The 57671-nt window shown below is 42.6% G+C and carries 53 protein-coding genes and 1 pseudogene (1 of these 54 running past the window's edge); 51 read left to right on the forward strand and 3 right to left on the reverse strand.

The window, feature by feature from the left end; translation table 11 throughout:
• Nucleotide 1 precedes the first annotated feature (1 nt).
• The 31 genes from K1F36_RS15230 (at nucleotide 2) to K1F36_RS15375 (ending at nucleotide 29518) form a co-directional block, all read left to right on the forward strand.
• Nucleotides 2–250: a helix-turn-helix domain-containing protein gene (locus tag K1F36_RS15230; protein ID WP_258539103.1), complete on the forward strand. Its 249-nt coding sequence runs from the start codon at nucleotides 2–4 to the stop codon at nucleotides 248–250.
• 2 nt (nucleotides 251–252) lie between these two features.
• On the forward strand, nucleotides 253–792 hold the full coding sequence (locus K1F36_RS15235; RefSeq protein ID WP_220114619.1) for a hypothetical protein: 540 nt from the start codon (nucleotides 253–255) through the stop codon (nucleotides 790–792).
• Nucleotides 789–1451 carry a P-loop NTPase family protein gene (locus tag K1F36_RS15240; RefSeq protein WP_220114620.1) on the forward strand — a complete coding sequence of 221 codons (663 nt, stop codon included), beginning with the start codon at nucleotides 789–791 and terminating at the stop codon, nucleotides 1449–1451. The genes K1F36_RS15235 and K1F36_RS15240 overlap by 4 nt, the downstream gene beginning before the upstream one ends.
• Before the next feature lie 247 nt (nucleotides 1452–1698).
• Nucleotides 1699–2430, forward strand: a complete 732-nt coding sequence (locus tag K1F36_RS15245; RefSeq protein WP_220114621.1) for a CPBP family intramembrane glutamic endopeptidase — start codon at nucleotides 1699–1701, stop codon at nucleotides 2428–2430.
• 287 nt (nucleotides 2431–2717) lie between these two features.
• The gene (locus K1F36_RS15250; protein ID WP_220114622.1) at nucleotides 2718–4421 is read left to right on the forward strand and encodes a serine hydrolase domain-containing protein; all 1704 of its coding nucleotides are present in this window, start codon (nucleotides 2718–2720) and stop codon (nucleotides 4419–4421) included.
• A gap of 34 nt (nucleotides 4422–4455) precedes the next feature.
• Nucleotides 4456–4803: a hypothetical protein gene (locus K1F36_RS15255; RefSeq protein WP_220114623.1), complete on the forward strand. Its 348-nt coding sequence runs from the start codon at nucleotides 4456–4458 to the stop codon at nucleotides 4801–4803.
• A gap of 105 nt (nucleotides 4804–4908) precedes the next feature.
• The gene (locus K1F36_RS15260) at nucleotides 4909–6012 is read left to right on the forward strand and encodes a C1 family peptidase (protein WP_220114624.1); all 1104 of its coding nucleotides are present in this window, start codon (nucleotides 4909–4911) and stop codon (nucleotides 6010–6012) included.
• Between the two features lie 4 nt (nucleotides 6013–6016).
• Complete coding sequence (locus K1F36_RS15265; protein WP_220114625.1) at nucleotides 6017–7744, forward strand: DUF885 domain-containing protein; 1728 nt, start codon at nucleotides 6017–6019, stop codon at nucleotides 7742–7744.
• A complete protein-coding gene (locus tag K1F36_RS15270; RefSeq protein WP_258539104.1) occupies nucleotides 7723–8397 on the forward strand; it encodes a serine hydrolase domain-containing protein in 675 nt (224 codons plus the stop codon). Before K1F36_RS15265 ends, K1F36_RS15270 begins: the two co-directional genes overlap by 22 nt.
• A gap of 34 nt (nucleotides 8398–8431) precedes the next feature.
• Nucleotides 8432–9544, forward strand: a complete 1113-nt coding sequence (locus tag K1F36_RS15275) for a serine hydrolase domain-containing protein (protein ID WP_220114626.1) — start codon at nucleotides 8432–8434, stop codon at nucleotides 9542–9544.
• Nucleotides 9541–10245: a hypothetical protein gene (locus tag K1F36_RS15280; protein ID WP_220114627.1), complete on the forward strand. Its 705-nt coding sequence runs from the start codon at nucleotides 9541–9543 to the stop codon at nucleotides 10243–10245. The genes K1F36_RS15275 and K1F36_RS15280 overlap by 4 nt, the downstream gene beginning before the upstream one ends.
• A 6-nt stretch (nucleotides 10246–10251) precedes the next feature.
• Nucleotides 10252–11715 (forward strand): serine hydrolase domain-containing protein, encoded by a 1464-nt coding sequence (locus K1F36_RS15285; RefSeq protein WP_220114628.1) that lies wholly within the window; start codon nucleotides 10252–10254, stop codon nucleotides 11713–11715.
• The gene (locus tag K1F36_RS15290; RefSeq protein WP_220114629.1) at nucleotides 11712–12812 is read left to right on the forward strand and encodes a serine hydrolase domain-containing protein; all 1101 of its coding nucleotides are present in this window, start codon (nucleotides 11712–11714) and stop codon (nucleotides 12810–12812) included. Before K1F36_RS15285 ends, K1F36_RS15290 begins: the two co-directional genes overlap by 4 nt.
• Before the next feature lie 283 nt (nucleotides 12813–13095).
• Nucleotides 13096–14214, forward strand: a complete 1119-nt coding sequence (locus tag K1F36_RS15295; RefSeq protein WP_220114630.1) for a serine hydrolase domain-containing protein — start codon at nucleotides 13096–13098, stop codon at nucleotides 14212–14214.
• A 72-nt stretch (nucleotides 14215–14286) separates the two neighbouring features.
• On the forward strand, nucleotides 14287–14622 hold the full coding sequence (locus K1F36_RS15300; RefSeq protein ID WP_220114631.1) for a hypothetical protein: 336 nt from the start codon (nucleotides 14287–14289) through the stop codon (nucleotides 14620–14622).
• Complete coding sequence (locus K1F36_RS20205; RefSeq protein WP_258539105.1) at nucleotides 14606–14920, forward strand: RNA polymerase sigma factor; 315 nt, start codon at nucleotides 14606–14608, stop codon at nucleotides 14918–14920. The genes K1F36_RS15300 and K1F36_RS20205 overlap by 17 nt, the downstream gene beginning before the upstream one ends.
• On the forward strand, nucleotides 14896–15183 hold the full coding sequence (locus K1F36_RS20210) for an RNA polymerase sigma factor (RefSeq protein WP_258539106.1): 288 nt from the start codon (nucleotides 14896–14898) through the stop codon (nucleotides 15181–15183). The genes K1F36_RS20205 and K1F36_RS20210 overlap by 25 nt, the downstream gene beginning before the upstream one ends.
• 21 nt (nucleotides 15184–15204) lie before the next feature.
• The gene (locus K1F36_RS15310; RefSeq protein ID WP_220114632.1) at nucleotides 15205–15546 is read left to right on the forward strand and encodes a hypothetical protein; all 342 of its coding nucleotides are present in this window, start codon (nucleotides 15205–15207) and stop codon (nucleotides 15544–15546) included.
• Between the two features lie 6 nt (nucleotides 15547–15552).
• Nucleotides 15553–16314, forward strand: coding sequence for a helix-turn-helix domain-containing protein (locus K1F36_RS15315; RefSeq protein ID WP_220114633.1), 762 nt, complete (start codon nucleotides 15553–15555; stop codon nucleotides 16312–16314).
• A 350-nt stretch (nucleotides 16315–16664) separates the two neighbouring features.
• Nucleotides 16665–16835 (forward strand): hypothetical protein, encoded by a 171-nt coding sequence (locus K1F36_RS15320; protein WP_220114634.1) that lies wholly within the window; start codon nucleotides 16665–16667, stop codon nucleotides 16833–16835.
• A complete protein-coding gene (locus K1F36_RS15325; protein WP_220114635.1) occupies nucleotides 16835–18292 on the forward strand; it encodes an amidohydrolase family protein in 1458 nt (485 codons plus the stop codon). The genes K1F36_RS15320 and K1F36_RS15325 overlap by 1 nt, the downstream gene beginning before the upstream one ends.
• The gene (locus tag K1F36_RS15330) at nucleotides 18289–19245 is read left to right on the forward strand and encodes a hypothetical protein (protein WP_220114636.1); all 957 of its coding nucleotides are present in this window, start codon (nucleotides 18289–18291) and stop codon (nucleotides 19243–19245) included. The genes K1F36_RS15325 and K1F36_RS15330 overlap by 4 nt, the downstream gene beginning before the upstream one ends.
• Nucleotides 19245–20252 carry a C45 family autoproteolytic acyltransferase/hydolase gene (locus tag K1F36_RS15335; RefSeq protein WP_014033828.1) on the forward strand — a complete coding sequence of 336 codons (1008 nt, stop codon included), beginning with the start codon at nucleotides 19245–19247 and terminating at the stop codon, nucleotides 20250–20252. The genes K1F36_RS15330 and K1F36_RS15335 overlap by 1 nt, the downstream gene beginning before the upstream one ends.
• 51 nt (nucleotides 20253–20303) lie before the next feature.
• Nucleotides 20304–21323 carry a polysaccharide deacetylase family protein gene (locus tag K1F36_RS15340; RefSeq protein ID WP_014033829.1) on the forward strand — a complete coding sequence of 340 codons (1020 nt, stop codon included), beginning with the start codon at nucleotides 20304–20306 and terminating at the stop codon, nucleotides 21321–21323.
• Between the two features lie 31 nt (nucleotides 21324–21354).
• Nucleotides 21355–23226: an RCC1 domain-containing protein gene (locus K1F36_RS15345; protein WP_220114637.1), complete on the forward strand. Its 1872-nt coding sequence runs from the start codon at nucleotides 21355–21357 to the stop codon at nucleotides 23224–23226.
• 67 nt (nucleotides 23227–23293) lie between these two features.
• Nucleotides 23294–24427, forward strand: coding sequence for an amidohydrolase family protein (locus K1F36_RS15350; RefSeq protein ID WP_220114638.1), 1134 nt, complete (start codon nucleotides 23294–23296; stop codon nucleotides 24425–24427).
• Between the two features lie 70 nt (nucleotides 24428–24497).
• A complete protein-coding gene (locus K1F36_RS15355; protein WP_014033832.1) occupies nucleotides 24498–25052 on the forward strand; it encodes an NUDIX hydrolase in 555 nt (184 codons plus the stop codon).
• 116 nt (nucleotides 25053–25168) lie between these two features.
• Entirely contained in the window at nucleotides 25169–26485 is a 1317-nt protein-coding gene (locus tag K1F36_RS15360) for a serine hydrolase domain-containing protein (RefSeq protein WP_220114639.1), read from the forward strand.
• Nucleotides 26486–26510: 25 nt separating this feature from the next.
• Nucleotides 26511–27203, forward strand: coding sequence for a DUF4386 domain-containing protein (locus K1F36_RS15365; RefSeq protein WP_220114640.1), 693 nt, complete (start codon nucleotides 26511–26513; stop codon nucleotides 27201–27203).
• Nucleotides 27204–27752: 549 nt separating this feature from the next.
• Nucleotides 27753–28271: a DUF5004 domain-containing protein gene (locus tag K1F36_RS15370; RefSeq protein ID WP_220114641.1), complete on the forward strand. Its 519-nt coding sequence runs from the start codon at nucleotides 27753–27755 to the stop codon at nucleotides 28269–28271.
• A gap of 236 nt (nucleotides 28272–28507) precedes the next feature.
• Nucleotides 28508–29518: an NAD(P)-dependent alcohol dehydrogenase gene (locus K1F36_RS15375; RefSeq protein ID WP_220114642.1), complete on the forward strand. Its 1011-nt coding sequence runs from the start codon at nucleotides 28508–28510 to the stop codon at nucleotides 29516–29518.
• Between the two features lie 73 nt (nucleotides 29519–29591).
• On the opposite strand, the gene K1F36_RS15380 is transcribed toward K1F36_RS15375, so the two are convergent.
• Nucleotides 29592–30506, reverse strand: coding sequence for a PAS domain S-box protein (locus K1F36_RS15380; RefSeq protein WP_220114643.1), 915 nt, complete (start codon nucleotides 30504–30506; stop codon nucleotides 29592–29594).
• Between the two features lie 339 nt (nucleotides 30507–30845).
• On the opposite strand from K1F36_RS15380, the gene K1F36_RS15385 reads away from it, so the two are divergent.
• Entirely contained in the window at nucleotides 30846–32723 is a 1878-nt protein-coding gene (locus tag K1F36_RS15385) for a choice-of-anchor D domain-containing protein (protein ID WP_220114644.1), read from the forward strand.
• A 406-nt stretch (nucleotides 32724–33129) separates the two neighbouring features.
• Complete coding sequence (locus K1F36_RS15390; RefSeq protein ID WP_220114645.1) at nucleotides 33130–34698, forward strand: choice-of-anchor D domain-containing protein; 1569 nt, start codon at nucleotides 33130–33132, stop codon at nucleotides 34696–34698.
• A gap of 243 nt (nucleotides 34699–34941) precedes the next feature.
• Here K1F36_RS15390 and K1F36_RS15395 read toward each other — a convergent pair whose 3' ends face one another.
• Nucleotides 34942–36213, reverse strand: coding sequence for a hypothetical protein (locus tag K1F36_RS15395; protein ID WP_220114646.1), 1272 nt, complete (start codon nucleotides 36211–36213; stop codon nucleotides 34942–34944).
• Nucleotides 36214–36342: 129 nt separating this feature from the next.
• On the opposite strand from K1F36_RS15395, the gene K1F36_RS15400 reads away from it, so the two are divergent.
• From K1F36_RS15400 to K1F36_RS15430, 7 genes and pseudogenes are all read left to right on the forward strand, one after another.
• Nucleotides 36343–37710, forward strand: coding sequence for a hypothetical protein (locus tag K1F36_RS15400; RefSeq protein WP_220114647.1), 1368 nt, complete (start codon nucleotides 36343–36345; stop codon nucleotides 37708–37710).
• Between the two features lie 205 nt (nucleotides 37711–37915).
• On the forward strand, nucleotides 37916–38455 hold the full coding sequence (locus K1F36_RS15405) for a helix-turn-helix domain-containing protein (protein ID WP_220114648.1): 540 nt from the start codon (nucleotides 37916–37918) through the stop codon (nucleotides 38453–38455).
• 104 nt (nucleotides 38456–38559) lie between these two features.
• Nucleotides 38560–40029 (forward strand): serine hydrolase, encoded by a 1470-nt coding sequence (locus K1F36_RS15410; protein WP_220114649.1) that lies wholly within the window; start codon nucleotides 38560–38562, stop codon nucleotides 40027–40029.
• A gap of 628 nt (nucleotides 40030–40657) precedes the next feature.
• Nucleotides 40658–42391 (forward strand): ABC transporter permease, encoded by a 1734-nt coding sequence (locus tag K1F36_RS15415; RefSeq protein WP_220114650.1) that lies wholly within the window; start codon nucleotides 40658–40660, stop codon nucleotides 42389–42391.
• Between the two features lie 104 nt (nucleotides 42392–42495).
• Entirely contained in the window at nucleotides 42496–44178 is a 1683-nt protein-coding gene (locus K1F36_RS15420) for an FISUMP domain-containing protein (RefSeq protein ID WP_220114651.1), read from the forward strand.
• Between the two features lie 148 nt (nucleotides 44179–44326).
• Complete coding sequence (locus K1F36_RS15425) at nucleotides 44327–46006, forward strand: serine hydrolase domain-containing protein (RefSeq protein ID WP_258539107.1); 1680 nt, start codon at nucleotides 44327–44329, stop codon at nucleotides 46004–46006.
• Nucleotides 46007–46121: 115 nt separating this feature from the next.
• Nucleotides 46122–46696, forward strand: a pseudogene (locus tag K1F36_RS15430) (P-loop NTPase family protein).
• A gap of 70 nt (nucleotides 46697–46766) precedes the next feature.
• Here K1F36_RS15430 and K1F36_RS15435 read toward each other — a convergent pair.
• Nucleotides 46767–47363 carry an N-acetylmuramoyl-L-alanine amidase family protein gene (locus K1F36_RS15435; protein WP_220114654.1) on the reverse strand — a complete coding sequence of 199 codons (597 nt, stop codon included), beginning with the start codon at nucleotides 47361–47363 and terminating at the stop codon, nucleotides 46767–46769.
• Between the two features lie 262 nt (nucleotides 47364–47625).
• Between K1F36_RS15435 and K1F36_RS15440 the strand changes: the two genes are divergently transcribed.
• The 11 genes from K1F36_RS15440 to K1F36_RS15490 all read left to right on the forward strand — a co-directional run.
• A complete protein-coding gene (locus K1F36_RS15440) occupies nucleotides 47626–47913 on the forward strand; it encodes a hypothetical protein (RefSeq protein WP_014033850.1) in 288 nt (95 codons plus the stop codon).
• 1 nt (nucleotide 47914) lies between these two features.
• Nucleotides 47915–48193 carry a hypothetical protein gene (locus K1F36_RS15445; RefSeq protein WP_220114655.1) on the forward strand — a complete coding sequence of 93 codons (279 nt, stop codon included), beginning with the start codon at nucleotides 47915–47917 and terminating at the stop codon, nucleotides 48191–48193.
• A complete protein-coding gene (locus K1F36_RS15450) occupies nucleotides 48186–50600 on the forward strand; it encodes a TraG family conjugative transposon ATPase (RefSeq protein WP_220114656.1) in 2415 nt (804 codons plus the stop codon). The genes K1F36_RS15445 and K1F36_RS15450 overlap by 8 nt, the downstream gene beginning before the upstream one ends.
• On the forward strand, nucleotides 50597–51202 hold the full coding sequence (locus tag K1F36_RS15455) for a TrbJ/VirB5 family protein (protein ID WP_014033853.1): 606 nt from the start codon (nucleotides 50597–50599) through the stop codon (nucleotides 51200–51202). The genes K1F36_RS15450 and K1F36_RS15455 overlap by 4 nt, the downstream gene beginning before the upstream one ends.
• 6 nt (nucleotides 51203–51208) lie before the next feature.
• The gene (locus tag K1F36_RS15460; RefSeq protein WP_220114657.1) at nucleotides 51209–52039 is read left to right on the forward strand and encodes a hypothetical protein; all 831 of its coding nucleotides are present in this window, start codon (nucleotides 51209–51211) and stop codon (nucleotides 52037–52039) included.
• Nucleotides 52040–52096: 57 nt separating this feature from the next.
• Nucleotides 52097–52723 carry a conjugal transfer protein TraK gene (locus K1F36_RS15465; RefSeq protein WP_220114658.1) on the forward strand — a complete coding sequence of 209 codons (627 nt, stop codon included), beginning with the start codon at nucleotides 52097–52099 and terminating at the stop codon, nucleotides 52721–52723.
• Nucleotides 52704–53651 (forward strand): conjugative transposon protein TraM, encoded by a 948-nt coding sequence (traM, locus tag K1F36_RS15470; RefSeq protein WP_220114659.1) that lies wholly within the window; start codon nucleotides 52704–52706, stop codon nucleotides 53649–53651. The genes K1F36_RS15465 and traM overlap by 20 nt, the downstream gene beginning before the upstream one ends.
• 10 nt (nucleotides 53652–53661) lie before the next feature.
• Complete coding sequence (locus K1F36_RS15475; protein WP_220114660.1) at nucleotides 53662–54459, forward strand: DUF4138 domain-containing protein; 798 nt, start codon at nucleotides 53662–53664, stop codon at nucleotides 54457–54459.
• Between the two features lie 120 nt (nucleotides 54460–54579).
• Complete coding sequence (locus K1F36_RS15480; protein ID WP_220114661.1) at nucleotides 54580–55236, forward strand: response regulator; 657 nt, start codon at nucleotides 54580–54582, stop codon at nucleotides 55234–55236.
• A gap of 271 nt (nucleotides 55237–55507) precedes the next feature.
• On the forward strand, nucleotides 55508–56854 hold the full coding sequence (locus K1F36_RS15485; protein ID WP_220114662.1) for a T9SS type A sorting domain-containing protein: 1347 nt from the start codon (nucleotides 55508–55510) through the stop codon (nucleotides 56852–56854).
• A 10-nt stretch (nucleotides 56855–56864) separates the two neighbouring features.
• Nucleotides 56865–57671 carry the beginning of an AHH domain-containing protein gene (locus tag K1F36_RS15490; RefSeq protein WP_220114663.1) on the forward strand. 1272 nt of this gene lie beyond the right edge of the window, so only the first 807 of its 2079 coding nucleotides appear in the window; the start codon lies at nucleotides 56865–56867; its stop codon lies off the right edge, out of view.

Raw genomic sequence — 57671 nt, forward strand, 5'->3', positions numbered from 1 at the left:
CCTGATGGAGTTCAAAGTGGAACTTTTGGAGGACATCAAGGATTTATTGGAAAACCAAAACAAGCAAACGAACAAAAAATGGCTCAAATCCAATGAGGTCCGAGAACTACTGGGTATTTCTCCTGGTACATTACAAAACCTTCGTATCAACGGTACCTTGCCCTTTTCAAAAATAGGCGGGGTGTTGTACTATGATTACCAAGAGATCATTGAGGTTTTGGAAAAGCATAAGATCCATAACCGTATCTAGTTTTGGGAGAGATCAACTACATCAAACATTTGAACGGGGTCTTTGGACAATTCTCCAAAGACAGCCGGCTGAATCCCACCCATATTAGTCTTTATATAGCCTTGTTCCAATTCTGGAACACCAACTACTTTAAATCGGAATTCTTTATCAACCGGGATGAAGTCATGCAGTGTGCCAAGATCGGTTCCAAATCCACCTATCATCGATGCATCAAGGAACTTGACCATTGGAGCTATATCGTCTATACCCCGTCCCACAATCCTTTTAAGGGGAGTAGAATCAAGATGTTCGATTTTGGAACAAGTGCTGGACAAGCAGTGGACCCAAGCCGTACCAATATCGGGACAAGCAGTGGACAAGCAGTGGTACCTATAAACAAACACATACAAACCTTGAAAAACCAAAAAAACAATAACAAACCACGAAATTTCAAAAAATTGGATTTTGATGGTTTGGAAAACAGAAACAAACAGAAGACCACTGTCCCATATCAGGACAACCTAAAAACCAAGAAACAAAAAAATTACAACGAACCCCTGTGAGATACCATGCTCCACATATCATAACTGAAGGAGCCATCCAATATCCGTTGGGCGTCCTTAATGGCAGGGAAATCCAATACGATTTTGAAAAAATTCTCATCTATCTCAATGCCAAAGGAAAACTCTTGTTCGGGAAAAAGTTCAAGATCTATCGGGCGGATCGGGAAATCCTTTACAAGCTCTGCCTTTATTTTATCCAAGACAAGGCCCGTTGTACCCAAATGGGGATTGACATCAATAAAGGACTCTTACTCTCGGGACCGGTAGGTTGTGGCAAGACCAGTCTCATGAAATTATTAAAACACCTAGTCCCCCATCAACGACCCTATGAGGTCGTACCCTGCCGGAACATCGTTTTTGGGTTTAACCATATCGGCTATAAAACCATTGAGGATTTTGGCAATTCCCAGTTCTTCTGTTTTGATGACCTAGGAGTAGAGCCTATTGGGCGATACTTTGGGAAGGACTGCAATGTAATTGGTGAAATTATGCTATCCCGACACGAGCTTTTCATCAATCATAAGCGAAAGACCCATGCTACCACCAACCTCAATGCAGCGGAGTTGGAAGAACGGTATGGTAACCGGGTTCGTTCTCGAATGCGGGAGTTGTTTAATTTGGTAGCCTTTGACAAAGGGAGCAAGGATAAACGAATGTGATATGAAATACGCGGTTTTAGACCTTCCTTTGACAAAATACTTGAGCTTAATCGATGCACAGCAGGGATTTGTTCTTTAACTAAATATTTTTTCAATCACGATAACGGTTTGTTAACGCGTGATCGATAAAACTACATTCAGAATTCTATTTTTGAAGCAAGTTGTGGTGTTAGGCATTCGTCGCCTCTCTACGAGCTGTAGTAATTCATCAATCAAGGCTAGCCTTATAATCAAAAAACAACATGATATGAAAGAACTGGATGAACATGCCCATCGGGACAAGGTAGGAAAAACAAAGACATTAATTGTTTTTATAGTAACCATTGTTTTGGGGTATCTGCTTTTTATAATTCCCGATGTATTTTTTGGGGTTACCAAAATGAATGGGGGTAAAATCGGTATAAACTTGCTTTTTATGGGCCTTTTCCAATTGATATCCATTATGGTCCTGCTCTATGCTTCCCTCAAAATCCTTAAGAAGAAGTTTAGTGCTATTGGTCTTAGGTTCGAAAATTTCGGAAAGGACATGATATTGGGCCTTCTGTTTGGCGGCTTATGGACCTTTCTTCAATTTGTTTTTATCATTCCCAATACGGGGGGTATCAACAGGATGGACATTAAAGGAATGTTGGAAATGTATGACGGCAGTTTAGTTGGAACCTTATCTTTTGTTGCGCTGGGGGTTATCGGCGGCGGTATTACCGAAGAGCTTTTTAACAGGGGTTATTTTATCAATGTGTTAAAGGAAACTTTCAAGAATCCAAAAACGGGGCTCTGGTTTTCGGCAGTTTTGTCCATCTTGATATTTGCCTTGGGCCATATGCCGGGTACTGCCTTGGATTGGTTTGATATTTTGGTGCCCACCATTCTTTATACGGTATTGTTCATTTGGACCAAACGCCTTACGGCTTCCATGGTGGCGCATGGGGTGTACAATATGTCGGCCATTATTTTAACGTATTACATGTATTTTCTTTAGGAATCAATGTCAACCCAATGGTGGGTAACGTGACCGTCACCAGGTTGTGGGTTTTATGGCGTCCCTTACCGACCTAGTTTATATTCCAGAATGCCCCTACTAAAAAGATGAGTATCGCTCGGCTTTATCGCGGGATATACACAAGAAGATCGGATGAAATGGATAAAACAGAAACCCGAGTTTTCTGAGATACGGGAGGTTTATCAACAAAGAATTGAAAATTGAAGCCTATTGGATTGCAGGTGTGATTTTTATCAAAAACTACATCCAACCATCAAATATTCATTATGATCAAAAAATGTTATATCACACCATTACTGGCCGTACTGTTCTCCTTTTGTTCCCCAAAAAAGGCACAATTTGAAACTAATGAACTCATCGGGGTATGGTCTGGAATATTGTTTCAAACTGAATCAACATACGATTCCTTAATCCTGTTACCTGCAAATGCTCCAGTTGAGGCCCGTTTATATTCAAAGGGCAAGGAAACCGTTCACCATATCAATAGGAAAGGAACAAACCTTAGCTTCAAAGGTCCTTCTGGTCTTCGGTTTGATGCTTTGCTATCCAATGATAGCAAGGCCTTGCATGGCGTGCTTACCCATGACCTATGGGCGCAAAGTCTTGATTTTGAAAATACCGATGACCACTGGGTCGCCAAAATCCATAAACCGGAAATAATTGACACTGATTACCTTGTTTATTTGGAGTTTTATAAAGATTCTGCAGGCACGGTACAGGCCAATATTCAGAGTAACAAGGAAAATAGGGAGCTGCATTTTACCATCGATGAGGTTTTGATCGAGGGCAACCATATCGATTTCAAGATTACAAACGACCGTTTCGGGATTTCGGCTGAGTACAATACAGAGAAAAGAAATATATCCCTTACGTATGGCAATGCCGGGGGGAAAAGGGAAATACAGTTGAAAAAACTCAACGATAATCAACTGGAAGGCTATTTGCCAAGGTCACCAAACGAAAACTACCTGTACAACATTCCAGAAGCCCCCGACTCCACCATGCAAACGGCTTCACTGGAAGATGTAGGTATCGATAGGTCGCTTTTGGGCCTCATGGATCCCAAGAACAACAAGACCTTGGAGCACATCCATAGTATTCTGATCACCAAGGACGGAAAACTTGTATTTGAGGAATACTTTCACGGATATGACCGGGAGTATCTTCATGATGTACGGTCCGCTTTCAAATCAATCGCATCCTTGGCCGTGGGCAAGGCCATGATGAAAAACGATGGGTTGCACGTTGAAAATGCCATTTTGGACTACTATCCTGAATACGACATCCATGATGTTCGGAAGAAAAACATCACCGTGCACCATTCCTTAACCATGAGTACGGGCATACAGTTGGAGGATGAAGATAAAATGCAATGGGAACATGAAGATTGGGTGGGGCACAAACTCGACCTTCCCATGGCACATGAACCCGGACAAGTGTACGAATACTCCTCTGGGGGCAGCAACCTGTTGACTGGGGTCATTCAGAAATCGGTGGGTACCTATCTTCCCCTTTTCTTTTATGAGGAACTATTGTTGCCCATGGAGATCCATGACTTTCAAATGCTTACATCACCACATGGGAGAGGGTATTTGGCAGGGTCATTTTATATGCGGCCCATCGATTTTACCAAGTTTGGATTATTGGTGCTTAACAAAGGAACTTGGAACGGAGAACAATTGATTGGGGAATCCTGGATCGAAAAATCCACGACACCCCACATCAAAGGAAGTTGGCCCAAAAATTCAGATTATGGGTATCTGTGGAGATTATTGGAACGTGAAGTGGGCGGAAAACAGATGAAGACCGTTGAGGCTTGGGGCAATGGAGGCCAGTTTCTTATCATCATTCCGGAAATTGAAATGACCATTACCATGACGGGGGGCAATTACAATTTATTCCCGGACATGGAGGACCGTCCTTTTTCAATTTTAAACGAATACATATTGCCCGCTGTTCAAATGAAATAAGTGCTTACAACATCAAATCAAAAAACGAGTTTAAATGAAATCTAAGAAAATACTTAAAAAGATACTGTTGTCCCTATTGTTTTTGATTGCGGCCTTTGTGACCTACAGTCTTATACCAAGGGTTGGACATTCACAAAATTCGTATGCCGAGCCACTTATGAAAGCCAATCCACTGTCAATATCGTTTCAAGAAGAGTTGAGGAAATTTGCACAGGACACGGCCACAAAAACAGAAGTTGTCATTGCGCTAATGAACAACGAAATAATTTTTGAAAAAGGAAACACAAAAAAGCTGATCAACCTCCATTCTGCAAGAAAAAGCATTATGAGATATCCTTGTGGCTTTAAAAACCAAAGGTATTTACGGAAGAAGAACCGATAAAGAGACGTATGAACGCTTTTTAACCAAACTGTTTGAGGCAAAAAAATAAATTAAGACTCACGGCGAACACTCATCTAATATGTCCAATTTAAAAATTAATAATTAATGACTAAATCCATCAAAAATAAATATGGTTCGATTGTAATTGTCGGCTTACTATTAGTATTCCAAGGTTGTATAAGCCATAAGAGGTTTTCAAATACAATACTTATTGAAACAACCGATTTGAAACATCAAAAATATACGGGTCAATGTTGGAGTTTTGCCTCAACCTCTTTCTTGGAAGCTGAAGCGATAAGATTAGAATATAACATACCCGAGTTATCTTCTTTTTTCTTTGTGTATCATAATTATTTAGAAAAGGCAAAAGATTATATAACAAATAAAGGTAATTCATATATAAACAGTGGCGATTTAACCTTTTCAGTTCTTGAAATTTTTGAAAATTATGGGGCGGTTCCCGAGTCAGTTTATGATGGGAAATTGGGTAGTGTTACCACTAAAAAACAAATGAATAGTAGATGGGCTGAAGAAGATGAAATGAATGCCTTAATCAAGTATAAATTAGACTCACTTATCAAGATTAATGCGAGTGTTGACCAATCATTAGAAATAGTTGAAAATATACTGAACAAATATATTGATGATATTCCTGAGACTTTTATTTATCAAGGAAAAACCGAAACGCCAAAGACATTTGCTAAAAAATTTCTGCCACTAAATTCTGAAGACTACGTTGAATTGACGTCCTACAGTCACCATCCATTCAATGAAAGGGTTATACTTGAAATACCCGCAAATTGGAGATTTAAAAAATACCTAAATCTGCCAATTGAAGATTTTATGAACACGATAGATAATGCTATAAAGAGTGGGTTTACTTTAGCGTGGGATGGAGATATAGGTTCTTCTGGAGGATTTGCTGACAATGGTTACACTAAAGTTAAAGGTGAGTATGAAGAAGAAAAAACTATAAGTCAAAAACAAAGGCAGAGTGCTTACGAGCGTAAAACAACAACAGATGACCACAATATGCATTTGGTTGGTATTACATATGACAGAGATGGGCAAAAGTTTTATATGCTAAAAAACACTTGGGGTAAAAACGAAGGGATGGATGGAATTTGGTATTTATCAGAAAATTATTTTCGTTTACGCACTATCTCAGTAACCGTGCATAAAGAAGCTTTAAGTCTACCAAAAACATAAAACAATGGTGAAATTTAGACAGCTATTCATTACGATATCAGTACTTGCACAACTCTGTTATAGTTGCAATAATACTACCGAAGAGTTAACGCAAGAAAATACGATAAATAAGCTCGCAGATGCTTACCTCAAAAGGCTATTTAAAACTTTCCCTGGCAGAAACTATCGTTACGAAGATTTAGAAACCCAGGGATTAAATTTTTACAATAATTCCATAGAACAACTAAAGGTCTGGCATCAGTTTGAAGACAGTCTATATGTAGTCCTAAAAAAAATTGATATAGAAGAAGAAATGGCAAGAAGTGCTCGAATAACCTACTGGATTCTTAGGGAAGAATTGGAAAGCAGTATTCAGTTAAGGGTTTGTAAAGAAGAATTATGGAATGTCAATCATATAACAGGGATACATACTTACCTGATTAATTTAATTGATTCACAGCCTGTAAAAACATTAGAACAACAAGAGTTTGCACTGAAACGATGGGCTAAGGTTCCAGAAATAATAGAAATAGAGTTGTTCAATTTAAAAAGAGGATTGGCAGAAGGTTATTCCATGCCAAAGGAAATTGTTCAATTAGTGATCGATGATTTGGAGCAAACGCTCTCTGCTAATGAACAAGAGTCAGTATTCATGTCTCCCTTCAGACGGAGCGATAACGAAAATTTCAAAAACGAATGGAAACACCTTGCAACCCACTCAATCATTCCTGCAATAGATAAATACAACTTGTTTTTAAAGGAAGAGTACTATCCAACTACACGAGAATCTGTTTCAATTTTAGATAATGAAGGGGGTGAGAATTGCTATCAAGCTTACCTGAGAAAGCAAACCTCCGCCAAAATTAAAGCACTTCAAGTATTTGAAACCGGAAAAAGAAATGTCGAGACCAACATGGATGACATTACAAAAATAGGTAAAGATATTTATAACTCGGATAAGATTCATGTTATAATAGATTCTATAAAATCAGATTCGAGTATTAGATTCAATGATAAACAAGAAGTTCTGGAGCACATCCAAAAGCTAATAGTGAAAGCTGAGAAGCAAAGCAAAAATTGGTTCAAAAACTTACCTGCTCGTAACTTAGAAATAAAGCCATATCCTATTGGTAGTAGATCCTATGGTAGCTATGAGTTTGCACCAGAAGATTCTACATCATATTTCCGTGTAAATCTCGATCAGCCTACAAAAATATCTAAGGCCAGTTTGGAAAAACTGGTTTTTCATGAAGCGATTCCTGGTCATCATTTTCAAATTGCCCTAGAAAATGCAATTAAAGGACGTCATAAAATCAGTGAAAACGTTGGTTACAATGGTTACATTGAAGGCTGGGCAAGATATGCAGAAGCGCTGGCTGAGGAAATGAACCTATATACTACTGAGGCCTCACTAATCCTACGGCGCACTTGGAATTACAGAGGTATGGTTGTTGACCCGGGACTTCATTTATATAGATGGAATAAGGAAAAGGTGATTGAATATATGATGGAATCTGGGGGTAGTTATAATTCCGCTCTATCCTTATACTATAGGATAATTGCTACTCCAGGTCAATTAACAGCATATGACGTGGGAGGAAGTGAAATATTTAGATTTAGAGAGTTAGCTAAATCTCAGTTGGGGGCTTCTTTCGATTTAAAGGAATTTCATGAACTAATTCTAAAAAATGGTTCTATACCCCTCACAGCTCTTGAAAAGGAATTTGAACTATGGTTAAGAGACCAAAAGTGATTTCTGCAAATACCATGAGTACGGGCATACAGTTGGAGGATGAGGATAAAATGCAATGGGAACATGAAGATTGGGTGGGGCACAAACTCGACCTTCCCATGCCATATGAGCCGGGAGCCGTTTACGAATACTCCTCTGGGGGCAGCAACCTGTTGACCGGGGTCATCCAAAAATCAGTTGGCACTTATCTTCCCCTTTTCTTTTATGAGGAACTATTGTTGCCCATGGAGATCCATGACTTTCAAATGCTGACATCGCCACAGGGGAGAGGATATTTGGCTGGCTCATTTTATATGCGGCCCATCGATTTTACCAAGTTTGGATTATTGGTGCTGAACAAGGGAACTTGGAACGGAGAACAAATGATTGGGGAATCCTGGATCGAAAAATCCACGACACCCCGCATAAAAGGAAGTTGGCCCAAAAATTCAGATTATGGGTATCTGTGGAGAGTATTGGAACGTGAAGTTGGCGGAAAACAGATGATGACCGTTGAGGCTTGGGGCAATGGAGGCCAGTTTCTCATCATCATTACGGAAATTGAAATGACCATTACCATGACAGGGGGCAACTATAATCTATTTCCGGACATGGAGGACCGTCCTTTTTCAATTTTAAACGAATACATATTGCCCGCTGTTCAATTAAAATAAGTACTTACATCATCAAATCAAAAAACTAGTTTAAATGAAGCCTAAGAAAATACTTAAAAGAATCCTATTGGCCCTATTGTTTTTGATCGCGGCCTTTGTGACCTACAGTCTACCACCAAGGGTTGGACATTCACAAAATTCGTATGCCAAGCCACTTAAGAAATCCAATCTACTGTCAATATCGTTTCAAGAAGAGTTGAGGAAGTTTGCACAGGACACGGCCACAAAATCAGAAGTTGTCATTGCGCTAAAGAACAACGAAATAATTTTTGAAAAAGGGGACACAAAAAAGCTGATCAACCTCCATTCTGCAAGAAAAAGCATTATGAGTCTCTTGATCGGTATTGCAAAAGAAAAAGGGATGTTGCAATTAGATGAAAGTTTGGGGAGTTTAGGTATTGATGAGAGCAAAACACCTTTGACAGAACAGGAAAAAACAGCGACAATCAAAGATTTACTCATGGCACGTTCCGGAGTGTATCTTCAGGCAGAGGCAGAAGTGGACTATGCCAGGGACAATCGCCCAAAACGGGAGCAATACAGACCAGGAGAGTTTTTCTTTTACAATAATTTCGATTTCAATGTTTTGGGAGCCATCCTTGAACAAAAAACAGGGAAATCAATCGGTGAATTTATGGAAGAACATTTAACCAAACCTATGGGAATGCAAGATTTTTCTGCTTCAAATGTGGTTTATGACAGTCCCTGGCCCATACCCAACAAATCCTTATCCGATTATCCTGTCTATTGGATATATATGAGTGCAAGGGATTTGGCTAAAATAGGCACTCTGGTTGCCCAAAACGGAAATTATGAAAACAAGCAAATTATATCTGCCGAATGGATGGATGAAAGCTTGAAGCCATATACAAAATTAGCTGACTTTAATTTGGACAAGGCTCCATTGGACGCTTACGGATATTTGTGGTGGCTTGATACGGATGAAAACCTGATTTGGGCAGATGGCTATGGTGGGCAATATCTTTTGATAGACCCTGCAACCAAGCTCGTATTTGTGCAACGGAATTTTACGGGAAATTCATTGATGTCCTCTGGACTTTTTTTATTGGACAAGCACCGGGATGCTTCGCACAAAAATGATTTGAAACATTTGTACGAGATAACAAAAAAGTATTTGGAAAAATGAAAAAACAGCTTCCAATAATCAACTTTGCTTTTCTGATTGTTTTGACCTGCTTTTACTTTTATGACAGACAGGTCAAGAATGTGGAAACATTCAAAGAAATTCAGGCAGAAAGGTTGAGCATCATAGGACCTGATAAGAATTTATATATCTCGATTAGCAATCCTGAAAGACAAGCCTTGGCCACTACCCATGGTATTCCACATAACCCAGGCTCAAAAAGGGATTTGCCGGGAATCATATTTTTTAATCGTGTTGGGGATGAAGTAGGAGGTATCTATTATGATGGAACTGATGAAGAGAATTTTGCAGGTATCACCTTTGATCAACAAAAGAATGACCAAATAATGGCCATTATGAAAGGTGAGTACCTGGAAGGGGGCGAGTGGAAAAGGTGGTATGGAATGTTCTTTAGGGAACGGTCTGACTCCATACGGGTTGAAAAATTATATGATCAGTTTCTTGAGAGGACGAAATCAATGACAAAAAAGGAAAAAGACACTGAATATTTGAAATTCAAAAAACACCTGGACTCCGAAATTAATGTGTACAGAATGTTTCTGGGTCGTGAAGAAAACAAGCATACCGGCTTGTTTATTTATGATTCAAAAGGAAATGAACGGATAAAGATCTACGTGGATGAATTGGACCAATCGCATTTTGAAATTATCGATGAGAACGGTTTTAAACAACCCCTTAAATAGTAACGCATGAAAAAAATAGTTTTATTCCTTCTGGTCATCCTTTCAGCATGTAAGGATAGAAAGAATGCAGAAACAATAGCCATAGGAGGGCATGGCGATTCTGTAGCACCAATTGAACATATAGAGAAAAACTTGGTCCCTGTTCATTACCTGACCGGGAGTACATATAAAAAATCTATCCAACAAATCATGAAAGCAGATCGTATTGCAGGAGTTAGTATAGCCTTCGTTGATAATGGAAAGATTGCCTGGCAAGGGACCTATGGATATTCCCAACTTGAAGATTCCACAGCGGTTACACCACATACGGTGTTTAATGGCGCTTCGTTAAGCAAGCCTGTGACCGCTATGGCGGCCTTGCGCTTGGTCGAGTTGGGTACCCTGAACTTGAACGAAAATGTCAATAATTACCTCGAGGGTTGGAAGGTACCCGAGAATGAATTTACCGCGCAGGAGAAAGTGACCCTTAAGCGACTCATGGGGCATACCGCCGGTTTTGACCGATATGTCCAATCGTCCTTCTATCCCGATGAAGCCCTTCCCACCATTACGCAAATGTTGACGGGAGCGTACCCCTCTGTGGATCCAGCTGTTTCCTTGATATACGTTCCTGGAGAAAAACAACTGTATTCAAATCCTGGGTATTCCGTTATGGAAAAATTAATTGAGGATGTCACCGACAAGCAATTCAATACGGTACTCACCGAATTGATATTTGAACCATGTGGCATGACCGAAAGTTCTTTTGAACAGCCAGTCCCCGATAGGTTGACCCAACAAATGGCCACAGGTTACTCCAATGATTTACAGCCCTATCCCTATAAGTTATTTCCGTATAAGGCAGCAGGAGGGATTTGGACCACCCCTACCGATTTGGCAAAGTTTTTAGCGACCGTATTGAAGGACCATCAATTGGGTTCGAACACCATTCTTTCACAGCAAATGACAGATAGCATATTTGCCAAGTCCCCAACACGATTGGGGTTTGCCAAGATCTACCATGATGAAAGTCAAGATGTTCTCATTGAACATTGGGGAAGTAATTCTGGATTTACCTGTTATATGGTCGCTTCCCCGAAGCATAATCAGGCTCTGGTCATTATGACCAACAGTGATAACGGGATGTCACTGATGAGTTATATCACCCGTGCCATGGCCGTGGAATATGACTGGGATTTTTTTCAACCTGTGGCATATGACCCCATAACATTGGATGCCTCTAGCTTGACGCGTTTTACGGGAACGTTTACAGGTGGGAATGAAGTTTTGGAATTTAGGGTGACCGCAGGAGAACTTCATTTGATTGCACCAATGGGCACTTCGCTAAAACTGGTTCCTGTGGCGGAAAACAGCTTCATTGATGCCAATGATCAAATACGTTATGACTTCTTGGACAATACGGATGGAGAGGTAGGTTTTGTGCGCATGACAAAAGCAGATGGCTACAATAATGATTATATCAAACAATGAGCAGATTGCAAAAGAAGTTCTTGATTTTTGTACTGGTGTTGGGTGTTTCCTTTGTTTATGGGCAAGTGAATCGGAATGAAATACCAACCATCAAAGGCAATCGGATATTGCGATCGGATGTCGACGAATTTATACGGCATCAAATGGACTCACTACAGGTGGCGGGCCTTTCCATAGCAATCGTCCGTAACAATACCATTGTTTATGAAAGAGCGTTTGGTTTTAAAAACATTGTCACCCAAGACGAGTGTACACCCAATACACTCTTTGAGGCATGCTCACTTTCGAAACCAGTATTTGCCTACTTTGTGATGTTGCAGGTCAAGAAAGGGTTGCTGGATCTGGATAGACCGCTCTACCACTATTTGCCAAACGAGGATTTGGCAGATGATGTCCGTTATAAACGGATAACGGCCCGAATGGTTTTGTGCCATACTTCCGGTTTGCCCAATTGGAGGGAAAATACCGGTGGGAAATTGAAACTTTTGTTTGATCCAGGATCCAAGTTCGGATACTCCGGGGAAGCTTACCAGTACTTGAAGGATGTACTCAAAAGAGTGTTGAATGTGGATGAGGTTGGCCTGGATGACCTGTTCCAGGAAGCGGTTGTTCAACCATTGGAACTGGAAATGATGCGTTTTACATGGCAAGATGTATTTGCGTCAAAAAAAGCCTATGGACATCGGGATGGGATTCCGACACAGAATGGCCCCAAAGCATTACGGAAGGGGGAAAATACCTTTGGCGCAGCCTACAGCTTGCATACCACAGCTACCGATTATGCCAAATTTTTGATTCATTTGATGGATAGGGACAAGTATAATGATGAATTTGTACAACAGTGGTTGTCCCTGCAAATGGATATGCCGAATGAAGAAGGCGAGATGCATCGAAGCTTGATTTTTCCAGTGAAACAGGTGGGGGAGACCATACGTTATTATCACTCTGGAAACAATGGTGATTTTAGGGCGTATTGTCATTTTTATAGGAGCAAGGGATACGGTCTGGTCATGTTCAGTAACAGTGATGTATTTTTTTCCTCTGGATGTGCCCAACGCATCATCGAGTTTTTGAACGATAAATGGTTTTATATGTGATGGACGGGTGATTTGAAGCCGCCGTATCCTTGCCCCCTTGTCCAAAATGTTTGTCATCTTAATCGCGTGTTTTAGGGGGCAAAATATCGTTTATGGTTTGAAGTATCTCCATATCATCCCCCCCTTTTTGTAATGCCATTAAAGGATCAAACATAGGAGGGAGAAGGATTGCTCCAAAATATCCTCTTTTTTTAAGGGATTTGTAACCATTTCAAAAGTCGTCTTGTCCTATGGATGTGAATTCACCAAAAAAGACGAATTATCAATTTAAAATCACATAGAAATGATTACTGTTACATTAAAACGATTTTACCTTTTCCTATTTACACTGACCTCTTTTTCAGGTGTAAACGGATATGCCCAACAGAAAACCATCCATACCATGTATGGAAAAAGTGTTGCGCCCGCTGAACTTACCGAGGGCATCAAAAAGATTATGGAACAACATGATGTCCCTGGTCTATCCATTGCCGTGATCAATGACAATGCATTGGTCTATCACAATGCCTTGGGGGTCTCCAATATCGAGACCAAAGAGCCTGTGGACGGCCAAAGTATCTTTGAGGGTGCTTCCCTGTCCAAACCCATATTTGCCTATTTTGCCTTGAAAATGGTGGAGGAAGGAAAATTGGACCTCGACCGTCCACTTTACGAGTATTTACCACATCCTGGTTTTGCAGATGAATCCCAAGAGGATGCCAAGTTGATTACGGCACGGATGGTGTTGGCCCATCAAACGGGGATGCCCAATCATGCCCATGGTAAAAAGATAACGTTGGCCTTTAAGCCAGGGACTGGATTTGAGTATTCCGGGGAGGCTTATCAGTATTTGGCCGCAGTACTTGGTATGCAAAATAAAGTGGGCTGGAAGGAAGGTCTGAACGATTTGTTTCAAAAAAAGGTAACTAAGCCTTTGGGTATGTCCCATTCAACCTTTGTTTGGGATGAATATATAGCTGAGCATAAGGTATATGGACATGATGAAGAGGATGGAACGCCCAAACATAGGGTGCCGTCAGAAGGTTATTGGGAAGATGGTGTGTTTAGTGCCTATTCCAGTCTGCACAGTGAGGCCAAGGAGTATGCCCGGTTTGTCATCGCCATGTTGAAAGAAGAGGGCCTCAAAAAGGGGACATTTAAAGAGATGCTTAAAGAGCATGCCCATTTTGATGAAGATAACCCCTTGCGCAAGGAGGTCGGTCAGACCGGATGGGGTCTTGGATTTGCCCAAAAGCGTACCTCGGACATGACCATGCACCTGCACACGGGGAACAACCATGATTTTCAGGCCTATGTCATGTTCGTTCCGGAAAAGAAATATGGATTGGTGGTGTTTACCAACAGTGCCAAGATGATTGAAGTGGTGAAAGGTCTATCACAAATTTTGGGCCCACAATTCTAAAAAGGATACCTTGAATGGAAATTAAGTGTCTTTTGGGAGCTGAATAAAAACTAATTGATAAAATTAAATAGTATGGAAAATTTTCAAGATGCCATAGGGGCGGTAGTCCTGATGTCGGGATTGGTAGTGGTTACTTATATCATTGCACGATATACCTATCTGGTCAAAAAGGCCATGATCGAAAACGGGCTTGCTTCGCCCGAGAAATCGAAGCGAATCATGTTCATTGATTTTGGATGCATATTGGGGGGCATTGGCCTTGGCCTGATGGTTTCCTCCGTTTTTAGTGCCATGGAAATGGATGAGAATACCACCGACCTTTTGGTGTGGGGAACCATTTTGATATTCGGTGCCGTAGGCATGGTCCTGGCCCATTTTTTAAGGAACAAATTTGGAGGTCAGGGATAACGATATCGATGCTAAATTGATCGATAGGGTCAAAGAAGGCGATGATGGGGCTTTTGTCCAGCTAGTAGACAAATACAAAGACCTTTCCCTTTCTTTGGCCCATTCCATCGTGAAGGACCGGGACAAGGCAGAGGATGTACTGCAGGATGCCTTTATCAAGGTATATAAAAAGGCAGGCAGTTTTAAGCAGCAATCCGCTTTTTCCAGTTGGTTGTACCGCATCGTTGTCAATACGGCCTATAATCCCTTTAAAAGGAAAAGAAATATCTGGAATTGGATGATTCCACCATCGTGTTGAACCGCATAGAGGAAAATGCCGATCCGGGCATGATTCAAGAGGGAGATCAGAAAAAATATATTATGATGGCCCTGGAACGGTTACGACCGGACGAGGCTTTGATGCTCAGGCTCCATTACCTTTGTGGATATACGGTATCAGAGATTCAAGAAATTACCGGGTTTGGCAACTCCAAGATCAAGGTGGACCTGTATAGGGGCAGAGGCCATATGAAAGAGGCCCTTATGGATTTATTGGGGGATCGAGTAAGCGATCTTTTGTAATGGATAATAAAAACAAATACAATGGAAGACAAAGCGTTCAAAAAAATAATGGTACAGAGCAAAATGGAAACCTCTGAGGGGTTCACGGATGACCTGATGAAAAAGCTGGCATCAAGAAAAGCGGAACGTCCCGCATTGATACAAATAGCGCTTCGACCAGCGATTTGGGGTTTGGTGGTTATTGGCTTGGCCGTGTTGGCCATTCTTTTTCTAGTGCCCACGAACTCTTTTGCCATTCTCAATACGGTCCATATAGGGAAGATGCCCCTCGTGGTTGGACTGATATTCTTGTTTCTGGCCGGTATCAACCATATACTTCGTCTTACATATAATGTGGAATCCTACAATCAATTCGCCAAATAATAATATATGGATTATCAGCGTATCTTGCCCTGTAGGGAGTTAAAGGATTATATCAGTTATTTCTGGGTGGGGACTTGGGATGTAAACCTACCGGCAAACGAAATGTACTATGTGGTTGCCAACAGTCTTGTCGAAATTTCATTTGCCTTTGAAGGAAATCAACGGGAGGACGACCTTTTGTTCACGGTCGTGCAGGGTCAGACCCATCGGCCACAACAGTTCAAAGTGGATGGTTTTTACCATGTGATAGGCGTCTGCTTGCATTCCTTTGCCATCCCCAGGCTTTTTAATATTTCGGCTACGGAATTGTATCTGGGGTTTCTGACCTTGGAAACCTTCTTGGGACAGGCAGGTAGGGAGCTTACAGAGAAGATGGCTTTGGCCGCTACTACCGCGAAGCGTATTGCCATTTTGACCGATTTTTTCAAGTCATTGGTAAGGAAACGACAGAGGGAGGATCAATTGATTACCCAAGCCGTACGGGTTATTAAAGATGAGGGAGGATCTACACGGATCAATGAATTGGCTCAAGAGTTCTGTCTGTCGGAAAAACAATTTAAAAGACGATTTAAGGCCAGTACGGGCTTCAATCCCAAACTGTTTAACCGGGTCGTTCGTTTTGAGTCCGTGATCAAGACCAATCCAGACTGGAACAATCTCACCGAAGCGGCTCACAACAATGGGTATTTTGATCAATCACATTTGAACCATGACTTCAAAACATTTACAGGGTTTAGCCCAACGGATTTTTATAAGCTGAGTACATAATTTGGTCAATTTTTTGGAGAGCCCGTGGCGTTTGAAAATTTACTTAAAAAAGTCTTTTGTTCATTGCTAACGGTATGTTAACGATTCTATCAGTATGTTATTTTCTATATTTCTTGATCAAGGTATTTTTGGTTTTAACCATTGGAAGCGATACAAAAGGGTTATAGGGGTTGGTGTTGCTTGTTTTGTTGAATTCCTATGAAGAGATGGGGAATGAAACAAAGATGATCTTAAAATGTCCCTTTTTTACAAGCCTGGTATATACTACCCTCTATAGTTTTGTTACCGGTTTTGATACTGCATTTGTCGTTGTTTACGGCGGTGCCGGGTGCATTGCATCAACATTAACTATGAACAGAACGATTGCTCCCACATCGACTATGAACAGGATATCTTCCTTGGATTTTCTGTGGGGGATCGCCATTTTGGACATTCTGCTCATCAATATCGAATCTTTTGCTTATCCCAATCCATTGGAGAAGTTATGGAGAACGTTGACCTATAAAGCAAATAAGGAATAATGAACAAAAAAATGTTATTGGTAGGGATTGCCCTTGTATTGGTTATCATACCCCTTTTGGGATATGATTTTGATTCGGACACTGGAGTGGAACGATATCAGAATGGACAATTGGAATCCACTCGGGACGTATATGTCGATAGTATCGTGAACTATATCAAGCACAATTACTCGATTTTAGCACTTCGCAATTCCACGATTATTGATGGTACCGGAGCCCCTCCCAAGGAAGAGCAAACGATTATTGTCAGATCGGGAAAATTTCACCTGATCGGAAATGATGATGAGGTGACCATCCCTAGAAATGCAATCGTGATGAACATGCGGGGGAAAACGATCATTCCAGGCCTGGTCGGTATGCACAACCATCTTCATATTCCAGGTTTTCCCGACGTTGGTGAAGTTGCGTCCAAACTGTATTTGGCCGCTGGGGTGACGACCATACAGACCTGTGGGGCCACCGATGCGGGGAAAGAGCTTTTGCTGTCCGATGAAATTGAGCGAGGGAAAAGAGTAGGGCCCAATATTGTTCCGAGCGCCCCTTTTGTAAATGGTCCCGGGGGAAATCCGAACATGATCATACCAAAGAATTGGGGGCATTTGAAGGATACCATTGGCTATTGGTTGAACAGGGGTGTTAAATGGATCAAGGTCTATAGAAATGTTGACCCGGATGATCTTGAGGTAATCATTGATATGGCGCACAGTAACGGGGCAAAGGTCCGTGGGCATTTGTGCTCCGTTACCTTCGAAGAGGCCACCAATTTTGGAATCGATGGCATCGAACATGGATTGAACAGCGCAAGCGATTTTCGTACCGATAAGGCTTACGGTCTTTGCGGGGGAGGTAGGGAATATATGGATCAATTGGACATGAATGACCCGAAAGTCACAAGCTTGCAACAACAAATGATCGATATGGGGGTGTTTTTGACATCCACATTATCGATATATGAGGCCAGTGTACCCGGTAGGATTTATTTGGACGATCGGGCCAAATCGGTCATGTCCCCCTATTTGATAGGTCGATATGAGGAGCGGTTGAAAGAGGCTCAACGGCATAGGGATGATATGACCAGGGAGTTGCGTTTGAAACGTATCATGGCCTTTGAGCGACAATACTTCAAAATGGGCGGTCTTTTGTGCAGTGGAGTGGATGCCGGTAGACATATTGTTCCCGGTTTTGGGGATCAACGAAATTTTGAGTTGCTGCGCGAAGCTGGTTTTAAAACAGAGGAAGCAATCCAGGTCATGACCGGAAATGGGGCCAAGGTACTTGAAAGAAATGATATTGGTTCGATAGCGGTTGGGAAAAAGGCGGACTTTGTCATTTTGGACGGGTCCTTGGTCAACGATACCTCGGTAATCCATAAGGTCAATACGGTATTCAAGAATGGCTTGGGCTATGATCCCGGTAAACTGATTGGGGATGCCCAAGGTAAATTTGGTCTCGAATGAAACGGGAGCGTTTGATGCTGGTCATATTGGTGGTGGTCGTTCCCTTGATGTTTGCTGCCTCACTGTCCTATTTTGGACCACCTGCCTTGGCGTATCTCGGTCAAGATAGCCCAACAATGACCCCAAAAATATTCGCCCCTGGGGTTATTTCCCAAAAAGATGTCTCCGAGTTTGGATCTGTTTTCAATCAGGAGGGAACGGAGTTGTTTTATGGGGTCGACCTCCAAGGTAGATCTGAAATTCGTTACACTTATCTTAAAAATGGTGAATGGACAAAACCTGTGGCCCTTTTGTCGGATAGCCTTGTGAGTTACAATGATCCATTTCTTTCTCCCGACGAAGATCGACTTTATTTTATTTCCAATTATTCGGGTGAAGACCAACCGCCCAAAAGTGATTATGATATGTTGTATATCAAAAGGGGGGGGAAGCACTGGGAAACAAAGGTTTATAATGTGGGACCCAACATCAATACGGATAGGGATGAATACTATATGTCCTTTGATGAAAGGGGTACCGTTTATTTCTCTTCCAATTTTAATGCGTCCGTGCATCGGGAACATGATTTTGATATTTATGCCTCCAGCGTTGTTGATGGCGACTTCCAACCCTCCATTCTTTTGGATGAGGCCATCAACACCAATGCCTATGAGGCCGATGTCTTTGTGGCTCCGGACGCTTCTTATATACTATTCTGTGGGATAAGGGACAATGGCTATGGGCAAGGCGATCTGTACATCAGCTTTAAAGATGAACATGACAACTGGACCAAAGCGGTAAACATGGGAGATGATATCAATACCGGGTTTCATGAACTGTGTCCTTTTGTGACCAAGGATGGTCAGTATTTGTTTTTTACCAGAAACCAGGACATTTACTGGGTAGATGCTGACATTATTGAAAAGATTAGAGCGCCTTTGGGAAGAAGTTTAATAATTCAAAATAAAAGCTGATGTATCATCCAAGACTTTATGGGAGGTATTATGATATGGGTTTCAAGTATGGGAAACTGTTATACGAAAAGGTAAATTTTGGTGTACCCATTATAAGTAATGAAAAGATGGATTTTGGATTGAAATCCTATCAGATGCTAAGGGAATACTACCCCGAGGTCATTGAAGAAATTGAGGGGTTTGCATGTGGGATACAAGATCGACCCGAAGTTTTGGGTGCCTTTTTACTCAGTCTTGGGGTTTTTGATACCACGGGACAGTGCAGTGTTTTTGCCTGTAGGAACAAAGAGGATGTTATTATTGGACGCAACTATGATATGCGTTATGACTTTAAAAAGTTCACCGAAAGTTCATTGATTGCCCCAATGGACAGGTATGCCTATATCGGGCAATCCGATGTATTTATAGGCCGATCGGACGGGATCAATGAAAAAGGACTGTTCATTGCGATGTCCTTTGTCAATGGAACGAAGGTCCAGCCGGGAATTGGATTCCATTTTATTATCAGAAAGGTGTTGGAGAACTGTAGCGTTACCCAGCAGGCCATTGAAGTTGTTCAGCAGGCCAATATCTCTACGGCCTGTAATTTTCTCATTGCGGATCGTATGGGTGAGCTGGCCGTTGTGGAATCATGTCCCCAAGGAAGTTTTGTGAGAAGGCCCGGAGCAGGAGAACAGCATCTATTTATCACCAATCAGTTCCAAAGTGCGGAGATGAAAGCGTTCGAGGCAGAAGGAGTAGCCTGGAGCAAAAGCGCCGAACGCTATCAAGGAATGGAAACATTGCTTGGTGGCATGGATGGTATGGACCTACAGAAGGCCAAAGCAATCTTATCCGATGGTTGTGTCTGCCTGGATTTAAAAAAAGAGCGCTTTGGGACCATATGGTCCGTTGTATCCAATTTGAACAAGGGCATCATTGAAAGGGCAGAGACGAAACCGAGGATGAATAATTACAAACAGGATACCCGACTGGCGTGGTGGCTACAAAAAAGAAGTCGGTCCTAATGGATCCAATAGAGCAAATGAAGTTAGAATGATAAAAACAAAGAAGGACAAATGGGGAATGAAAACATAAGGTCAAAACTATTTTTTAAGCGGGCCATTTCAGGGAACCTGGTGGTGCAAGGTATTCGCTATGCTCAGGACAAGTTTCTTTTGATGCTACTGATGCTATGTTTTTTCCAAAACGGTAGAGCACAGGACAAAACAATTTCCATCACCATAGACGATATCCCGAATACCGAAATGTACGAGCAGAATGGATTCCGCTCGGACCTGCTGTTGATGTTGGACGCCCTTGACGTTCCCTTCACCATTTTCATCAATGAGGACAAAATATATAAGACACGATTCCGGGCCAAGAACGAAAAATTATTGGAAGCATGGATAGCGAATGCACAGTCCTTAATTGGAAACCATTCCTATAGCCATCCCAGGTATTCCGAAGTGGGGTATGAGGCCTTTATGGCAGATGTGGTCAAAGGCGAGGAACTGTCCAGGGACTTGGCCATCAAATATGACAAAGAGCTTCGGTATTTTCGCTTTCCCTTCAATGATATGGGGAAAGATTCCCTTCAACACCATCGGATGAGAGACTTTATGGAGTCCAGAAATATGGTCATCACACCCTTTACCATTGAAAGTTCCGATTGGATGTTCGATGTGGTTTACCGATATTATCTCGAACAAGGGGAGCTGGAAAAGGCCAAGGCCATTGGGGAAGCATATGTGCAAAAGACCATGGCGATGGTGGAACATTTTGAAACCGTTGCCCAAACCGAGCATGGGCGCCCCATGAGCCATATCTATCTCTGTCATGACAATCGGTTGAACACGGATTACCTAGAAGAAATCATCATACGGTTAAAGCAGCAAGGTTACGATATTGTAGACCTTGATCAATCTTTGGAGGACCCATTGTATCAACTCCCGGATCATTACTATAGAAAATGGGGGGTCAGTTGGTTGTACCGTTGGATGGCATCCCAAAAAATCAGGGTTTCATGGATGAAACAGGAACCCAGCCTCAAGGATATTGAGAGCACCTATCATGAAATAATCAAAAAACGACAGTAAATACGTAACCTTATTTAAACGATCAATGGACATGAATACATGTATAATCAGAAAATTCAAAACAGTTTTTTTAGTCTGTTCCCTCATTTTTTTGGGAGCCTGTAGTAAGGATGATAACGGAGATGGTGGGCAACCTGTTGTCCCTATAATTAGTGATTTTGCCCCGACCAGTGGTCAGGTAGGGGACGAGGTCACTATAAATGGTAAACATTTCAGTACCACGGCCAGTGGGAACGCGGTGAAGTTCAATGACATCAAGGCCACCGTAAAGACGGCCACGAAGACCCAATTGATAGTGACCGTACCTGAGGGGGCAGCAACTGGAAAGGTCTCCGTAACCGTTAATGGGGAGGTTGGGACCAGTTTAACCGATTTCACCGTGTTGTTTTCCCCGAAGATTACCGTTCTTTCTGTGGACAATGGTTATGTGGGGGACCAGGTGACCATCGAGGGGGAAAACTTTGATGCCACCACCAGTGGCAATGAGGTTCTTTTTAACGGTACTTCAGCAACAGTGACCAGTGCCACGGAAACCGCTTTGGTGGTGACCGTGCCCGAAGGGGCCACAACGGGCAATATCAAGGTGACCGTCAATGGCATGACCACCACAAGTAGTGAAGTGTTTACGGTCAACCAACCACCAAGCATCAGTGGTTTTTCGCCCTTAAGCGGAATTATTGGTGAGGGAATCACCATTGAAGGTGAACATTTCAGCGCTACGGCTTCGGAGAACGAAGTTCTTATTAACGGTATGGTTGCCAATCTCATATCGGCTTCTGAGACCACATTGGTAGTGGTGGTTCCTGAAGGGGCCAGTACAGGAAAAATCAGTGTCACTGTCGATGGAAAGGAAGTGATCAGTGGTGAAGACTTTGCGGTCCTGCCCCTGAAACAAATCGAAGCAGGAGGATATCATACCTTGATGGTAAAATCCGATAATACCTTGTGGGGATTCGGTTGGAATTACCAAGGCCAGTTGGGTGTTTCCGGTCAGGACAGGTATTTGAAGGCAGTTCATATCATGTCTGATGTCAAAACAGTAGCAGCGGGTGAAAGACATACTTTGATTCTAAAAACCGATAATACCTTGTGGGCAACCGGTCGCAATACGTCGGGTGAACTGGGCGATGGTACCCAAACAAATGTCTTTGTACCCAAGCAAATCATGACAGATGTCCAGGCTATTGCGGCTGGACAGGCACATTCATTGATTTTAAAAACAGACAACACCCTTTGGAGTACTGGGAGTAATTCTTTTGGACAATTGGGCAATGGCGGTTCGGGAAACATACATGTTGATTGTCAACAAGTAATGACAGATGTCAGGGCCATAGCTGCAGGGGCTGCCCATTCTTTGATCGTAAAGGAGGACAATACCTTATGGGTTACCGGATTCAACGGATATGGGCAGTTGGGTGACGGTACCCTTGTTCATATTTCTACTCCTAAGCAAGTGATGTCCGATGTGCTAATGGTTTCGGCAGGGCACAGTCACAGTTTGGTGATTAAAACAGATAAGACCTTGTGGGGTATGGGCCATAATGAATTTGGACAATTGCGGGGTAATGAAACAGAAAACGTTCTCATACCAAAACAAATCATGGCCGGTGTTGCCAAGGTATCCGCAGGATATGTGTATACGCTGATATTGGATCAGGATCAAACCTTATGGGGATTGGGCAACAATGAACATGGACTTTTGCATTCTGGAACCACCGAAGTTTCCAATTTTGCCCCAGTACAGATAATGGGGAATATCAAACTACTGTCTGCCGGTAGTGTTCACAGTATGTTATATAGGGAGGACAATACCTTATGGAGTGCAGGAAGCAACAGTTATGGTCAATTGGGAGATGGGTCTACTACTTCCTCCACCAATTCTGTTGGGGTGGAAATACCTTGAATTTCAGTTGATGTTATACTTGAATGTTGGCCACCTCTTCTAAGCATCGACTATTAATTAGAGACGTATGAAAACTTTTTTTTTCAACAATTCAAGACCGATATTGCTTGTACTTTTATTAGCCATGGGCCATATTGATTCTTTGAGTGGACAAAATGTCCTCTTTTCGGAGATAAGATATTTGATTGATCACGTCAATGTAGTGGATGTCAAGAAGGAAGAGGTGCGTCCCGACCAAAGTATTTTGGACTCAAAAGGAATCATCGAATCCGTAAGGAACTCCTTTGGGGTAGATGTAAATGATTTTAAAACGGTCATTGGTGCCCAAGGGAAATATCCTTTTCCGGGTCTTAGGGATATGCATTCCCCTAAGCGAGGGAATCGTATGCCCTCCTTTATTAACAGGGAATGTATGATACCGTTTTTTATCGCCAATGAGGTAACCGGAGTTCGCGATATTGTCCTTGGTGGACGCATTCCCCTTCGTAGGTCAGAGGCAGATGCGTCCCGTAAAGGATTGCGCAGTTTGGAACATGCACGTGATCTGTTGTTTGAAGGATTTTTTAACGCCGAGGACTTTCGGCAATTGGCCATGTCCCAAGACCCTTCAGCGGAATGGATGCAGGCGATAGTCGGTCTATACGATCCGGATCGGACAGCAGATATTTCTGAGATCATGGTCAAGAACGATACATGGTATGTGCCCACCCACGTGAAGTGCAAAATGGAGACATTTGATGACGCCCCCAGTTTTATTGAGGATGCCAGAAATCAATATAGCCTCACCATGCTTTTGGATGCTTGGAATGCCGATGCTGATCGGGTGGTCGCCTTGGATTCCACAGCATATGGAAGGGAAGCTTATCGAAAGTTTTACCGAATGGGATTGGAAATCACCATGGAGGCCTTTGACGCTGGGATACGGATCTTAGTGGGAACCGATGTTGGCGACAGTTATGTATATCCCGGATTTGCTGTGCATGATGAGTTGGAAGAACTGGTGTTTGCCGGATCGACCCCTATGGAAGCCTTTCGTGCGGCTACAATCGATACAGCTGAATTTTTAGGTATGGAAGGGCAATTTGGAACCATTGTAGCGAGAAGGGAAGCTGACTTTTTGCTATCGGATGCGAATCCTGTTCGGGACATTGGTCTTACCAAGGATATCCATGTACTAATTTGTAGAGGGGGCAGTACCTAAATCGGGATCGACTTGATGGCATGTTGGAAAGTATTAAATCATTGCCGTTTGGCAACTAATTCAAATAATCATGATGAAAAAAAAGATGTTTGTGCTTTTAATGGTTTTGGGAGTATTTGTTCGAAGCAGTGCCCAAGTACCTGAACCAGTAAATCAAACCATCATACGTTTGACCGTGGTCAAGGACGGGGATAAAATCCTAATCCGAAAAACCCCGTACGGGTGGATGACCCCGGCAGTTTATTTTAAAGAACCGCAAAGCATACAAGAGGTTATTGATAAAATGGCGGGAAGCTATGGTGTTCAAATTTCCGGGATTGGTCTAAGGGGACTGTTTACCTATACCTATGATTTTAAGCCTACCGCTGATATACGCCAACTTTATGTGGCCAATTATGTCCGTGGGACCTTGGTGCCGCCATCCAAAAATGAGGAAGTGTATTGGATGCCGATAGAGGAGGCCTTGGGCAAATTAGGTGCAACGGTACCGGCATTAAAGGAAATGACCAAACAAATCTTGGATAAACCCGACAAGGTATGGGGAGGAGCTTTTAATCTTTTTAAAGTAAATGGAAATATGAAATCAAGTATGGTAGAGGACTTTTATCCATTGGCCGGTATGTAATGGATAAATCAAAAATCCTTAGTAACCTCCCAATAATTTTCAAAAATAAAACGGTGTTTAAAAAAATGATCTGTTACCTATTTAGTAAGATGCGATTGTTCACATATAAACCAATTATGATGCTTTGTGCAATTATGCTCTTGGGAATGTTCTTTAATGGAACCTTTGCACAAGATATGGATATCAATAGGTTGGATACCTATTTCAATACCTTGGAAAGCAATGACAAGTTCATGGGCAGCGTGGCTATTCTAAAAGATGGCAAGGTTGTCTATGATAAGCAGGTGGGATATTCCAATTTGGAATTGGAACAACAACCGGATGTAAACACAAGCTATGGGATCGGTTCTATTTCCAAGGTATTTACCGCTGTCCTGATTTTTAAGGCCATTGAGGAGGGGATGCTCGATCTGGATGGAACCATTGAAGGGTATTTTCCTTCGATAATAAATTCGGAAAAGATTACCATTGCCCAATTATTGAGCCATCGAAGCGGTGTGTTCAATTTTACCGATGATAAGGAAAACTACCTCAGTTACCATACTTCCCATAAATCCCCCGAGGAAATGGTCAACATCATAGCGCAAGGGGGAAGTATGTTTGAACCGGGGGATAAAGGGGGGTACAGCAATTCCAATTATGTATTGCTCTCCATTATTTTGGAAAAGGTGTACGGGCAGTCCTATGCAGCGATTTTGTGGGAGCAACTGATCGATCCGCTAGGACTTGCCCACACGTATTTTGGAGGTCCTATGAATGGGAACCAGAAGGAGAGCCTTTCCTATACGTATGAGGGCCGATGGAAACTCATGGAGGAAACAGATCCTTCCATTGGATTGGGAGCGGGGGGTATTGTTTCTACCCCGTCGGACCTATTGGTCTTTGCTGATGCCCTGTTTACGGGTGGCCTATTGTCCAAGGCAAGCCTGTCCAAAATGAAGACCATACGGGAGAATTTTGGGATGGGACTGTTCAAGATAGCTTATAATGATCATGTCAGTTATGGTCATAATGGTGAGATTGACGGTTTTATTGGGGCTATGCGATATTTTGAGGACGATAAGTATGGTTTTGTTGTCCTATCCAATGGATTGAACTATACCTTGAACACCATAACGGTCACCATGGTCAATGCGCTTTACGGTAAGCACTATGATATCCCGGACTTTAGGGTGTACCATCCTAGGGCTAAGGAATTGGACGCCTACCTTGGCGTGTACTCCAGTGAATCCTTTCCTGTAAAATTATCGATTACCAGATCAGGGAAACAATTATTTGTACAAGCCCCAGGAGATGCAAAAATGAAGATGGTAGCCACTGCAAAAGGTGAATTTAAATATGAACCTGCGGGGATTGCGATCAGGTTTTTCACTGAAAATGGTCAATTGGCCATTATCCAAGGCGGGAAAACACATGTGCTGACACGGGAGTAACTAAAAATTTATATGAAATACGTACATGATGAAATTTGTTAATCGTAGGGATACCATGGCCGGGCTATTGATTTTACTGGGCCTTGTGGTGGGAATCTTGAGTATTGCCCCTGCCGTGGACAGTGAGGATTTTCTGACCAATGTGGTTGTTGATCCCATAGGAGTACAACTTAGTGCGCTGTTCCAATTCATTCTGTTTTTGACTTATATGGGGTTTGCGATTCTTTTATTTCCCATTTTGCAAAAAATAGACAGGGATCTGGCCCTTGGCTTTTTAAGCTTTCGAATCATTGCCGGTTGTATTTTGATTTTTGGTATCATGGTCATGCTTGCCATTCTGGCCCTAGGGCAAGAATTGGAGCTTTTTGGAAGTGGAAATGTTGGGGTCGGGCAGGCCGTAGGCCAGATGTTAAAGGTAATCAGGGATCAAACCAATCATGTTTTTATGGTCTTTGCCCTTGGTACGGGAAACCTGATGCTTTATTGGATGTTGCTTCGTTCGGATTTGTTACCGGACTGGCTTCCGTTATGGGGTTTGTTTGGCACCATGTTGTCCATTTCCGCTAGCGGGTTTTTATTGTTTGAATATGTGGAGGTAATCACTCCGGAATATTTGATGATGAATGCTCCAACGGCACTTTTAGAACTGGTGTTGGGGATTTGGTTGTTGACCAAGGGGTTTAAGGTGAACAAAGGAGGTGAAGGGCATGTTTTGTAAAATGGTCTGAAAGTATTGAAATATGTCTTGCGTATATGGGTGAATGATATACTATGGGTTTACCCATTTAAAAAAATAGTGGTCTACGCTTGGATTACCTTGGCTGTTGATGCGATGGGAAGGACAGTTGGCCCATTCCCTTGCCCCGGCACGAAGGTATATTTTCCTTGTCTTTCGGCTTCTATTTGGGCAACTTTACGGGGAATAAAGGCGTGGAAACAGTGCATATTGAGTTTGGAGACAAAATAGGTGAGGTAGAGAACAATTTTCCTCCTAACATGATGACATGTTTTTGCAGAAAATTTCCTTGGACAGCCCCTGTGTTTTGGGTGAACCAGGAGCCGTATTTTTAATCATAGGTATTGCCTTGTTTTGAGAAAACCAGGAAGTGATCGGTATGATAGGAACAAGAAGTTTGGAACCCTTAAAAAATGAGGTGTATGCCTTGGAAGATTTGTTGAAAAACATTCTAAAAATATCCGATGCAATGGGCAACCTTTTGTGTGTCCGTTAATCAAATATGTAAATCATTTAAACATAAAAATCGCTATGAAAAAAAATGTTTTGGCTTTTGCCGGTTGGGTTTGTTTTGCCTTAATTGTAGTATCCTGTGATTCGGATCAGGGTAATGCTTGTCCCAAGGATTTTGTGGGTGCATTGACCGGGCAGGAAGAACAGTTGGTCGGTACATGGGTATTGTCCGAGATAACTTCGGAATCTGCAATTGACCTGACCGATGATGAAGAGCAGAACCCTTCGACCGATCTGTTCGAACAATACTCCGAATGTGACCGGGATGCTTCCTATATTTTTGATGATGACCGAACCTATCGTTACGATCTAGGTCAACGTGTTGGAGATTGTGATTATCCTATCACTGCAACGGGATCTTGGAAATTCAGTGCCCAAATATTGAGCCTAACTTCAACTTGTAGCATTCAGACCGCTCCATTGAAGTTGAACACAGAGGGAGATACTTTTACGTTTTCAGAAGTATACAAGCTAAAGGATGTTCATGGAACAATCATCCAGACCAAAATAGTATTTACCTATTCGTTGGCCCCATAGTTGAAGTGCATGGGGTTCCCAATGGTTGGTTAGGCGGAGTAAGTTGTAGATATCGGAGATATTGTTGTTGGCTTTTTCCCATGATGGAAGGCTAGATTTCCACCATTTTTATGAATAAGTTTCAGTTTCAGGGATAGGAAGGTAAAAGTCTGTTTTAATCCGGTTTAGATTGACCAGAAGGAAGTTCCATGCGTTTCAAAATGTTATTCAATGACGACCATTAGAATCAAAATTATATGAGCAAACGGATGAAAGCTGTTACCCTAAATAAGTACGGGAAACCAGATGCACTTCAGTTGGTAGATATTGAAATGCCTATACACAAGGAGGATGAGGTCTTAATAAAAATTGATGCCATACCCGTTACCACGGAGGATCCGTTGCAACGAATGGGGAGGCCATACTTTACCAGATTGATTTTGGGTTTTACTAAACCTAAAAACCCGATTTTGGGCGCTGAATTTTCAGGTGAGATAGTATCGATTGGCAAGAATGTTGCCCAATTCAAGGTAGGTGATAAGGTTTTTGGACATTCCGGAAAAGGACTGGGATGTTATGCAGAATATGTCTGTGTTCAAGAAAAGGGGCTGTTGTTAAAAAGGCCGAAGAAGATTAAGTATGAGGAATTGGCGCCGGTATGTACATTTATGGCCGCTTGGAACTTTATGGTGTCTCTCGCTGAAGTAAAACCTAACCAAAAGGTGCTTATCAATGGTGCTTCAGGAACCGTTGGTACCGCCGCTGTTCAAATAGCAAAATCATTTGGTGCACAGGTCACCGGGGTTTGTAGCACCTCTATGATGGCAGTGGTCCGTTCCTTGGGTGCCGATAAAGTTATCGACTATAGCTGCAATACCTTCACTGAAAATGGAGAGATTTATGATATCATTTTTGATGTTGCCAACAAGACTTCATTTAAAAAATGCTTAAACTCCTTGAGTGAAACGGGTGTCTATTTGAATCCAGTGCTTTCCATAGGAATTATTAGGCAGATGTGGTGGACCAAAGTGTTCTGTAAAAGGAAGGTGCTGTTTTCTGCAACAGGTCTCTTACCTATTTCCAAAAGAAAAGCATACCTTGCACAACTGTCCAAATTGTTTGCGGATGGAAAATTGAGAACGATTATTGACAAAAGATATCCTCTCGATCAAATGGTTGAGGCGCACCGATATGTTGAAAGTGGGGTAAAAAAGGGAAATGTCATTGTTGATCTGAATTGGAATTCCAATTCCAATTCCAATTCATGAAGACAGTACTTCCAAAATTCAATCGATAAATGACTCAAATTAACCATCAAGTTCAATTAAGCCATGGTGCTACCTAAAGACGTTTTACAAAAGTCATCAGATCTTCGGAGGCGTCCAATCCCAATTTTTTTTTCAATCGGTTCCTTACCACTCTTAGGCTTTCCTTTTTTACCATCATGATTCGCGAAATATCCGATGAGGTCATGCCTATCCTAATATAGGCCAAGTGCTTCATATCCTTTTGGGATAGTGCCGGGTAATGCATGGATAAGTTGGCATAAAAATCGGGGTGCACTTTTTTATAGTGCATCATGAAATCCTCCCAATCTTCATCTAGGTTCATGGTTTCCTGAATATGGCACAGGATGCTTCTCAATTCTTTTCTTGTGTCCTGTTCAACCTCCAAGATTCGCTGTTCTATTTTTTTGATAATGTTCTTCTTTTTTTCAAATAATATGGAAGACATCAGGAGGTTCTGTTGGATAATTTCTTTTTCCTTTCGTTCCAATTCCGCCAATTTTCTGTCCTGAATATTCCGAGTACAGCTCAATACCAATACCACTTTGTCCTTTTTATCAAATATTGGCTTGGTATATCCTTCAAACCATTGGTAACCATGATGTTTGGTCTTGAACCTCAATTCCAATTTTTCAGGCATGGAGGTCAAGCCCTCGGAAGAATTGGACACATTTTTCAGAAGCTTGGAATATTGTTCGGGATGAATAAAATCATAGGGAACTTTTCCTTTAAGATCTTCCGGGGTATATCCCATGATACGTTCCGTCGAAGAGCTTGCATATAGATATTGTCCATCGGCAGGATGGTGTAAACAAACGACATCAATGGTGTTTTCTGCAATCAGCTTCAACTTGTCCAGTTGTTGAAGTGCCAACAATCTGGACAAAGCTTCTCCATCAAGGTTGCTGTCCTCTTCCAGCAACCGCAACAGCCGTTCCGTCTCTTTCCCTTGTCCCTTTGTTTCTTTCATGTATACATTTTGGGTCCCTCTGACCGTGGGATGCTACAAAACTACTATGGTATTCCAAGTTAAAAAAAATGATTGAACCATAATGTTTGTTGTTTGGTTCAAGGCTGAAATTAAACCTGTTCCATGATCTTTGGAAACCACATCCATCGAATATAGGATGCTTATAAGGACTTGGGTTGTTTGGATAAGAATAATGTTTTTGGAATTGCTAACGCTATGTTAACGCAACTGAAGATTCAGTCTTGTCCGCGCTGCCATGAACGGCTAGATTTGGCCAAAAATTTAAAAACGAAGTGTTCTTGGATACTTCACAATTCCTAAATCTTAATCTTATTAATTATGAAAAACATGAAATTCACATTGGCCGTTATGGCGGTAGTCTTACTTTGGGTAGTTGGATGTAGTACGGATGATGGTCCTGAAATGGCTCCCGCAGCATTTTCTGTGGATAAAAAAACTATTGATTTTGGCGAAGTAGAGATTGGATCACTAAAAAATGTGAAAATTACGATAACCAATACCGGTGAAGATGATTTGGTTTTAAAGGATTATTCACTTTCCAGTGATGATACATCTGGATTCAGTGTAAATTTTAGTGAGTCGGAGGTAATTTTGCCAGCCGATGGAATCTTTGAAATGGATGTGAATTTTATACCAACCGTGGAGGGTGAGAAGACTTCCGTTTTGACCATTGTCAGTAATATTGGAGAAAATAAGATCAATTTGAAAGGGGAGGGTGTACCTGTTCCTGTAGCCGTTTTTGGGATCGATATTGATGAAAAGGATTTCGGAGATGTGGATACAGGTGGTGAGGTTGCACAAGTTTTCACCGTGACCAATCAAGGGACTGCCGATCTTCATCTGATGTCCTATAGTGTGGAAGGGGACGCAGGTAGTTTTCAAACCGATTTTACAGCCCAGACAATGGCTCCAGGTGCATTCTATGAACTGGAAGTTATTTTTATGCCTCAAAGTAAAGGTGCTAAATCAGCTGTGATTACCTTGACTACCAATGTTGGTGACCATACCATCGGTTTACAGGGGAATGGGGTTGTAAATGAACCAGTGGTCACTATTCCGGACACCAATTTCAAAGCGGTCCTGTTGGCTCATGGATCAACCATTGCTGGAACCAATATCAGTAAAATCGATACGAACGATGATGGGGAAATCCAAGTATCGGAAGCAGAGAGCTATACGGGCACGATATCAAGCAGCCAAAGGGGTGTAAATGATTTATCAGGAATCGAAGCTTTTATAAACATAACCGAATTAAGGTGTGACAACAACCCATTGACCCAGTTGGACCTTTCCATTAATTCAAGTTTAAGGACAATCATTGCTTATCGATGTGAACTTACCAGTATAGATATTTCCAATAGTCCGGCCTTGGAAACCTTGCACTTGGATGATAATAAATTATCCAACTTGAGTGTCCAAGGAAATACAAACCTTAAAATTTTAAGGGTACAAAGAAACGGACTCACTAAGTTGGACTTGTCTCAGAACACCGCTTTGGAGACCTTGCTTGTCGATGACAACGCATTGTCCGTGCTCGATGTCTCGAACAGTCCGAACCTCATTTCATTAATGGCACAACGAAACGAATTGACCAATATTGACATTACCCAAAACTCTGCTTTGGAAACACTTTATTTGGATAACAATCAGTTGTCGAGTTTAAATGTGTCAAATAACCCCAACTTGAAGTTATTATGGGTACAGTTAAATGCACTTACTTCTCTGGATATCACCACCAATTCAAAGCTTGAGGAAATCAGATGTGGTCTCAATCAATTGAGCAGTATGGATTTGACCCAGAACCTGGACTTAAAGTTATTCTATTCGGATGTAAATAAATTGACCACATTGGACGTTTCTAAAAACGTGGCACTTACCAGTATATCCATAGCAGATAATCTCTTAACTTCTCTGAGTTTAAAGCAAAATCCAGCTTTGGAATATGTTTCATGCCCTAGAAACAAGTTGACTAACCTTGACGTTTCAAGCAATGGCAGCCTACAAAGGTTGATTTGTGAGAGTAATCAACTTAAGGTGCTCATTCTGAATAATGGGAACAATACGGGGATTAACTATATGGGAGCGAAAAACAATCCCGATTTGACCTGTATACAAATAGACGAGGGTTTTGAACCTCCAACCGACGGTTCGTGGAATAAGGATGATTCGACCAGCTACAGTACCTCTTGTCCGTGAAGCGGTTAGGGGTATTGTTTTAACATATATAGTTTTCTATCTTTTTCAAGAAAACCCACTCTTTATTTCTTGAGGAGGATTATGGTAATTGTATATACTTGAACAGTAACTCGAAAAAAACCTCGAAAGTGATTCCCGATTTACAAATTATCTTTCAAAAGGTGTATCAAAAGTAGGGCGCTTTATAAAGAATTCGTTCAATCCATTTTGAGGGTGCTGAATACTCGGGCTAAATGAACACAGGTGATTTGTTTTTCTAAAGCCACATTTTTTGAGACGCTAACGCTATGTTAACGATGGTCGTGTTATAGCCTTGTTCAAGCTGAAATAACCCTTTACTTTTAATTAAAACTTGTAAGCGAAGTGTTTTTTGGATGCTTCGATGTATTCCTAAATCTTTTTAATTATGAAAGACATGAAATTTGCTTGGGCCACTATGGCCGTTGTTTTGTTGTGGGCCTTTGGATGTAGCAAGGACGATGGGCCTACTGTTCCTTCTGGTACTTTTGAAATCGATCAAAGCAGTATGGATTTTGGCCATGTGCCAAAGGGCGAGGTGAAAAGTATGAAAGCTACCGTGACCTATGAGGGGGAAGGGGATTTAATGCTTAAAGAGGTAGCCTTTTCAGGAACCAATGCCTCGGATTTTAATTTGGGTAGTAGTATCGCTGATAGGACAATCCAAATGGGAGCTTCCCTTGAATTGGAGGTTGTTTTTGAGCCAACACAAATAGGCGCTAAAGAAGCCTTATTGACCATCAATAGCAATTTGGGAGTTCATACGGTAAAGCTATCAGGGGAATCATTGGATCCTGATGGTGTGGTTAATGTCCCGGATGCTGCGCTAAAAACGCGCTTGTTAGGCCTTGGAAAGACTTCCAATGGTACCCTCGAAGGGTATACGACATCCATAATTGATACCAATGAAGATGGTGAGATACAGGTCAGTGAGGCCTGGGCACAAGAAGGACTACTTATGTGTTTGGATGGTGAAGTGACCGATATGACGGGCTTGGAAGCTTTTGTTAATATTAGGGCACTGCTGATATCGGGTACCCAAGTTTCCGCTCTGGATCTTTCCGATAACCAAGCTTTGGAGTTTGTATTTGTTCAGGACAATGTTTTGACACAGTTGGATATATCGGAACTCCCCAATCTTCGAGGGTTATATTGTAACGACAATCAACTGACCTCATTGGATGTATCCAATAACCCAGAGCTAAAGGAACTGATGGTTTATAAAAATCAACTGACCGGGTTGGATGTTTCCCAGAACCCAAATTTGAATCGATTGGTAGCATCGGACAATCAATTGGGTTCCTTGGATGTGACAAACAATACCGAGCTAGTCCAATTAAGGGTGCACAATAATCAACTGACCGCTCTGGACGTCACCAACAATGCTAAGTTGATCGCACTGTGGGCGAATGGAAATGAACTTTCACAATTGGACCTCTCCCAAAATACGTTATTGATGGATCTGGACATTTCCAATAACCAGTTGAATACCTTGGATATTTCCAAGCTTCTTCTTTTGGAGGAACTGTCCTGTGGCAACAACCAATTGACAAATCTCGACCTGAGTAAAAATGTGGAATTAAAAAGTCTGAGCTGTATTTACAATGCGTTGACCAATTTGGATGTGACCCAGAATACCAAGTTGATTTCATTGAGTTGTTTCGATAATGGGTTGGCCAGTTTGGATGTGTCCCAAAATGTAGCATTGCAGTCCTTATACTGTGGGGTCAATGAATTGACCGCCTTGGATGTTTCCAGTAATGTGGCATTGAGCTATTTGACCTGTGAGCAAAATCAATTGGTCAGTCTGAACCTGGCCAACGGGGTCAATCAAGAATTGTTTTTGATGAACGCCCAAAACAATGATTTGAGCTGCATTCAGATCGATGAGGGCTTTGTCCCTCCTGTCGATTGGGTTAAAGATGAGACGGCCAATTACAATTCAAATTGTCCCTAATCCACAATTTTGGTCCTTTTTTCCCATGGACTTGTTTTCTTTGTTAAAGCCTTCTGGTTTTTTTGCTTCGCCAAATTCTTGGTAAGGGGTATTTTATAGCTGTTTTTTATTGTGGCCACTGTATGGACTTTTTGTTCTGCAGTGGCCCATTGATTTATACAGCGTTTTTGGTAACTTCCGCCCAAGCTATTGGGTCAGGGTGGCTCATTGAGGTTGGACTCTTATGCAAGTTATGGAACCACGTTACTTTTCTCTCCCACCATCCTTGGACCCCAAGGAATGAACAACCCCCGAGTCGTTTCCCAGAACTAGTTGATTGACTGTTCCTGTGCCTTCAAATAGAATCCTGAGGCCCAATATTTTCTTTGGAGATTTTGGTACGTTCAAGGTGAATACGGATGTATCGTTGATGCGGATGTCCATTTTCCTGTCCTTTGAAACACAATCCAGTTTCACACCTTTGGACATGTCGACCCCAAATCCGGAAAGGTCGTTCTTTTTGCCATCGATTATCGAATCAAAGGCAAATAGCGAAATATTGGAAATACAACCTTTGTTTGAGAGTACCATACTTATGGGGCCATCTTCGTGCATGATTTGGATTTGGGCTGCCTGGCACGGACTGGCACCGGATTGAAGATTGTTTTTCAAGCTAAGGGACAAATTAAACGCATCCGTATAGATACTTCCAAAATCCCTCACCAGATAAAACCCCGTAATGGTATGCTTGGCAAGGGGATTCACTCCGTGGGAACGCAAGGTTTCAGCTGAGGTGCTGAGCCGATTTTCATATTGATATGCTGTTTTGTTCAAATAGATGGGCAAGGAGTCGGTTTCAATGGTGCCCAACCAATCTTCTGTGGGAATCAATATCTGCCTTTCCTTTACAATGGAATCATCCACCACTAATTTGGATTTGAAATAACCAGGCCAATAGTAGATACTGGTCGACACACTGTCCTCTCTATTGACGGAAACTCTTTTTCCCTCGTCCCAGTCTTGTTGGATAGCAACTTTGGCATCCTTATCGGCCGCTTTTGCATTGTACCTAAAAACAACGGAATTAGGGATTCCCGTGGAGACCGATTCGGCATTGAATTCAAAATCGTTTGCATCATAGTTCACAGGCTTGCGGTAAATCATGAGGAGCACGGTGACCATTATGAGGGCCAACACCAGCAGGGGTTTGGCATATTGAAGCGGCTTAGGTGTCGTTGATTTTTCTTTTTTTTGAATCGGATCGGGCTTTTCTTGTGATACAAACGTACGCCAATCCGGATATCCCAAATAAGCTGCCAATACATCCAAGGTGGTTGGGCTGGGTTTTGAGGTATAACTGACCTTCCCACTGAGCCGTTTCAAAGTGGAAACACTCAAAAGGGTACCCGTCGCTTTGTGTATCGATTCACTGAGTATTTGGAAATCGCGAGTGCCCCATGTCGCTATGGGCCCCCACGATAACTTTTGGGCTATGAGGTCAAAGCAATGGGCAAGATAAATTTTGTGATCTTCCATGTATGGGACGGCTTACCGCCTGTGAATAAACTTGAACAGATTTGAACAGGGTGTTGAGGCCTGTCATATGTACCGCTAAACTACTTTTGACTTTCATCAATCCATAGCAATCAAAAATAAAATTTTAATATGAGAACAAACAGTTTGACTATCCTAATCTTTGCCATTTTGATCAGTACCCTGTCCTGCGGACAGCAAGGACAAATACATAATGGAAAGCAGTACATTCCCTTTAGCAATTCCCTCTGGGACATTTATGATCACAAGGACTCCTTGCTCAGTATCCATGTGGTGACCGATGAGGGAAAACAGGCCCTCAGGTTGGAGCCGGGCCAACGTGCATTTGTCAAGGACAGGAACTTTAAGAATTTCCAAGTGGAGTTTTGGACCAAAGGTCTTACTCCGGGTATAGGTTTTAGGATGCAGGATGCCAAAAATTTTGAGTACCTCTATTTGAGGGCAGCTAAAGGAGGCTATAAGGATGCCTTACAATATGTCCCTGTTCATGGGGGCAATTTGCCATGGCAATTGTACAATTACCCAAAATACGAAGGCAAGGCATCTTTTCCCAGAAAACAGCAAGCTTTATTACCGATATCCTTTAAATCAGATATCGTCAAGGGAGGGGCCAATGAAAACCTCTTAAATGCCTTAAAGAATAGGGGTCTGGTATTTTCTAAAACTTCCTTTATTGATTTTATGGAAGAAGATTTATCCTATATATATGATCCCGAAACAAGCAAGGTTCTTGGCATCCGGTTCACTGAAAAAGGTATCTCTTTTTTGGAATTTAAGCAATGGATTCAAGTGAAAATCATGGTGGTGCAAGACCAAATGTCCGTTTTTATTGAGGATATGGATAAACCAGTTTTTACGGTAGACCATTTGAAGCGGGATGATCTGGGAGGTGGAATCAGCTTGATCAGCAGTTTTGACCCTGTGCTTTTCAGTGATTTTTCCGTTGCTGAAATAAGCGATACAACAAAACCACAAAATGTGGATAAAGGGAATCCATCCGATACGGAAGAATTTCTAAAGACATGGCACATATCACAGCCCTTTGCAAAGGATTCCACAAATTTTAAATCGCAAGTGGATTCAATTTTAAAGCATCGAGTAAAATTTAAAACCGTTTTGGCCGATGAAGATGGTTTGATCAATATCAGTAGGTATTATGATGATATGACCAAAACCGTAGTCTTGACCTGTAATTTGGTATCGGATTCGGATAGGACCGTACTCATGAATTTTGACTATGCCGATCATTTGGTGGTGCTATTTGATTCCAAAATACGATTTGATGGAGGTATGGATTTTCGTCCCCCTGCCGACAAGGGGGTGGAAGGACGGGTCATTGTTACGGACGAGCAAGTGCCTTTGGAACTGAAAAAAGGATCGAATGAACTGGTTTTTATGCTTTCCGGGGATGCAAGACAACAATTCAACTGGGGCTTTATCGCAAAATTGAACAATATGGAGGGAATATCCATTGAATGATAGTATTGAAGTATGATGTGATAACCAAGGACTTTTGTCCTTGGTTTTTTTGTTGGCATCCAAATGGGTTGTGCTATTCTGTAAGACCGTATAATCGTTGGTATCTCAGGAATTATTGTTTAAATCTGTTAAATATCGGACATTTGAAATGAAGCAAACTATTGAAATTAAGGGTTTGCCTTTCTATTTTTAAAAAGTACGTATCGTGTCCAAGATAAAGGAAAAAAGAGAGGAATTGAACATCACACAGGAACAGTTGGCGGAGAAATGTGGGGTTTCCACAAGGACCATACAGCGTATTGAGGCAGGTGCGGAACCCAAGGGCCATACTTTGAATGCACTGACAAAGGCTTTAGGACTAGAGGTTTCGGATTTGAAGGAAAGTCCTTCCGTTATGGTACATAGTGACCATACCTGGCTAAAGATCATTAATTTTTCTTCCTTGCCGCTTACGGTGCTGCCTCCTTTGAATATTGTTGTGCCCCTTATTATCATGTTTGCCAAAAAAGAAGTGAACAGAATGAACAAACAGGTGGTGACCCTTCAGATTTTTTGGACCATTGGGGCCTTTATTCTTTTTATGCTGGCTTCATTTATGAAGAATTGGTTTGATTTGGGCAATAAGTTTATTCTCATAACCATGATTGTTTTGGTGTTGTCCAATGTGTTTGTCATCCTCAGGAATTCCTTTGAAATCGATAAACGGGGAAAGCTTTATGTTGACCTTAACTTCAGTATCATATAGGTCTGTCGTGTGATTGTCGTGTGATTGTCGTATGTCTTTTTGGTCGATTTGAAGTGTGTTGCGGGATATTTGCAAAAAATACATTCATCAAAAAATCATCAATCATGAAAATCACAAAGTTTATCATTTCACATCTTATGTTGACCTGTGTCGGTTTGTTGCAGGTTTGTGCGCAAGTGGGTAGGGATTCCGAACTGTTCCATACCCTCAAGAAACAGGACAGTATTTTTTTTGCCAGAGGCTTCAATCAGTGCGACCTCACTTATTTGGAGGCCCATATTGCGGACGATTTAAAGTTCTATCATGACCAAAGTGGATTTCAGGACAAAACCTCCTTCTTCGAAAATACCAGAAAATACATCTGTTCCAATCCTGATATAAAGCCCATCCGGAAAGTGGATGGCAACAGTTTGGAGGTATTCCCATTATATAACAACGGTACTTTATATGGGGCCATCCAAAAAGGCAAGCATGATTTTTACATCAGGGAAAAGGGAAAAACCGATGTCAAAACGAGCTCGGCCCTGTTTACCCATGTTTGGCTGGTAGAAGGGGAGGATTGGATATTGGGCGAAGCATTGAGCTTTGACCACCAGGACCCGGAGAAGGGCAAGGCAAGTGTCTCTACTATAGAAAAGATGCTTTTGGAAACCAAGGTCCCTGCTTTGGGATTGGGGATCATTGAGGATGGTCAATTGACCAAGGTGGAGGTGTTTGGGACATTGGACAAAACCAAGAAAGCACCTTATAATACTATTTTCAAGGTGGCCTCACTTACCAAACCATTGACTGCATTGACCGTGTTGAAATTGGTGGACCATGGGTTGTTGGATTTACAGGAACCTTTATATAAATACTGGATTGATCCAGACCTAAAGAAGGATAAGCGTTACAAAGAACTGACCCCTTATTTGGTCTTGACCCACCAGACTGGATTTCCGAATTGGAGGTACATGACGGATTCCAATAAACTGCATTTTCAATTCGATCCCGGGGAAAAATACCAATATTCCGGGGAAGGTTTTGAATACCTTAGAAAGGCCATTGAGGGAAAATTGGGAAGGCCCTTGGAGGACCTGGCTCGGGATTTTATTTTTGAACCTGTAGGTATGAACGATACCCGATTCTGGTGGGACGGTTCCATGAATGAATCCAGATACGCCAAAAACTTTGATGAAAACGGCAACCAGATTGAAACCGTAAAATATTATGAGGCCAATGCAGCGGCCAATCTATTGACCACTGTAGAGGATTATGGAAGGTTTGTGGCCTATGTAATCAACGGGGCAGGGTTGGATGAGCAGCTTTTTAAAGACATGCAGAAACATCAGGTGAAGTTGAAGGAAAATGATTTTTTTGGGTATGGTTGGGAAATCTTGACCGGTTTCAGTGATGATGAGTTCGCCATGTTGCATACCGGGAAAGACCCAGGGGTAAGTACCTTGGCCATCATGTTCCCTAAATCCAAAAATGGGTACGTGGTCTTTTTGAATGGAGACAATGTCAATCAAGTTTATGAATACTTGTTGACCCAAAAGTTGTATCTAGGTCAAGAGCTGTGGGACAAAAGGTAATATTCTATATTATGCTAACATAATCATGGGTGTTTTGGGAGTGGGAGTGTTCGTGCTTTATGGACGTGCTAGGTAGTTCCAATATATTCATCACTTTTTTTACTCGATTGATAACGTTTTGTTAACGGTCTACCTTAAATCTTATTGTTCATGCATATTCCCCTGATTACTTTTGGTATGGTCTTTCAAAGCCAGTGTTACTTGACTCCAATTTGACTTGGGTTAGCGTTTCGATACCTTGAGAAGCAATATTTGTATTGTACCATCATGAAACCAATTCAGAGGTCATTGTAGCAATGAAGGGAACACTTTATTGAATGGTTTCATGTATTGTCTGGACTATACCCGTCCTTTTGGACCATACAGGCAATACCAAAGTTGTTGATACCAGTGAACTAAAACTGTCCCATAGTGCTTTGTGACTACTTTATCAACCGATTGGATGACATATTGCAGTGGCTTGAAAAAGGGCAACAGGGACTTAACGATTTTCCTTGTCGGTTCCTGTTTTACCGTCGTAGATGTCCCGAAGAGTTTGCATTACCTTCACTCAGTTTCTGATGATTACGTGAGGTCGGATGATAGCATTTGATATGATATAGAAGCGTTTCCTTAAAGTTAAGGAGGTATGGTCAAGGAACAGGGTCATTTATTTTTTAAGCGTATTGACGTAATGTTCGTCAGGTTTTTTCTATGGAATATCTCAAAAACTATCTTGGGGATTTTCTGTTGTTTGATGATTGGATTTGGGATAGGTCAAGAATGGGATTCGAACTTGTTCTATCTGAGTGGGGGTACCTTGTACCAAAAGGTGTCTCCTGTTCAGATGAAAAAAGATCATGGAAAAAATTTGAAGGCATTGGATGAACTTGATTCGGATCAATTGTTTATAAATGCTATCCGTATTGCGAGTTCTGGCGGAGTTTCGAACGTGCTTCATCCTTTGGGTACAAGGGGTATAAGCAATGTGGTTTTCCCACATATTGCAGGACAACGTACAATCTCTCGCGCCCTCACCTTTCTTAAATGGTCCAATTTTAAATCCGAACCGAAATATGATGTGATGATGTCCACGAGTCACGTGCTCGGCCTTTATCAGATTAGTTGGAACAACGGTTGGCCCATCGTTCGGAAGTATTTGGAGCGGCATGTATCCATAGATACGATGAAGTATTCCTTCATACAGCAAGGCAGTGCTAAAGGAGGCAGGTTGCCCTATATTGAATTTTTTAAGATACTTCCCTTTATCCTTGTATTGCTGACATGTCTTAATTATATGGGTATCATCCTATCTCGTTCAATAAAGTGGTACCGGGAAATAGGGGTAAGAAAAGTTATAGGGGCTAGGAAAGGGACATTGAGGATGCGTTTTTTTACGGAAGTTTTTGTGCAGATCGTCATGGCCATGATACTTGCTGCTGTTTTAATGGAATTAGCCTTGCCTTTGATCAACACAATAACCTCAAGTCAACTGGACATCAACTTATACCAACCCAAGTTATATTTTTCGATACTGGTCATGGCATTCCTCATGCTGATTCTTGCCGGAATATACCCAGCAATGCAATTGGCTGCACTCCCGCCCTTAGGAGCACTGGGAAAAGAATTCCAAAACAAAGGCTTCCCATTGCCACTGCGTAAGGCCTTGTTATCGATCCAAGTCGTCATAGCTGTTATTTTAATGGTTTGCTTAGGTACCTGGCGACAATTGCCAGATGTACAGGAAAAGGCTCCTTACCACTATTTTACAGGTAATCCATGGGACAGCGAATTCAATACCCACTCCAAATCCATGAAGCCAATGCTTTCCCCCAGTAAATTATCTCAAGGCGACAACCAAGCTATCGCAATAAAATATGGCGATTCAAAGCAAACTTTGGCATATTTTGATAAAGAAGATCGGCATGTTGGGGAGCAACCATTCCGTTCCAAGTCACTGGGCCAAAACATTGAACGAAACCATATGAACATTCGAAAAGTTTGGACATTATTGATAAGCTGTTCCCTGGTATCCCTGTTTATGGTCTTTCTGGGCATATGGGGTATAGCGATACAACTTTCCAATGCGTACCAAAGGGAATTTGCCGTTCGAAGAGTATTAGGGGCCGGAACCATTTCAATTTTTATCGTCCTTTCAAAGAATTTCATCAAGCCCTTGCTATTGGCTTTTTCAATTGCAATACCAGTCTCAAGCTATATAGGGGTACGATGGCTGGAATCATTTGCCATACATGCGTCCATACCTTGGGGGAGCTTGGTAGGTGCCATTTTGGTTATCATTTTTATTGTCCTTGTCACCATTTGTGCACAGACCTATACGATCAACAAAAGCAATTGGGTCGGGAGCCTACGGATGGGGTAAGACATAGTTATGGGTTCAAATATTAAAAAAAGATGACAAAAACTGTAACATTATGTTATACAAGGTATCTTTTAATGTAAACTACTAATCAAAAATCAATCTAAATGAAACTGAGATTACAACGGGTTTTGCCCGTATTTACACTGGCCTTTATCATGGGATTTACCGCTTCGACTGCACAATATAATGGTCCAAAGGGAAAGCATGGAAGCTTTACAGACCATAGGGATGGGAGTAGCTATACGACCGTGGAAATAGGAACGCAGGTTTGGATGGCAGAAAATTTTGCCTATTTACCAGAGGTTGACACCATGAACATATCAGTATACGGTTATAAGGGAAATTCTGTTAAAGAAGCCAAACGTACCAAGTACTACAAAAAATATGGAGCCCTTTATTCATGGGAAAAGGCCAATGAGTTGGCTCCCAAGGGTTGGCGATTGCCGACGGACAAGGATTGGATACTTTTGGAAACCACTGTGGGCATGTCCAGAGATGAGGCCGTTAAAGAAGGTTGGAGAGGAACAAGTAATAGCGTGGCATACTTAAGGGAAAATGGAGGTGCAGGTTTTGATGTTCAGTTGGCAGGCTGGCGAACAGATTACGGTGATTTTAGGTTTATGGGTGAGCATGCCAATTTTTGGGTAGCGGACAGTCATGATTCCGAAAGGGCCTTTGAAAGAATGATTGGTGCGACCAATACGAAAATCGGTAGGGAACAAGGAAACAAAGGCTGTGGATTCAGTGTACGCTATGTTAGGGATGTTCCGGCCGAAAAATATATTACCTATCCTGAAGCTGAATGGGAAATGATGGAGAACGTCTCGGAGTTTGGCTGGAGCCAGGATAAAATAAACCAGCTCTACCGCTATGCGATAGACAGTACACATGCTACGGGTATTATCGTTGTCCAAAGTGGCAAAATGATCTATGACTATGGCGATACCCATGAACTTAGCTATATCGCATCTGTCAGGAAAAGTATGCTATCCATGTTGTATGGGAAGTATGTGGAGGATGGTACCATTGACCTTAATAAGACCCTTGAAGAATTGGACATCGATGATGTTGGTGGACTCTTGGAATCCGAAAAAAAAGCGACCATATGGGATATCCTGACCTCTAAATCCGGAGTGTTTCATGCAGCCAGTAATCCTGGCGGGAATGAATGGTTGTTTCCTGAACGCGGGAGTAAGGCACCCGGGACCTATTTTATTTATAACAACTGGGATTTCAATGTGGCCGGTCACATCTTTGAGCTGGAGACCGGTCAAAATATCTACGATGCCTTTGAGAACGATATTGTCAAGAAAATTGGGTTCCAACAATGGGACCGCAGTAAGCAGCAGAAATCCGGGGATACCTCCAAATCCAAGTTCAAAGCCTATCATTTTGAAATGTCCACTAGGGATATGGCCAGGGTCGGTTATCTGATGCTACGCAAGGGCAAATGGAAAAATGAACAGGTCTTGCCTGCTTCCTGGGTGGCTAAAATGACCACGATTACCACTAGTTATGCGGACATGTACCAAGTCGACCCAAGGCTCAAGGATTGGCCATGGTGGAAATGGGGACAAGGATTGATGTGGCGGATTTGGGACAGTCCGGATATATTGCCTGAATTCAAAGGAGCATATACCGCCACAGGGAACGCAGGTCAATATATTACCGTTATTCCATCAATGGATATTGTTGTTGCCCTTAAGACCAAAGCTGTTTATGGGAGAAGGACCAATAAAGAAGTCTATGAGAAGTTCTTGTATCAATTGTTTGATGCCAGGAAATAATTCCCCTCGTTATTCTTATTTTAGGTAGTCCACGCAATACAGGGATATCTTGCGTAGAAGACCTTGCCGATTGCAAACCTGAAAAGTTAAGTCGGCAGGTTCTTTTTCTATTGAAGGGGGTATAAAACCTGTGAATTTATTCATTGTAATGAAAGCAGTAATCACCATATTTTTTGTTGTACTAGCCTTGGGATTGGATGTCAATGCCCAGATAAACCCAGAAGAGCAAGCTAAAATCGATAGTATTTTTTCCCAATGGGACCATCCCAACTCCCCCGGGGTCGCTATTGGGATTGTTAAAGATGGAAAATTGGTCTATTCCAAAGGTTATGGTATGGCAAATCTTGATTACGGGATTCCAATATCTGGAACATCAAAATTTTATATCGCTTCTATGGCCAAACAGTTTACCGCGGCATGTATCGCCTTGTTGGCCATTGAAGGTAAGATTGACCTGGATGATGAGGTCCATGCATATATTCCTGAATTGCCCAGATATGGAAAAGTAATCACGATTCGTAATCTGGTGCACCATACAAGTGGTTTACGTGATTACTTGGAGTTGATGTACCTGTCAGGAACGTCGTTCGAGGACTATTTTACTATTGAAGATGGAATTCAACTTTTGGGGCGACAATCCAATGTCAATTTTTCACCGGGTGAGAAACATAGCTATTCCAATTCCGGATATATCCTATTGGCCGAGATTGTTAATCGGGTCAGTGGGATGACCATTCGGGAGTATGCTGATAGGAACATCTTCAAGCCTTTGGGCATGAACGATACTTTTTTCAATGATGACCACAGCCAAATCATTAATAACAGGGTTGTGAGTTATCGAAAGGAATCCGATACTTTCAAACGATATGTACAGAATTTTGATGCCTTGGGAGATGGTAACCTGATAACAACCATCAAAGATTTGTATTTATGGGACCAGAATTTTTATCGACCAAAAGTTGGAGGAGCAAAGTTTCTGGACCTGATGTTGACCAAGGGACGATTGAACAATGGGGACACCATTGATTATGCCTTTGGTCTGGTACACGATACCTATAAAGGGTTACCTACCCTTTCACATGGTGGGGCTTTTTTAGGTTTTCGAACACAGTTTATTCGTTTTCCAGAGCAACGGTTTTCGATAATTGTGTTGGCGAGCGTTTCAGGTTCAAATCCTACAGGGAAGGCCTATCAAATTGCGGATATCCTTTTGAAGGATAAACTTTCTGCTTCTGAACCGGAAGTGCAGAAGCTAACATCGTTCGAGGTGGAACCAGTCCCTTTGACTAAAGATGAATTACGCCAGTTTGAAGCTTCCTATTGGAGTTACGAAGAGAATTATTCAAGAAAGATTTACCTGAAAAGTGACACCCTAAGATATTCACGTGGGGAACAAAATGAAAATAGGTTGTTGCCAATCGATAGGAATGAATTCCAAATGTTGGATGTTACGGATGGTCTAAGGGTCAATTTTCATTTGAAATATGGTAAACCCTATAAAATGATTGTTACGGTCAATGGAAACAATCCAAGTGAATTATATGCCTATATGCCCTTGGAAGCAAAGGACCAAGACCTTAAGGCGCTGGAAGGGTCTTACTACAGTAAAGAACTTGATTGTACTTATGTGCTAAAAGTTAGGCTTGATGGGTTGGTCCTCATGATCAATGATGTAGAGATGGGGCATTTACGACCGATTATGGATGGATTGTTTGTTATTGAGGATTTCGGTGTAATTAAGTTTGATGAGAAAAATAAGAACGTATTTGTTTTGGATGCTAACAGAGTCAAGCAAATAAAATTTTCTAAATCGAAGACTTTAGGATGAGCCGTATGGTTAAGACCACCAAAAACGGAAAATGTTAGCCAATCAATTTTTCGATTTAGTGAACCGAAAATCAGTTTTTTGCGTTAGTCTTGAGGGTGCTCACTTTCATCCGCCGCTGGGGGGATACATTGACCGCCCTATCCACAGGGACAAGCTCATGTCCGGGGAACGGTTCAAGATCTACAAGGAAGACCGTAGGATATTGCTGAAACTCTGCAACTACACATCAAGGACTATGACAGCTGCAAAAAGGACGGCATCGATCCCAACAAGGGCCTGTTGCTGACCGGGCCAGTGGGCTGTGGCAAGACCAGCCGGATGCGGCTATTGAAATTCCTGGAGCCCTACCAAAAACCCTATTCCGTCATTCCCAGCCGAAATATTGTGTTCGGGTTCAACCACATTGGTTTCAAGGTCATTGAGGATTACGGCAACGGGCATTACTTTTGTTTTGATGACCTTGGCGTGGAACCCACGGGAAGGCATTATGGAAAGGATTGCAATGTGATGGGGGAGATCCTGATATCGCGCTATGAGCTTTTTGTCAACCGGCAGATCAAGACCCATTGCACCACCAACCTCAATGCCAAGGAGCTGGAGGAAAGTTATGACAAGCGGGTTAGGAGTCGCATTCGGCAGATGTTCAATCTGGTGGCCTTTGAAAAGGACAGCAAGGACAAGCGCAAATAACTTCATTACCGTTTGAGCACCATTCCCAATAGTTTTCCGATGACCTTGATGATCTCCATTAAAAATGCTTTCATAGTTCCAGGTTTTTATAATTGTCAATGCCCAATAGGATGGCCCTGATGTTCCTGCCCTTTGATAGATAACCTACTTCATCCTGGTGGGAGAGAAAGGCGATTTCAGCCAAAACAGACGCACAAGTGTGAACTTCCCGCAGCACCTGAAAGTGGGCAGATTCAATGCTTCGTTGTTTGATGCCAAGGTTCCATGCCACTTCATTCAGAATTGACCTTCCCAATGCGAGGGATCCCTTGCTATGGTTGTGCGGTGTGCCATGTACAAAAACCTCCCTGCCTTTTGTTTCCGGGTTTTCCGCATGGTTACAATGCAGCGACACAAACACATCGGCACACAGGGCTTTTGCCAATCTGGAGCGATCATCAAGGGATATCAAGGTATTGGTGTAACGGGTAAGATAGATATCGTATTTGCCATCCAAAAGGGTATGGTTCCATCGAAGGATTCCCCTAGCCACACCTAAGGTCACATCCATTTCCCTAACTCCGTATACCCCAATGGCACCGGAATCCACCCCACCATGTCCGGGGTCAATGACTATAATTTCTTTACGGGGTATTTCCTGACCAAAAAGCGAATTGAAATTGCACATCAAAAGGACAAAAACTTTAACTGAGCGAAGTCGAAGTTTAACGTTTTTGACGTTTTTGAGGGTTTTGTAGATCCAAGGTTTTAAGGTTATCAACATAGCATTCCGCTTTTTACATAGATTTTGGTACCAATCCGCAGCAATAAAAACCAAATCATATCAATGAATATGTTATTCACAAATATCTGAAATTCAGTTGTTTGTGTATCAATATACGGTAATTTTCGAATATCAAAACCAAACGAATTTTTAAACACTTTTTGATATGAAAAAAGCACTGTATTTCACCCTGTCAACATTTTTTGTTCCCTATGGTCTTTTGGCCCAGATCGGGGGCATTGAGGATTCTGTCAATGATATTTCCGATACCATACGGGCCATCTTCCCTATTATACTCGGGGTAATCTTCTTGGTGGGCTTTCTGTTCAATGCGGGACATTTCTTTGGGGAGAACTCCGACTTGAAAAAGGGCATTACCCGGGTACTGGTCTTTGTGCTGATCGCGGGGGCCGTTGTGGGCATCTTCACTTATCTCATCGGAATAGTGGTCTAGGATGAAAAAGTACGAGGTCTATAGAAATATCCGCAAGCAGGCCATGATCATGGGCTTGTCCCTTTCCCTGTTTGCCTTGCAAATGGTATCGGTCATCGGTTCCCTGCTGATTATCATCTTTTCCTTCAGTCTTGGTGTCATCGTTGCCCTGCTGTTGTTCAATGCCCTGTTGTTCGGGGCATTGGCACAGTGGGTTAAAAACCCCCATATACTTGCTATCCAAAAGGTCTTTCCCCGGACCATCAGTAATAAACGTCTAAGCTCCTTCTCTTATGCATAAGATCAACCTCAATGCCCATCATCCCATTCTGGATATCCAGGGAAATACCGTGTTTGCCTCCAATGGCAATGTAGTACTTTGTTACAAGGTGGATCTTCCCGAAGTGTATTCCCTGTCGGAGACCGACTTCGAGGAGATGCACGGCACTTGGTTCCAGGCCTTCAAATCCCTGCCCACGGGTACGGTCATCCATAAACAGGACAACTACCAAAAAGTGGGCTATGATGCCAAACAATTACCCAATAATACCTTTTTGGAAAAGGCCACCCATGATTATTTTAAGGGCAGGGAATACCTAAAACATCTAAGCCATCTGTTCTTTGTACTGCCCTTGGACAAGGCCTTGAATGCGGCCAAGTATGTCAACCCCTTTCGGAAAACGGAAAAAGGCTATTATCGAAAATTGGACGTCCAGGTGGCGGAATTCATCACTGCGGTGAACGATGCCGTTTCCTACATCAACAATGGCCAGAGAGTGTCATTGATGCCCATGGCACCCGCCGGGATTCTTACCCATACAAACGATTATTACAACGGTTTCAACCAAGATTTCGATACGGATATTTTGTTGGACAAAAAACATATCGAGATCGGGGACCATTATTTTGATGCCATAGCCGTCAACAATGAAGGGTGTTTTGGCGGAACGGTCCAGAGCAGTAAGACCAATGAAAAATTCACCTCGGATGACTTTAGCTTTCACCAAGGGTTTATCGATGGGTTAGGATTGGACCTGAACGAGAACCATATCGTCAACCACATCCTCTATCTGGATGACAAACACAAATGGCGCAAGCTCTTGGACAAGAAAGTGGAGGAACTCAGCAAAAGTTCCAATTTTGGTTCCCAGAACAAAGTGGTCCTCAAAAAGGTCCAGCATATCCTGGATCAGATCAATACCGATGATTCGTCACGTATCATCCGTGGCCATCTCAATATCATTTTTTGGCATCCGGAAACCGAACATATCAAACGGATAGGCTCCAAGGTCAAGGCGGAGTTCAAGGAATTGGACATGGTGCCCTATCAGCCCAATGGCGAGGAACGCAAGCACTACTTTTTGAACTCGCATCCCTGCCATACCACCAACTTCTCCAACGAAGATCTGTATGTAACGGATCTCAAACATGCGCTGTGCCTGTACATCAACAATACGAATTACAGATCCGATGATACGGGCATCCTTTTCGGTGACCGCCAGCACAACATTCCTGTCTTTAAGGATGTCTGGGACGAACGGAAAAAACGCATTAAGGCACGGAACTTTGCCATTTTCGCCCCCACCGGGGAGGGGAAATCCTTTTTGGCGAACAACATACTCCGCCAATATTTCGAGGCGGGTGTTCGGCTGGTCATTATCGACCTGGGGGGCTCCTACGCCAAATTTGCCAAGCTGTACCCGGATGACCATATCATCCTGAGGTACGAGCAGGACAAGAACCTGGGCATCAACCCTTTTTTTATTTCGGATGAATCCGACCTTACCCCTGAAAGGCTGGAGGATCTGGCCGTATTCTTATTGGAACTGTTGGCAGAGGGCAATACGATGTCCAAAGGTAGGGAAGTGGCCATGAAAAAGGTGCTGCTCCATTATTACAAAACTGTACGGGAACACCATTCCCTTGCCTCACTGTACCGGTTTGTGGACCATCATAAGGACAATCTGATCCAGGAGCTCCATATCAGGGAGGAGGATTTCAGTGTTTATGGATTTCTGCACATCCTTTCGGAGTATGTGGATAATGGTCTTTACAGCTTCCTGTTCCATGTCGGAGAGGACCAGACCTATACCATCGAGGACAAAAGGATGATCGTCTTTGAACTGGACGAGGTGCGCGACAACAAGGAAATCCTTTCGGTAATGCTCAAGCTCATCAAGTCGGCCATCCAACGGACCATTTGGAGAAACCGTTCGGAGCGGGGCATTATCCTTTTCGATGAGTTTGCCAAGCAGCTGAAATTTGCGAACGTGCTGGAAAGTGTGGAATTCTATTATCAGGCCATCCGGAAGCAGAACGGGGCCATTGGCATCATCCTACAGTCCATCAACCAATTGCCCAATAATTCCACTTCTGCCAGCATTTTGGAGAACACACAGGTGATTTACAGCCTCCGTAACGAAAAGGGCTATGACGAGCTGAAAACCAGATTGAACTTATCGTCCCATGACCTGAATCAACTGCGGTCCATCCGCAACAACCTGAGCGGGGAACGGAAGTACACCGAGATCTTTATCAAGATCGGAAAGGAGAGCAACATCTTCCGCTTGGAGGTGCCACCGGAGGTCTTTGCCGCCTATCTGACGGATGGGACAGAGAGTACACAGATATTGGAACTTTTCGAAAAGACGAACGATATGGAACAAGCCATCACCACATTTATTAACTATAAAGACAAAGCGACATGAAAACAATTAGAAAGCTCACTTTTGGGAAAAAGATACTTACTCTGGGATTTGCCCTAACCTTCACTTTATTTATGCCCGGCCGAGCCACGGCCCAGGGGATGCCGGTGTATGACAATACCAACTTTATCAGTCTGGCCAAACAGCTTGTCGAATCCGCCAAACAGACCTCCCAACTGTTGAAGACCGTGGAGTTTTTACAGCAGCAGAAGGAACGTATCGAACAGGTCAGCAGTGTTCTGCAACAGCTCAATGCAGTTCAGGAACTCATCCAGAACAACCAACAGCTCTTCCATATGGTCCAGAACGACCTACAGGAGATATTGAACTCCCCCTATATCAAACCGGGGGAAATTGACAGGATTACGGATTCCTTCAATGATATCATAGAGCGTTCCATGGAAAGCGTGGATTATGTCAACACCATCCTGTCGAGCGGACTTTTGAAAATGGAGGATGCCGAACGTGCCAAGGTATTGAAGGACCATGAACTCAAATCCAAGGAAATGGTCGCCGAGATTCAGGCCAAGACCCGTCGCTACCGGGAGATCATTTCCTTCAGAAAGATGCAGGACAGGATCAATAATCGTGAAACAAATTATTAGGAAGCTATGTTCTTGGGAATAGGATTGGAATATGTGGATGCGGTCTACCGGACCATCATGGACAGTGATTTTGCCCAGTACACCATTACGGGCATGAAGGCACTGGCCGTCCTGTTTTTTTTGGTGAACATCTTAAAGAAGTACAACGAGGGCATCGCTTCGACCGATGGCCATACCTGGGGGCTGACACCTACGGAACTGGCCAAGAACTTTGCCATGGTGATCTTGGTAATATTCTCCACACAGGTATTGGATGTCTTTGATACCATTTTGGTCTCCATTGAGGCCCAATACAGGGATACGGCCCCGGCGCTCCTCCCGTTACAGCTACAGGATGTGGATCTGGAACGGGATGTGGGCGCACTGGAGGCCGCCAAAAAGGCGTTGGCACTGTTGTACGAGGCCTTGGTGACCCCCTTGTACGGATTGAAGGTGCTGGCCTTTGTCATCGGGATTTTCCTTTGGATGATGGACCTGTTCATCTATCCGCTGTTCCTGGCGGAACGCTTTTTCTTATTGGGCATTATGCGGGCCTTCTTTCCCTTGGTGATCAGCTTGGCCGTGTTCGAAAAGTTCAGGGGACTGGCCTATAATTTCTTTAAGCTTTATGCGGGGGTCTATATGCTTGTACCGGCCTTCTTTTTGGTCAATGTCTTCGTCAATGCCCTGTACACGGAGATCAACACGGATTTTTGGAACAACCTGTTCGGGACGGACTGGGGCAGTGAGTTTTTTGCCCCCCTGATTGAACTGGCTTCCATTGGATTCATCGTGCTGTTGAAGTTCAAACTGTACCGCAAGGCCACCTCCTTTACCTTCAAACTCTTTGGTACCTAAGGGTGCCTAAGGCACATTTATAATTGCATATTATCTGCACTAAAAACTACTACTGAAATGAAAACACCCTATAAAAACATATTCGATGTTCTTAAGCTTAACCGCTTTATCGTGCTGGGCACGATCATCGGGGCCTTACTGACCTGTATGGTGTCGGTGCTGATGGTCATCAAGCTCCACAGGGAAAGTATGGACAATGCCTTTGTGGTCAACGGGGATGGGAGCGTGATTCCATTAAAAATGGTCTCCCAATTGGAAAACCTGGAAGTGGAGGCCAAGGCGCACCTGGAATTGTTCCACCGCTATTTCTATGGAATCGATGCCAGCAATTATGAGAAAAATCTTGAAAAGGCACTGTGGCTGGGCAACAGCTCGGTGGATGCCCTCTACAGACAGAAAAAAGCGGAAGGGGTCTATAACCGTTTGCTTCAATATTCCCTGGTACAGAAAGTACTGAGCATAGAATCCAAGGTGGACCTGCAATCGGAACCCTATAAGTTTGAGACCATCGCTGTATTTGAGATTAACCGGGGATCGGTCACCGATACCTATGAGCTGAAAACTACGGGCAACCTGATCCATGTGGACCGGAACTTTCCGAACAATACCCATGGCCTGTTGATCACCAACTTTTTTGAAAACACTTTAAAAAGAATTGAAAATTATGAAAGTAGAGAAAAATAAGATTGTCTTTGCGGCAGTCATACTTTGCGTGGTCCTGTTCATTGTGGGCTATGCAATGATGGCATTGGGCGGGGACGAAGAGCCAAGTATTGATATCAACCAAATTCCCGTGCCGGAACTGGGGGAGGAGCAGGAGCAGTACAAAACCAAACTGGAGGCCCTGGATGCCATCAAGGAAGAGCGGCAGACCAACGCCCCGAGCATTTATGACGAGGGCCTCTTGGATTCTACGGGTGTATACGACCCGGACCTGATGGAAAAGAAAAAGATGCGGATCATTGACAGTATCTACAACGAAGGGCGCATTGATTACTCGGAAGGAACATACCGGAATCCCAAGACAGGGAAAGTGGCATTGGGCAATACCAAACGGGATACGGCATCAACTTCTAAAAAAGTTGATGACAAAGACCCATCCATTGAAGTGAAGGAATTGGGACTGGAGCACCAGTTGTTCTTTGCTTCAGATCCCATGGAACAGCCCTTGGAGATGAATGGAACCACGAATGCCCAGATCCTGGTCAGGGTGGATGGCACCCAAACGGTACGCCAGCATTATCGGTTACGGATGCGGCTCTTGGAAGATGTTATGATCAATGGAACTGTGATTCCAAGAAACACGGCCATTTACGGATTCGTTAGCTTTAAGCCCAACAGGGCAATGATTGCCATTAATAATATCGACCACAGTCCCGTTAAATTGGCCGCTTACGATTTTCAGGATGGCGGTGAGGGAATTTACGTGGTGAACAGTTTTCGGGCGGAGGCCGGAAAGGAAGTGGTGGGGGATGCCATTGATGGTATCAATATCGGTGGTGTGCCGCAGGTCAGGGGCATCAAATCACTTTTTCAAAGGGACAACCGATTAGTCAAGGTGACCGTCATGGACAATTATCAACTCATATTAAAAGTCCTTAAGGGACAGTAAAACCAATCTTATGAAAACAGTAATTATTATATCGCTATTGGCATTCACCAGTTCATTAAGCGCACAGAAAGTTTTGGATACCATCTACGCCAACGAGCATAAAAATGTGGCCCTGTTCTTTCCAAATCCCATCCGACAGGGCATTGTAGGTTCTTCAAATTTCGTGTTTACCTATAACAGGCAAAAAGAGCAGCACTTTGGATTGTTGCAAGCAAGGCCGGGAGAGGAGAGTAACCTATTGGTGTTGACCAAGGGAGGTAGGGTGTATTCATATATCCTTAAATACCAAAAGGAGCTTAATAAGCTGAATCGCTTCGTGGCCGGTTCTGAAAGCATTGGAACTGAGAAACCACTCGTAATCCCAAAGGAACTGGATAACAGGCAGCTTGACAGTATTACCGAACGTAGGGAATATTTTCAACGTTTTTGCAACTACCTTTTAAAGGCCAAGAACGAGAGATTGGCCACCAAACGAAAAAGGGGAATCAAGCTTCAATTACAGAAAGTGGCATACAATGGGAATGTGACCTATTTGGTAATGGAAGTGTCAAATACATCAACTATAGATTTTGAGGTGGACTATATAAAAGTTTATAGTGTTACCGGGACCAAAAAGAAGAGGGCATCCCAGCAAAAATTGGAGATTATGCCGATACATCGATACAAAATGCCCCCTTCTATCAAGAAGGGAGAATCCAAAAGGTTCGTGTATGTATTGCCCAAGTTCGTATTGGACAAGGGAGAGCATTTGGAAGTGGAATTGCATGAGTTAAGGGGGCACCGAAAGATAGTGCTCATTGACCGTTGATGATCCAATCCATGGCATCGATGTGCCATTTGTTGCCGATTATACATTGATGGTTTCCGGTTATAACGCTTTTGGTAACTTTGTAGGTCCCAAAACCATTAACTAAACCTTGCCTTTGATTTGGAACCAAAAAGAGTACTGATCGTAGAGGACGAGCCCTTGACCTGTCATGCCCTTAAATTGGCATTGGACGATATTTCACAAAAGGACCCTGGCCCAGAATTTGAAGTTGCAATCTACCATACCTATGGTGAAGCCCAAGATTTAATTAGTTCCAACAACATGGTGAATCTTGCTCTATTGGATTTCAGGTTGGGACCCGATACCAGTGCCACAGGGTTCGATCTTGCCAAACTTTTAAGAGCATCGGCTACCAATGCCAAAATAATATTCCTCACGTCCATCAGTGATCGGCACCAGTATTACACCATTTTCAGGGAGATCAACCCAGAAGGCTTTATTATCAAGAGCGAACTGGATTTTAAGGGGATTGAAGGAGCCTTGACCAGGGTAATTTCCGGAGAAACCTATTTCAGTCCATCGATCCAGGATTTTTTGAGAAAGGAAATGTCAATACCGAAGGAGGTCGAGGATGTGGACCGACAGCTTTTGTTCCTGTTGTCCAAAGGGGCCGGTACCCGTGACCTTTCAGAGGAACTCAAAATGTCCCCTTCAGGAATCGAATGGCGAAAACGAAGACTTGCCAGGTTGTTCGGACTTGAAAGCGGACAGACCCTTCCCCTTATCGAAAGCGCCAAGACCAAAGGTCTTCTATAGTGAAACCTTAGTAAAACTAAGGTAAATACCTTAGAAATTCCAAGGAGCCACCGTTGAGTGAAAACGCAAATTTTGATCTACCTTGCCCCCATATTTCAGAACCAAGAACCTCATGGTCTTGGGACTGAAAAGAGCCCAATCTACCAACAAAACCTAACCAAGTATTTATGGTACATGGCTACTTTTTACACCCTAAAGGGAACCTACTTGATTCCGACTTTATTTCCATTTGGTTTAGAAAAAACCGGAACAAACCATTAATCCATATCATATGAACAGAAATCCGATCATGGCACTTATTGCCATAGTATTATGTATGTCCCTCCATGCGCAGGAAGTGGACAACGATTCCATTCTGAAATCCGTAGAGGACTATATCTACCTTGGGGACCTTGACAGAAGGGAATCAAAGCGTGTTTTTACCAAGGTAAAGGAGCTTTCAGAAGCAGGGGATGCAGCGGCTATATGCCTGCTCGGTATCCTGTACAAAGACGGTATTGGGACCCACCTAAGTTTTGATAGAGCCCGGGAGCAGTTCAGGATAGCCCATGAAATGGGCAATGCCAAGGCCAGCTACAGTTTGGGTTACCTATACCTTAAAGGCTTGGGGAACATCTCTCAGGATTATACCAAGGCCGTGGAATGGTTCACCATAAGCGACCACCCCATGGCCAAGCACTGGTTGGCAAAGATGTATTATTTCGGATATGGGGTTCCGAAGGACAGGGCAAGGGCTTTGGACATCTTAAGCAACAACCCCATTTACAATAGTGAGGTACTATTGGGCCAATTGGAAAATTTGGATGTAATAAAGGATTCAACTGCTCAAGAGGAAATAGAGGATGGGGAATTGTTTGAGGCCATGGCCGATGGGCAAAGGGAAATCCTTTCCATTGCACCAACTGAAATGGGAACCATTCCGGAATCCATTACAGGAAATTGGAAAGGCCAATGGGTGGAAATGGACTGGTCGGGGACATGGATGATCCGAAATTTTCCCGCAAGTTTGACCGTTGGGGAGGTTTCTGATGTCTACGGAACCGTGGAAAGCACCATTCAAGTAGGAGAGAGTTCCACGACCAGCGAGGCCATTTGGAGGAACGGAGATCTGACCATTTTTGATGGGCAGGTGACCATCGAGAAGCAATTTACCGACCATCCCGATTATACAACACTCGATTACGGATTAAACTCTATGTCTTTTACCGTGAGGAATTTGGAGGGTACTGATTACCTATTGGGAAGATTGGAATCACAGATTCTGAATTGGTCAGAACCCGGTCCACCGATATTGATGGTACTGACCCGTGAAGGTACCCCGATTTCCGAAGAGGCCCTGGCCGCCTTTGCCGAACAGGGGGACAGCTTTATCAAACTGTACCCGAATCCCTTTATGGATGACCTTCTTATCCATTATGAACTGGAATCCGATGCCCATGTACAGGTAAGGCTCATGGACTATTATGGTGGTGCCAATGTGGAAAACGTGACCAATGGTTTTCTAAGGGCAGGTGAGCATGTCCATACCATTTCCAATGGTTCCCTGAAATCTGGAATCTATGTCGTTCAGGTCCAAGTCAATGACAGATTGTATACAAAATTGGTAATCAAACGATAATCACAAAAAAATGAAGAATCTATACATAACTATATTATTTCTTTCGTTCTTTCTATTAGCGGGGAAAGCAACCTATGCCCAGTACGAACTGCATTATTATGACAAGCAGGCTGCCATCGATGCGGAAAAGGCGGATGTCTCTGGCACTATAATTAAAAAACCAGTGGCCAAGACCGAGGAAAACCCCTTTAATTTTGAAATCACATATAATAACATGCAGGTTTTGCTTGATCTGCAAAGTGCAATTTCCATAGCACAACAAAAAGCGGTGGATGATTGGTTAAAAAAACAGGAGGCCAATTTCACGAAGGAAATCAATAGGCAATTAGGAACGAACCACACAGATTTTGGAACTGCTCAGAAGGCTTTCTTCAAGAATTTTGAAAAGAATTTTAGAAGGGTCGAAACACGCGCAAGATCGGTAGCGTATAGCCATACAAAGAAGGCCAATGGTTTCGACGAGGAACAAGAACAGTATACTTTTGAGCTAAACCTTCTTGATGAATGGGACCAAGTAAAGGGAACTTGTGGATCATACGTAGAACACCGAATAGACTGTTACTTATTTGATATCAATGTCAGAGGGTTCAATTTGGGCCGAGCTAGTGGAGCCCAGCTCACAAATGTTAAAAATCAGGCCACCAAGGATTTTGCTGATCCGGAATATAATTCGGCATTAAACCGTTCTTGGGCACAGGGCTTGATTAAAATAATTAACAATGGGAGTTTGGTCAGTACTATGGCCGGCAAGCATTATTCTTATTATAGACAAAAAGGACTTCAGGACAGGATATTTCTGATGACCGCCTACTTGACC

This window comes from Flagellimonas abyssi (genome assembly GCF_019457905.1).
GTDB classification, from domain to species: Bacteria; Bacteroidota; Bacteroidia; order Flavobacteriales; family Flavobacteriaceae; genus Flagellimonas; species Flagellimonas abyssi.

Excerpts from the sequence above, each read along its gene's own strand:
- K1F36_RS15245 (WP_220114621.1), top strand. The coding sequence starts at position 1,699 with ATGAAAGAACTGGATGAACATGCCCATCGGGACAAGGTAGGAAAAACA.
- K1F36_RS15250 (WP_220114622.1), top strand. The coding sequence starts at position 2,718 with ATGATCAAAAAATGTTATATCACACCATTACTGGCCGTACTGTTCTCC.
- K1F36_RS15255 (WP_220114623.1), top strand. The coding sequence starts at position 4,456 with ATGAAATCTAAGAAAATACTTAAAAAGATACTGTTGTCCCTATTGTTT.
- K1F36_RS15260 (WP_220114624.1), top strand. The coding sequence starts at position 4,909 with ATGACTAAATCCATCAAAAATAAATATGGTTCGATTGTAATTGTCGGC.
- K1F36_RS15265 (WP_220114625.1), top strand. The coding sequence starts at position 6,017 with ATGGTGAAATTTAGACAGCTATTCATTACGATATCAGTACTTGCACAA.
- K1F36_RS15270 (WP_258539104.1), top strand. The coding sequence starts at position 7,723 with ATGGTTAAGAGACCAAAAGTGATTTCTGCAAATACCATGAGTACGGGC.
- K1F36_RS15275 (WP_220114626.1), top strand. The coding sequence starts at position 8,432 with ATGAAGCCTAAGAAAATACTTAAAAGAATCCTATTGGCCCTATTGTTT.
- K1F36_RS15280 (WP_220114627.1), top strand. The coding sequence starts at position 9,541 with ATGAAAAAACAGCTTCCAATAATCAACTTTGCTTTTCTGATTGTTTTG.
- K1F36_RS15285 (WP_220114628.1), top strand. The coding sequence starts at position 10,252 with ATGAAAAAAATAGTTTTATTCCTTCTGGTCATCCTTTCAGCATGTAAG.
- K1F36_RS15290 (WP_220114629.1), top strand. The coding sequence starts at position 11,712 with ATGAGCAGATTGCAAAAGAAGTTCTTGATTTTTGTACTGGTGTTGGGT.
- K1F36_RS15295 (WP_220114630.1), top strand. The coding sequence starts at position 13,096 with ATGATTACTGTTACATTAAAACGATTTTACCTTTTCCTATTTACACTG.
- K1F36_RS15300 (WP_220114631.1), top strand. The coding sequence starts at position 14,287 with ATGGAAAATTTTCAAGATGCCATAGGGGCGGTAGTCCTGATGTCGGGA.
- K1F36_RS15310 (WP_220114632.1), top strand. The coding sequence starts at position 15,205 with ATGGAAGACAAAGCGTTCAAAAAAATAATGGTACAGAGCAAAATGGAA.
- K1F36_RS15315 (WP_220114633.1), top strand. The coding sequence starts at position 15,553 with ATGGATTATCAGCGTATCTTGCCCTGTAGGGAGTTAAAGGATTATATC.
- K1F36_RS15320 (WP_220114634.1), top strand. The coding sequence starts at position 16,665 with ATGAACAGAACGATTGCTCCCACATCGACTATGAACAGGATATCTTCC.
- K1F36_RS15325 (WP_220114635.1), top strand. The coding sequence starts at position 16,835 with ATGAACAAAAAAATGTTATTGGTAGGGATTGCCCTTGTATTGGTTATC.
- K1F36_RS15330 (WP_220114636.1), top strand. The coding sequence starts at position 18,289 with ATGAAACGGGAGCGTTTGATGCTGGTCATATTGGTGGTGGTCGTTCCC.
- K1F36_RS15335 (WP_014033828.1), top strand. The coding sequence starts at position 19,245 with ATGTATCATCCAAGACTTTATGGGAGGTATTATGATATGGGTTTCAAG.
- K1F36_RS15340 (WP_014033829.1), top strand. The coding sequence starts at position 20,304 with ATGGGGAATGAAAACATAAGGTCAAAACTATTTTTTAAGCGGGCCATT.
- K1F36_RS15345 (WP_220114637.1), top strand. The coding sequence starts at position 21,355 with ATGAATACATGTATAATCAGAAAATTCAAAACAGTTTTTTTAGTCTGT.
- K1F36_RS15350 (WP_220114638.1), top strand. The coding sequence starts at position 23,294 with ATGAAAACTTTTTTTTTCAACAATTCAAGACCGATATTGCTTGTACTT.
- K1F36_RS15355 (WP_014033832.1), top strand. The coding sequence starts at position 24,498 with ATGATGAAAAAAAAGATGTTTGTGCTTTTAATGGTTTTGGGAGTATTT.
- K1F36_RS15360 (WP_220114639.1), top strand. The coding sequence starts at position 25,169 with ATGATGCTTTGTGCAATTATGCTCTTGGGAATGTTCTTTAATGGAACC.
- K1F36_RS15365 (WP_220114640.1), top strand. The coding sequence starts at position 26,511 with ATGATGAAATTTGTTAATCGTAGGGATACCATGGCCGGGCTATTGATT.
- K1F36_RS15370 (WP_220114641.1), top strand. The coding sequence starts at position 27,753 with ATGAAAAAAAATGTTTTGGCTTTTGCCGGTTGGGTTTGTTTTGCCTTA.
- K1F36_RS15375 (WP_220114642.1), top strand. The coding sequence starts at position 28,508 with ATGAGCAAACGGATGAAAGCTGTTACCCTAAATAAGTACGGGAAACCA.
- K1F36_RS15380 (WP_220114643.1), bottom strand. The coding sequence starts at position 30,506 with ATGAAAGAAACAAAGGGACAAGGGAAAGAGACGGAACGGCTGTTGCGG.
- K1F36_RS15385 (WP_220114644.1), top strand. The coding sequence starts at position 30,846 with ATGAAAAACATGAAATTCACATTGGCCGTTATGGCGGTAGTCTTACTT.
- K1F36_RS15390 (WP_220114645.1), top strand. The coding sequence starts at position 33,130 with ATGAAAGACATGAAATTTGCTTGGGCCACTATGGCCGTTGTTTTGTTG.
- K1F36_RS15395 (WP_220114646.1), bottom strand. The coding sequence starts at position 36,213 with ATGGAAGATCACAAAATTTATCTTGCCCATTGCTTTGACCTCATAGCC.
- K1F36_RS15400 (WP_220114647.1), top strand. The coding sequence starts at position 36,343 with ATGAGAACAAACAGTTTGACTATCCTAATCTTTGCCATTTTGATCAGT.
- K1F36_RS15410 (WP_220114649.1), top strand. The coding sequence starts at position 38,560 with ATGAAAATCACAAAGTTTATCATTTCACATCTTATGTTGACCTGTGTC.
- K1F36_RS15415 (WP_220114650.1), top strand. The coding sequence starts at position 40,658 with ATGGTCAAGGAACAGGGTCATTTATTTTTTAAGCGTATTGACGTAATG.
- K1F36_RS15420 (WP_220114651.1), top strand. The coding sequence starts at position 42,496 with ATGAAACTGAGATTACAACGGGTTTTGCCCGTATTTACACTGGCCTTT.
- K1F36_RS15425 (WP_258539107.1), top strand. The coding sequence starts at position 44,327 with ATGAAAGCAGTAATCACCATATTTTTTGTTGTACTAGCCTTGGGATTG.
- K1F36_RS15435 (WP_220114654.1), bottom strand. The coding sequence starts at position 47,363 with ATGTGCAATTTCAATTCGCTTTTTGGTCAGGAAATACCCCGTAAAGAA.
- K1F36_RS15440 (WP_014033850.1), top strand. The coding sequence starts at position 47,626 with ATGAAAAAAGCACTGTATTTCACCCTGTCAACATTTTTTGTTCCCTAT.
- K1F36_RS15445 (WP_220114655.1), top strand. The coding sequence starts at position 47,915 with ATGAAAAAGTACGAGGTCTATAGAAATATCCGCAAGCAGGCCATGATC.
- K1F36_RS15450 (WP_220114656.1), top strand. The coding sequence starts at position 48,186 with ATGCATAAGATCAACCTCAATGCCCATCATCCCATTCTGGATATCCAG.
- K1F36_RS15455 (WP_014033853.1), top strand. The coding sequence starts at position 50,597 with ATGAAAACAATTAGAAAGCTCACTTTTGGGAAAAAGATACTTACTCTG.
- K1F36_RS15460 (WP_220114657.1), top strand. The coding sequence starts at position 51,209 with ATGTTCTTGGGAATAGGATTGGAATATGTGGATGCGGTCTACCGGACC.
- K1F36_RS15465 (WP_220114658.1), top strand. The coding sequence starts at position 52,097 with ATGAAAACACCCTATAAAAACATATTCGATGTTCTTAAGCTTAACCGC.
- traM (WP_220114659.1), top strand. The coding sequence starts at position 52,704 with ATGAAAGTAGAGAAAAATAAGATTGTCTTTGCGGCAGTCATACTTTGC.
- K1F36_RS15475 (WP_220114660.1), top strand. The coding sequence starts at position 53,662 with ATGAAAACAGTAATTATTATATCGCTATTGGCATTCACCAGTTCATTA.
- K1F36_RS15485 (WP_220114662.1), top strand. The coding sequence starts at position 55,508 with ATGAACAGAAATCCGATCATGGCACTTATTGCCATAGTATTATGTATG.